The 53,865-nt window shown below is 72.6% G+C and carries 55 protein-coding genes and 4 pseudogenes (2 of these 59 cut by a window edge); 29 read left to right on the forward strand and 30 right to left on the reverse strand.

The genetic code is table 11. The annotated features are described in order from the left end of the window. Positions 1-769, reverse strand: partial view of a hypothetical protein gene (locus BOQ63_RS32515; RefSeq protein ID WP_223886099.1) — the 5' portion only. Its footprint begins 92 nt before the window's first position; only the first 769 of its 861 coding nucleotides appear in the window; the start codon lies at positions 767-769; its stop codon lies off the left edge, out of view. 161 nt (positions 770-930) lie between these two features. After that, positions 931-1,536: a nucleotidyltransferase family protein gene (locus BOQ63_RS32520; protein ID WP_030551106.1), complete on the reverse strand. Its 606-nt coding sequence runs from the start codon at positions 1,534-1,536 to the stop codon at positions 931-933. A gap of 141 nt (positions 1,537-1,677) precedes the next feature. Here BOQ63_RS32520 and moaA point away from each other — a divergent pair, with 141 nt between their 5' ends. Both moaA and BOQ63_RS32530 read left to right on the forward strand, forming a co-directional pair. Continuing rightward, entirely contained in the window at positions 1,678-2,673 is a 996-nt protein-coding gene (gene moaA / locus BOQ63_RS32525) for a GTP 3',8-cyclase MoaA (protein WP_030281639.1), read from the forward strand. Between the two features lie 72 nt (positions 2,674-2,745). Beyond that, positions 2,746-4,314, forward strand: a complete 1,569-nt coding sequence (locus tag BOQ63_RS32530) for an alpha/beta hydrolase (RefSeq protein WP_150476200.1) — start codon at positions 2,746-2,748, stop codon at positions 4,312-4,314. Between the two features lie 113 nt (positions 4,315-4,427). Here the strand turns inward: BOQ63_RS32530 and BOQ63_RS32535 are convergent, their stop codons facing one another. Together BOQ63_RS32535 and BOQ63_RS32540 are read right to left on the reverse strand one after the other, a co-directional pair. After that, positions 4,428-6,872: a glycosyltransferase family 39 protein gene (locus BOQ63_RS32535; RefSeq protein WP_150476201.1), complete on the reverse strand. Its 2,445-nt coding sequence runs from the start codon at positions 6,870-6,872 to the stop codon at positions 4,428-4,430. A gap of 142 nt (positions 6,873-7,014) precedes the next feature. Next, the gene (locus BOQ63_RS32540; RefSeq protein WP_072655413.1) at positions 7,015-8,139 is read right to left on the reverse strand and encodes an alpha/beta hydrolase; all 1,125 of its coding nucleotides are present in this window, start codon (positions 8,137-8,139) and stop codon (positions 7,015-7,017) included. 181 nt (positions 8,140-8,320) lie between these two features. Here BOQ63_RS32540 and BOQ63_RS32545 point away from each other — a divergent pair, with 181 nt between their 5' ends. The 4 genes and pseudogenes from BOQ63_RS32545 to BOQ63_RS32560 all read left to right on the forward strand — a co-directional run bounded on the left by BOQ63_RS32545 (position 8,321) and on the right by BOQ63_RS32560 (position 11,748). After that, on the forward strand, positions 8,321-9,190 hold the full coding sequence (locus BOQ63_RS32545; protein WP_072655415.1) for a hypothetical protein: 870 nt from the start codon (positions 8,321-8,323) through the stop codon (positions 9,188-9,190). Positions 9,191-9,551: 361 nt separating this feature from the next. Further along, positions 9,552-9,992, forward strand: a pseudogene (locus BOQ63_RS32550) (trypsin-like peptidase domain-containing protein); the annotation flags it as partial. 201 nt (positions 9,993-10,193) lie between these two features. Next, a pseudogene (locus BOQ63_RS32555) lies at positions 10,194-10,922 on the forward strand (Ig domain-containing protein); the annotation flags it as partial. A gap of 160 nt (positions 10,923-11,082) precedes the next feature. Further along, positions 11,083-11,748, forward strand: coding sequence for an HAD family hydrolase (locus BOQ63_RS32560; protein ID WP_030281625.1), 666 nt, complete (start codon positions 11,083-11,085; stop codon positions 11,746-11,748). On the opposite strand, the gene BOQ63_RS32565 is transcribed toward BOQ63_RS32560, so the two are convergent. Beyond that, positions 11,736-12,482, reverse strand: a complete 747-nt coding sequence (locus tag BOQ63_RS32565) for an SDR family NAD(P)-dependent oxidoreductase (protein WP_030281623.1) — start codon at positions 12,480-12,482, stop codon at positions 11,736-11,738. The two genes, BOQ63_RS32560 and BOQ63_RS32565, sit on opposite strands and share 13 nt — an antisense overlap. A 103-nt stretch (positions 12,483-12,585) precedes the next feature. Between BOQ63_RS32565 and BOQ63_RS32570 the strand changes: the two genes are divergently transcribed. Next, positions 12,586-13,440, forward strand: a complete 855-nt coding sequence (locus BOQ63_RS32570) for a helix-turn-helix transcriptional regulator (protein ID WP_442354873.1) — start codon at positions 12,586-12,588, stop codon at positions 13,438-13,440. Here BOQ63_RS32570 and BOQ63_RS32575 read toward each other — a convergent pair. Beyond that, positions 13,416-14,057 (reverse strand): LysR family substrate-binding domain-containing protein, encoded by a 642-nt coding sequence (locus BOQ63_RS32575; RefSeq protein ID WP_223886100.1) that lies wholly within the window; start codon positions 14,055-14,057, stop codon positions 13,416-13,418. The genes BOQ63_RS32570 and BOQ63_RS32575 overlap by 25 nt on opposite strands. A gap of 86 nt (positions 14,058-14,143) precedes the next feature. Between BOQ63_RS32575 and BOQ63_RS32580 the strand changes: the two genes are divergently transcribed. Continuing rightward, positions 14,144-14,707 carry a DUF4291 domain-containing protein gene (locus tag BOQ63_RS32580; protein ID WP_030281935.1) on the forward strand — a complete coding sequence of 188 codons (564 nt, stop codon included), beginning with the start codon at positions 14,144-14,146 and terminating at the stop codon, positions 14,705-14,707. Positions 14,708-14,865: 158 nt separating this feature from the next. Here BOQ63_RS32580 and BOQ63_RS32585 read toward each other — a convergent pair whose 3' ends face one another. Continuing rightward, positions 14,866-15,669 (reverse strand): hypothetical protein, encoded by an 804-nt coding sequence (locus tag BOQ63_RS32585; protein WP_072655418.1) that lies wholly within the window; start codon positions 15,667-15,669, stop codon positions 14,866-14,868. 71 nt (positions 15,670-15,740) lie between these two features. Between BOQ63_RS32585 and BOQ63_RS32590 the strand changes: the two genes are divergently transcribed. After that, complete coding sequence (locus BOQ63_RS32590) at positions 15,741-16,049, forward strand: cupin domain-containing protein (protein ID WP_030551082.1); 309 nt, start codon at positions 15,741-15,743, stop codon at positions 16,047-16,049. A 50-nt stretch (positions 16,050-16,099) separates the two neighbouring features. Here the strand turns inward: BOQ63_RS32590 and BOQ63_RS32595 are convergent, their stop codons facing one another. Both BOQ63_RS32595 and BOQ63_RS32600 read right to left on the reverse strand, forming a co-directional pair. Continuing rightward, entirely contained in the window at positions 16,100-16,324 is a 225-nt protein-coding gene (locus BOQ63_RS32595) for a DUF397 domain-containing protein (RefSeq protein ID WP_072655420.1), read from the reverse strand. Beyond that, entirely contained in the window at positions 16,321-17,184 is an 864-nt protein-coding gene (locus tag BOQ63_RS32600; protein ID WP_030281610.1) for a helix-turn-helix domain-containing protein, read from the reverse strand. Before BOQ63_RS32600 ends, BOQ63_RS32595 begins: the two co-directional genes overlap by 4 nt. Before the next feature lie 294 nt (positions 17,185-17,478). On the opposite strand from BOQ63_RS32600, the gene BOQ63_RS32605 reads away from it, so the two are divergent. From BOQ63_RS32605 to BOQ63_RS32615, 3 genes are read left to right on the forward strand one after another with little or no spacing between them, the layout of a single operon-like run. Continuing rightward, the gene (locus tag BOQ63_RS32605; protein WP_046386637.1) at positions 17,479-17,847 is read left to right on the forward strand and encodes an ATP-binding protein; all 369 of its coding nucleotides are present in this window, start codon (positions 17,479-17,481) and stop codon (positions 17,845-17,847) included. Continuing rightward, positions 17,844-18,146, forward strand: a complete 303-nt coding sequence (locus tag BOQ63_RS32610; RefSeq protein ID WP_072655423.1) for a hypothetical protein — start codon at positions 17,844-17,846, stop codon at positions 18,144-18,146. Before BOQ63_RS32605 ends, BOQ63_RS32610 begins: the two co-directional genes overlap by 4 nt. Continuing rightward, positions 18,134-18,292, forward strand: coding sequence for a hypothetical protein (locus BOQ63_RS32615; RefSeq protein WP_167395804.1), 159 nt, complete (start codon positions 18,134-18,136; stop codon positions 18,290-18,292). The genes BOQ63_RS32610 and BOQ63_RS32615 overlap by 13 nt, the downstream gene beginning before the upstream one ends. Positions 18,293-18,358: 66 nt before the next feature. Here BOQ63_RS32615 and BOQ63_RS32620 read toward each other — a convergent pair whose 3' ends face one another. Further along, entirely contained in the window at positions 18,359-19,315 is a 957-nt protein-coding gene (locus BOQ63_RS32620) for a GlxA family transcriptional regulator (RefSeq protein WP_072655424.1), read from the reverse strand. 71 nt (positions 19,316-19,386) lie between these two features. On the opposite strand from BOQ63_RS32620, the gene BOQ63_RS32625 reads away from it, so the two are divergent. Continuing rightward, positions 19,387-20,061, forward strand: coding sequence for an HD domain-containing protein (locus BOQ63_RS32625; RefSeq protein WP_030281601.1), 675 nt, complete (start codon positions 19,387-19,389; stop codon positions 20,059-20,061). Positions 20,062-20,107: 46 nt separating this feature from the next. Further along, positions 20,108-20,530, forward strand: coding sequence for a Rid family hydrolase (locus BOQ63_RS32630; RefSeq protein WP_072655426.1), 423 nt, complete (start codon positions 20,108-20,110; stop codon positions 20,528-20,530). A 234-nt stretch (positions 20,531-20,764) separates the two neighbouring features. Here the strand turns inward: BOQ63_RS32630 and BOQ63_RS32635 are convergent, their stop codons facing one another. Next, positions 20,765-21,316 carry an HAD domain-containing protein gene (locus tag BOQ63_RS32635; RefSeq protein ID WP_030551066.1) on the reverse strand — a complete coding sequence of 184 codons (552 nt, stop codon included), beginning with the start codon at positions 21,314-21,316 and terminating at the stop codon, positions 20,765-20,767. Between the two features lie 211 nt (positions 21,317-21,527). Here BOQ63_RS32635 and BOQ63_RS32640 point away from each other — a divergent pair, with 211 nt between their 5' ends. Continuing rightward, the gene (locus tag BOQ63_RS32640) at positions 21,528-22,097 is read left to right on the forward strand and encodes a hypothetical protein (protein WP_141763783.1); all 570 of its coding nucleotides are present in this window, start codon (positions 21,528-21,530) and stop codon (positions 22,095-22,097) included. A 10-nt stretch (positions 22,098-22,107) separates the two neighbouring features. Here BOQ63_RS32640 and BOQ63_RS32645 read toward each other — a convergent pair whose 3' ends face one another. Both BOQ63_RS32645 and BOQ63_RS32650 read right to left on the reverse strand, forming a co-directional pair. Beyond that, positions 22,108-22,272: a hypothetical protein gene (locus BOQ63_RS32645; RefSeq protein ID WP_167395805.1), complete on the reverse strand. Its 165-nt coding sequence runs from the start codon at positions 22,270-22,272 to the stop codon at positions 22,108-22,110. 84 nt (positions 22,273-22,356) lie between these two features. Further along, the gene (locus tag BOQ63_RS32650) at positions 22,357-22,950 is read right to left on the reverse strand and encodes a class I SAM-dependent methyltransferase (protein ID WP_030281585.1); all 594 of its coding nucleotides are present in this window, start codon (positions 22,948-22,950) and stop codon (positions 22,357-22,359) included. Positions 22,951-22,989: 39 nt separating this feature from the next. Here BOQ63_RS32650 and BOQ63_RS32655 point away from each other — a divergent pair, with 39 nt between their 5' ends. Beyond that, positions 22,990-23,580, forward strand: a complete 591-nt coding sequence (locus BOQ63_RS32655; protein WP_050366862.1) for an SMI1/KNR4 family protein — start codon at positions 22,990-22,992, stop codon at positions 23,578-23,580. A gap of 1 nt (position 23,581) precedes the next feature. Here the strand turns inward: BOQ63_RS32655 and BOQ63_RS32660 are convergent, their stop codons facing one another. After that, positions 23,582-24,277 (reverse strand): aspartate/glutamate racemase family protein, encoded by a 696-nt coding sequence (locus tag BOQ63_RS32660; RefSeq protein WP_030281581.1) that lies wholly within the window; start codon positions 24,275-24,277, stop codon positions 23,582-23,584. 57 nt (positions 24,278-24,334) lie between these two features. Further along, complete coding sequence (locus BOQ63_RS32665) at positions 24,335-26,185, reverse strand: CocE/NonD family hydrolase (protein ID WP_043388313.1); 1,851 nt, start codon at positions 26,183-26,185, stop codon at positions 24,335-24,337. Positions 26,186-26,503: 318 nt separating this feature from the next. Between BOQ63_RS32665 and nicT the strand changes: the two genes are divergently transcribed. Continuing rightward, the gene (gene nicT / locus BOQ63_RS32670; RefSeq protein ID WP_030281577.1) at positions 26,504-27,640 is read left to right on the forward strand and encodes a Nickel transporter NicT; all 1,137 of its coding nucleotides are present in this window, start codon (positions 26,504-26,506) and stop codon (positions 27,638-27,640) included. A gap of 123 nt (positions 27,641-27,763) precedes the next feature. Here nicT and BOQ63_RS32675 read toward each other — a convergent pair whose 3' ends face one another. Both BOQ63_RS32675 and lepB read right to left on the reverse strand, forming a co-directional pair. After that, a complete protein-coding gene (locus BOQ63_RS32675; RefSeq protein WP_037828805.1) occupies positions 27,764-28,657 on the reverse strand; it encodes an SGNH/GDSL hydrolase family protein in 894 nt (297 codons plus the stop codon). Between the two features lie 302 nt (positions 28,658-28,959). After that, the gene (lepB, locus tag BOQ63_RS32680; RefSeq protein ID WP_072655428.1) at positions 28,960-29,631 is read right to left on the reverse strand and encodes a signal peptidase I; all 672 of its coding nucleotides are present in this window, start codon (positions 29,629-29,631) and stop codon (positions 28,960-28,962) included. Positions 29,632-29,782: 151 nt separating this feature from the next. Between lepB and BOQ63_RS32685 the strand changes: the two genes are divergently transcribed. The 3 genes from BOQ63_RS32685 (at position 29,783) to BOQ63_RS32695 (ending at position 32,474) form a co-directional block, all read left to right on the forward strand. Next, complete coding sequence (locus tag BOQ63_RS32685) at positions 29,783-30,235, forward strand: (2Fe-2S) ferredoxin domain-containing protein (RefSeq protein WP_223886101.1); 453 nt, start codon at positions 29,783-29,785, stop codon at positions 30,233-30,235. Positions 30,236-30,370: 135 nt separating this feature from the next. Then, complete coding sequence (locus tag BOQ63_RS32690; RefSeq protein ID WP_030281572.1) at positions 30,371-30,625, forward strand: hypothetical protein; 255 nt, start codon at positions 30,371-30,373, stop codon at positions 30,623-30,625. A 181-nt stretch (positions 30,626-30,806) separates the two neighbouring features. After that, positions 30,807-32,474: a purple acid phosphatase family protein gene (locus tag BOQ63_RS32695; protein ID WP_046385999.1), complete on the forward strand. Its 1,668-nt coding sequence runs from the start codon at positions 30,807-30,809 to the stop codon at positions 32,472-32,474. 67 nt (positions 32,475-32,541) lie between these two features. Here the strand turns inward: BOQ63_RS32695 and BOQ63_RS32700 are convergent, their stop codons facing one another. Further along, positions 32,542-32,874, reverse strand: coding sequence for a YnfA family protein (locus tag BOQ63_RS32700; RefSeq protein ID WP_030281570.1), 333 nt, complete (start codon positions 32,872-32,874; stop codon positions 32,542-32,544). 18 nt (positions 32,875-32,892) lie between these two features. After that, on the reverse strand, positions 32,893-34,107 hold the full coding sequence (locus BOQ63_RS32705; protein WP_030551052.1) for a pyridoxal phosphate-dependent aminotransferase: 1,215 nt from the start codon (positions 34,105-34,107) through the stop codon (positions 32,893-32,895). A gap of 97 nt (positions 34,108-34,204) precedes the next feature. Here BOQ63_RS32705 and BOQ63_RS32710 point away from each other — a divergent pair. Both BOQ63_RS32710 and BOQ63_RS32715 read left to right on the forward strand, forming a co-directional pair. Continuing rightward, positions 34,205-34,567, forward strand: a pseudogene (locus tag BOQ63_RS32710) (winged helix-turn-helix transcriptional regulator); the annotation flags it as partial. A gap of 225 nt (positions 34,568-34,792) precedes the next feature. Beyond that, positions 34,793-35,581 carry an SGNH/GDSL hydrolase family protein gene (locus tag BOQ63_RS32715; RefSeq protein ID WP_030281567.1) on the forward strand — a complete coding sequence of 263 codons (789 nt, stop codon included), beginning with the start codon at positions 34,793-34,795 and terminating at the stop codon, positions 35,579-35,581. On the opposite strand, the gene BOQ63_RS32720 is transcribed toward BOQ63_RS32715, so the two are convergent. Beyond that, positions 35,572-36,237: a GNAT family N-acetyltransferase gene (locus tag BOQ63_RS32720; protein WP_030281566.1), complete on the reverse strand. Its 666-nt coding sequence runs from the start codon at positions 36,235-36,237 to the stop codon at positions 35,572-35,574. The two genes, BOQ63_RS32715 and BOQ63_RS32720, sit on opposite strands and share 10 nt — an antisense overlap. 134 nt (positions 36,238-36,371) lie before the next feature. Between BOQ63_RS32720 and BOQ63_RS32725 the strand changes: the two genes are divergently transcribed. Further along, positions 36,372-37,298 carry a pentapeptide repeat-containing protein gene (locus BOQ63_RS32725; protein ID WP_150476202.1) on the forward strand — a complete coding sequence of 309 codons (927 nt, stop codon included), beginning with the start codon at positions 36,372-36,374 and terminating at the stop codon, positions 37,296-37,298. Positions 37,299-37,323: 25 nt separating this feature from the next. Here BOQ63_RS32725 and BOQ63_RS32730 read toward each other — a convergent pair whose 3' ends face one another. The 3 genes from BOQ63_RS32730 to BOQ63_RS32740 form a co-directional block, all read right to left on the reverse strand. Further along, positions 37,324-38,055 (reverse strand): tyrosine-protein phosphatase, encoded by a 732-nt coding sequence (locus BOQ63_RS32730; RefSeq protein WP_030281564.1) that lies wholly within the window; start codon positions 38,053-38,055, stop codon positions 37,324-37,326. Positions 38,056-38,078: 23 nt separating this feature from the next. Next, positions 38,079-38,708, reverse strand: coding sequence for a TetR/AcrR family transcriptional regulator (locus BOQ63_RS32735; protein ID WP_191093607.1), 630 nt, complete (start codon positions 38,706-38,708; stop codon positions 38,079-38,081). Between the two features lie 75 nt (positions 38,709-38,783). Continuing rightward, positions 38,784-39,173, reverse strand: coding sequence for a RidA family protein (locus BOQ63_RS32740; protein WP_030281562.1), 390 nt, complete (start codon positions 39,171-39,173; stop codon positions 38,784-38,786). 72 nt (positions 39,174-39,245) lie between these two features. Between BOQ63_RS32740 and BOQ63_RS32745 the strand changes: the two genes are divergently transcribed. Continuing rightward, entirely contained in the window at positions 39,246-40,139 is an 894-nt protein-coding gene (locus BOQ63_RS32745) for a LysR family transcriptional regulator (RefSeq protein ID WP_072655431.1), read from the forward strand. Here BOQ63_RS32745 and BOQ63_RS32750 read toward each other — a convergent pair. After that, the gene (locus BOQ63_RS32750) at positions 40,136-41,035 is read right to left on the reverse strand and encodes an aminoglycoside phosphotransferase family protein (protein ID WP_033348658.1); all 900 of its coding nucleotides are present in this window, start codon (positions 41,033-41,035) and stop codon (positions 40,136-40,138) included. The two genes, BOQ63_RS32745 and BOQ63_RS32750, sit on opposite strands and share 4 nt — an antisense overlap. 254 nt (positions 41,036-41,289) lie before the next feature. Between BOQ63_RS32750 and BOQ63_RS32755 the strand changes: the two genes are divergently transcribed. Further along, positions 41,290-43,773, forward strand: coding sequence for a Tex family protein (locus BOQ63_RS32755; RefSeq protein ID WP_223886102.1), 2,484 nt, complete (start codon positions 41,290-41,292; stop codon positions 43,771-43,773). A 64-nt stretch (positions 43,774-43,837) separates the two neighbouring features. Here BOQ63_RS32755 and BOQ63_RS32760 read toward each other — a convergent pair whose 3' ends face one another. Together BOQ63_RS32760 and BOQ63_RS32765 are read right to left on the reverse strand one after the other, a co-directional pair. After that, positions 43,838-44,335 carry an SHOCT domain-containing protein gene (locus BOQ63_RS32760; RefSeq protein WP_046386000.1) on the reverse strand — a complete coding sequence of 166 codons (498 nt, stop codon included), beginning with the start codon at positions 44,333-44,335 and terminating at the stop codon, positions 43,838-43,840. 99 nt (positions 44,336-44,434) lie between these two features. Then, positions 44,435-45,019, reverse strand: coding sequence for an NUDIX hydrolase (locus BOQ63_RS32765; protein ID WP_051746728.1), 585 nt, complete (start codon positions 45,017-45,019; stop codon positions 44,435-44,437). Between the two features lie 421 nt (positions 45,020-45,440). On the opposite strand from BOQ63_RS32765, the pseudogene BOQ63_RS32770 reads away from it, so the two are divergent. Next, positions 45,441-45,650: pseudogene (locus BOQ63_RS32770) on the forward strand (hypothetical protein); the annotation flags it as partial. Here BOQ63_RS32770 and BOQ63_RS32775 read toward each other — a convergent pair. From BOQ63_RS32775 to BOQ63_RS32790, 4 genes are all read right to left on the reverse strand, one after another. After that, entirely contained in the window at positions 45,602-46,759 is a 1,158-nt protein-coding gene (locus tag BOQ63_RS32775) for a type III polyketide synthase (protein ID WP_030281551.1), read from the reverse strand. The pseudogene BOQ63_RS32770 and the gene BOQ63_RS32775 sit on opposite strands and share 49 nt — an antisense overlap. A 45-nt stretch (positions 46,760-46,804) precedes the next feature. Beyond that, entirely contained in the window at positions 46,805-48,013 is a 1,209-nt protein-coding gene (locus BOQ63_RS32780; protein WP_030281549.1) for a cytochrome P450, read from the reverse strand. A 187-nt stretch (positions 48,014-48,200) separates the two neighbouring features. Next, positions 48,201-48,905, reverse strand: coding sequence for a response regulator (locus tag BOQ63_RS32785; RefSeq protein WP_030281547.1), 705 nt, complete (start codon positions 48,903-48,905; stop codon positions 48,201-48,203). A gap of 11 nt (positions 48,906-48,916) precedes the next feature. After that, entirely contained in the window at positions 48,917-49,747 is an 831-nt protein-coding gene (locus BOQ63_RS32790; RefSeq protein ID WP_223886103.1) for a sensor histidine kinase, read from the reverse strand. A 139-nt stretch (positions 49,748-49,886) separates the two neighbouring features. Here BOQ63_RS32790 and BOQ63_RS32795 point away from each other — a divergent pair, with 139 nt between their 5' ends. The 3 genes from BOQ63_RS32795 to hemC all read left to right on the forward strand — a co-directional run. Then, on the forward strand, positions 49,887-50,612 hold the full coding sequence (locus BOQ63_RS32795) for an ABC transporter ATP-binding protein (RefSeq protein ID WP_046386002.1): 726 nt from the start codon (positions 49,887-49,889) through the stop codon (positions 50,610-50,612). Continuing rightward, a complete protein-coding gene (locus tag BOQ63_RS32800) occupies positions 50,609-52,921 on the forward strand; it encodes an FtsX-like permease family protein (protein WP_050366864.1) in 2,313 nt (770 codons plus the stop codon). Before BOQ63_RS32795 ends, BOQ63_RS32800 begins: the two co-directional genes overlap by 4 nt. Before the next feature lie 102 nt (positions 52,922-53,023). After that, positions 53,024-53,865: the 5' portion of a hydroxymethylbilane synthase gene (hemC, locus tag BOQ63_RS32805; RefSeq protein ID WP_072655436.1), read on the forward strand. The gene runs 94 nt beyond the window's last position; the window shows 842 of its 936 coding nt (coding positions 1-842); its start codon is at positions 53,024-53,026; its stop codon lies off the right edge, out of view.

The raw sequence follows: 53,865 nt of genomic DNA on the forward strand, positions 1-53,865 counted from the left end.
GCAGTTGTTCGCCGCGCACGGTGGCCTGGTGGGAGTAGCCGGCCAGGGTGAACATGGCAGCGGCCATCTCCTCGGCGTGCAGGGTCTGCAGCCACAGGCACTCGACGGACTTCACGTCGGCGGGCTCGGTCCAGGTGTCGACCTGGGCGACCATCCGGCTGCCCAGCAGGGTGACCCCGTCGCGCTCCTGGGCCTCGGTCAGCTCCAGGTCGTCGAAGCCGAGCCACTCCAGGTAGCGGGCGGCGGTGAACACCGCGTCCTGCGAGGTGCGCACCGGGTGGGGGCGGAACGGGGCGCGGTGGCGGAACGGGCGGGAGCGGCCGGCCGAGCCGCCGGGGACGGCGGGCGGGGCGGGCGCCGGGGTGTTCACCGGGTGCGCCGGGTACGGGCGGGAGGCCTGCGGGCCGGGGGCGGCGAGCGGGCCGGCCGTGCCGCTGCCCAGCCGGGTGGTGCGGTCCACCGGGAGTCGGACGGTGGCACCGCAGTTGCAGGTGAACTCGGGCTGCGGCCACTGGTCGGAGCGGCCGCAGTGCGGGCAGCGCATGCTCAGCCAGGAGTCCTCCCAGGAGCGGAACCGCACCTGCACCGGCACCCCGCCGCGCAGCAGCGGCACCTTCAGCGAGGCGCCGCACGGGCAGGGCAGCGACGGCGGTTCGTACAGGTGCTCGCGGCGGCAGGCGGGGCAGCGGATCGCCCGGGCGGCACCGCCCGCCCCGGGCCCTGGCCGCGCGGGGTCGTGTCCGGTGAAGTCGTCGGGCAGTCCTGCCATCGCGGGCTCCGTCCGTCGGGGTCGGGTGGGTGGGTGCCTCCCATGCTCCCCGAAACCTCCGGCGCTGGGCGCGGAATGGCGCAATCCTCAGGGACAGATCAGGGCAGGCCGCTCGGCCGCACCCTTCGCAGGGAGGAGGCGCCGTCGGCGTGCGGAGGAGATCAGCGGGCCGACCAGCGGGCCAGGTCGGCGGGGGTGTCGAGGTCGTCCGGGACGGCGACGTCCGCGCACTCGACCAGGACGAGCTCCGCGGCGTGCGCCGCCAGCAGGGCGCGGGCCCCGGCGTCGCCGGCGGCACCCTCGGCCGCCTCGGCGAAGTGCCGCGCGCCGATCAGCACCGGGTGCCCGCGCCGCCCGCCGTACGCCGCCGCGGCCAGGTCGGCGCCGGCCCGGTGCGCGGCCAGCAGCCGGGCCACCGCGGCCGGGGTGACGCCCGGGGTGTCGACCAGCATCACCAGCACCGCGGCGGCGTCCGGCGCCAGCGCGGCCAGCCCGGCCCGCAGAGAGGAGCCCATGCCCTGGGCCCAGTCCGGGTTGGCCACCAGCCGGCAGCCCGGCAGGTGCGCGGTGGAGCGGACCCGGTCGCGCTCCGCGCCCAGCACCACCGTGACGTCCGGGCAGCCGCCGGCCCGTACGGTGGCCACCGCGTGCTCCACCAGCGGCCGGCCCGCGTACCGGACCAGCGCCTTGGGCCGTCCGCCGAGCCGGCGTCCGCCCCCGGCGGCGAGGACGAGGGCCGGTACGGCGGCGGGCGGTGTGCTCTGCATGCGCCCAGCCTGCCCGTTCCGGGGGCGCCCGCGCAGCGGTTCGCGGCTTGTACGAATCCACAGGACGAAGACGCGGCGCGGCGGCGTTCCCCGGCGGTTCGGCCGCTGGTCCGGCGGCGCGCTTGCCCCTGTACTGGGGCGATGAACACCGCACCGCACCCGCTGGTGGACCGCTTCGGACGGGTCCACACCGATCTGCGGGTCTCGCTGACCGACCGCTGCAACCTGCGCTGCACCTACTGCATGCCGGCGGAGGGGCTGGACTGGCTGCCCCGGGCGGAAGTGCTCGGCGACGACGAGGTGGTGCGGCTGGTGCGGATCGCGGTGCAGCGGCTGGGGGTGCGCTCGGTGCGGCTGACCGGCGGGGAGCCGCTGCTGCGCCGGGGACTGCCCGGGCTGGTCGCACGGCTGGCGGCGCTGGGCGTGGAGCTTTCGCTCACCACCAACGGGATCGGCCTGGCGCGTACCGCCGTCGAACTCCGGGAAGCGGGGCTGGATCGGGTCAACGTCAGCCTGGACACGCTGCGCGCGGACCGGTTCGCGGCGCTCACCCGGCGGGACCGGATCGGCGACGTGTTCGCCGGACTGGCGGCGGCGAAGGCGGCCGGACTGGACCCGGTGAAGGTCAACGCCGTGCCGGTGCGCGGGGTCAACGAGGACGAGATCGCGGAGCTGGCGTCCTTCGCCGTCGAGCACGGCTACCGGATGCGCTTCATCGAGTCCATGCCGCTTGACGCGCAGGGGAGTTGGGACCGGGCCGCGATGGTGACGGCCGACGAGGTCCTGGCCCGCCTCGGCGAGCGCTTCGAGCTCGTCCCGGTCGGGCGCAGCGGCAACGCCCCGGCGGAGGAGTGGCGGATCGCCGGGACGGACACGGTGATCGGGGTCATCGCCTCCGTCACCCGCCCGTTCTGCGGCGGCTGCGACCGGGTCCGGCTGACCGCCGACGGGCAGCTGCGCAACTGCCTGTTCGCCACCGAGGAGTCGGACCTGCGCGCGCTGCTGCGCGGCGGCGCGGACGACGGGCGGATCGAGGAGGCCTGGCGGGCCTCGGTGGCCGGCAAGGGGCCCGGCCACGCCATCGGCAGCGCCGACTTCGTCCGGCCCGAGCGGCCGATGTCGGCGATCGGCGGCTGAGGCAACCGGCACGTCGGGGAACGGGGTTCGTCGGCGACCTGGCGGGGGTGGTATTCGTGGGCGGTGTCCCCGATGACCCCCCGCCTCCCGCGGCGCGCCCTGCCCGCCCTCGCCGCCCTCCTCCTCGCCCTGCCCGTCGGCTGCTCCGGCCCCGGCGGCGCACGCGAGGCGGGCGCGCCGGCGAGTCGCCCACCACTCGCCGAGCGGGTCTCCGCCGACACCTCCCCGGCCCTGCGGGCCTTCTACGACCAGCGGCTCGACTGGACCCCCTGCGACGCCGTCGCGGACCCCGCGGACCAGGACGAACCCGACCTGCAGTGCGCCACCCTGAAGGTCCCGCTGGACTACGCCGACCCCGGCGGCCGCACCACCGACGTCCCCGTCGCCCGGGTGCCCGCCGCCGACCCCGGCCACCGCACCGGCGCCCTGCTGCTCAACCCCGGCGGCCCCGGCATCTCCGGCGTCACCCTGGCCCGGCGCTGGAAGGGCAACCAGGGCCCGCTGCGCGACCACTTCGACCTGATCGGCTTCGACCCGCGCGCGGCGGGCGGCACCCTGCCCGTCCACTGCCTGGACGACCGCACCCGCGACCAGTGGACCAGCACCGACGACCCGGCCTACGACCACGGCCAGGTCCTCGCCGACGCCTGCCGGGCCAAGTACGCCGACCTGCTCCCCCACCTCGGCACCCGCGACACCGCCCGCGACATGGACGTGCTGCGCGGCGCCCTCGGCGAACGCGAACTCGACTTCTTCGGCCTCTCCTACGGCACCTACCTCGGCGCCCTCTACGCCGAGGAGTTCCCCGACCGCACCGGCCGGCTCGTCCTCGACGGCGCCGTCGAACGCAGCACCGACCTGATGCACCTCAACGGCGAACAGGCCGTCGCCACCGAGGCCGCCTTCCGCGCCTACGCCGCCGGCTGCGCCGCCGACGGGGACACCTGCCCGCTCGGCAGCGACCCGGCCGCCGCCGCCCAGCGCCTCGCCGGCTTCCTCGACGGCCTCAAGGACCACCCGCTGCCCGCCCACGACGGCCGCACCCTCACCGCCGCCCTCGCCTGGACCGGTGTCCTCGACGCCCTCGCCGACGGCCACCGCAACTGGCCCCGGCTGCGCGCCGCCCTCGACCCGGCCCTCGCCCAGGGCGAGGCCGACGAACTGCTCGAGCTCGCCGACGGAACCACCGGCCGCGACGAGGGCGGCCACTACGACACCGCCGCGGACGCCTACGCGGCCATCCACTGCGCCGACGCCCCGCTCGCCCCCACCGACGCGGACCTGCGCGCCGCCCTCGCCGACCTCGCCGCCCGGGCCCCGCTCACCAGCCGGCACGACACCCGGGTCACCCTGCTCGACCCCGACTGCCGCCGCTGGCCGTACCGCTCCACCGAGCGGCCCCACACCGTGACGGCGGCCGGCAGCGCGCCGATCCTGGTCATCGGCGGGACGGAGGACCCGGTCACCCCCTACGCGTGGGCGCAGCGGATGGCGGCCGGGCTGCAGCACGGCGTGCTGCTCACCCGCGAGGGCGACGGGCACATGTCCTGGGACCGCAGCGGGTGCGTGCGCGACGCCGTCGCCGCCTTCCTGGTGGACGGGGTGCTGCCGGCCGCCGGGACGCGCTGCGCCTCGGACTGAGCCGGGGAACGCGAAGAGGGGGCGCGCCGCGCGAACGCGGCACGCCCCCTGGGGAGTTCGGGCCCCGGGTCAGGGTTCCCGGGGCCCGGCTCCCGGCTCGGGAGGTCGGTCGGTCAGGACTTCGGGGCCGTGAGGTCGTAGAAGGTGGCCCCGCCGACCGTCCTGGCGGTGAAGTGGCCGGTCACCCAGGCCTCGATCTGGGCGGCCTCGGTCTGCTGACCTCCTTCGCCGCCCTCACCGCCCGCGCCGCCGCCGAAGCCGCGGTGCGAGCCACCGGCGATGAACCAGTGCACCTTGCCCTGCTGGACGTACTTCTGGAAGCCCTCCAGGCTGAGCGAGGGGTCCGTGCCGTTGAAGCCGCCGAGGGCCATGACCGGCTTGCCGGTGGCGAGTTGGTAGCTCGCGGCGTTCTGCGAACCGGTGGTGGCGGCTGCCCAGGTGTAGTGGCCGGCGTCCTGCGAGAGCAGCGCCGCGGCCTCGTCGCTGACCTTGGTGCCGCCGAGCAGGCCGCCCATGCCGCCGCCGGGGCCGCCGGGGCCGCCGGGGCCGCCGGGGCCACCGAAGTTGCCGGCACTCTCGGGGTCCTGGCCGCCGGGGAAGCCGCCCGGGAAGCCCGTGGCACCGCCGTTGCCGCCGGCACCGCGCTCGTGGTGGCCGCCGGGGGCGGTGCCGCCTCCGGCGCCCCGGCCGGAGCCGCCGGGGAAGCCGCCCTGGCCGTTCTGACCACCCTGGCCGCCCGGGAAACCGCCCCAGCCGCCCTGGCCGTTCTGACCACCCTGGCCGCCCTGACCACCCTGGCCGCCCTGACCGAACATCCGGCCGTTGCCCATCGCGCCCTTGCCGCCCTTGCGGCCGAACGACCCCGGCCCGAACGCGCCCTTCACGGACGGCCCGGCGGTGATGATCGAGCCGTTGTGCGCGGTGCCCACGGTGTCCACCGCGTAAGCGGCCGGACCGCCGAGCGCCGCCGCCACGCCCACCAGGCCCGCCACCGAGGCGATCCGCGCGCCGGTCCGTCCGGAGACGCCGCCGAGGTGCTGCCCGGCGACCAGCCCGACCGCCGCCGCCAGTCCGCCGACCAGCACCGCCCAGCGCAGCCAGGGCAGGAAGTCGGCGCTGCGGCCGAGCAGGACGAACGCCCACACCGCCGTGACCGCGAGCACGCCCGCCAGCAGCAGCGCGTACGGCAGCCGGTGCCGCGCCCGCCACAGGCCGTCCACGCCCATGCCGACCAGGGCCGCGACGGCCGGCGCCAGCGCCACCGTGTAGTACTGGTGGAAGATCCCGGACATGAAGCTGAAGATCAGTGCGGTGGAGACCAGCCAGCCGCCCCAGACCAGGAACGCCGCGCGGGCGGTGTCCGGACGGCCGTAACGGCGGGTCGCCCACAGGCCGACCACCAGCAGGATCAGCGCGGCCGGCATCAGCCAGGCGATCTGCCCGCCGATGTCGCTGCCGAACAGCCGGGTGATGCCGGTCTGTCCCCAGCCCCGGTTGTGCATCGCGCCGGCCGGCAGGTCGAGCCCTGCCGGGAGGTGGCCGCCGCCGCCCACGCTCCCGCGCTCGTTGCCGTCGACGCGGCCGAGGCCGTTGTAGCCGAAGGTCAGCGACAGGAAGCTGTCGTCCTGCGAGCCGCCGACGTAGGGGCGGTCCGAGGCGGGCAGCAGCTGGACGATCGCCACCCACCAGCCGGCGGACAGCACCAGGGCCAGGCCCGAGAGCAGGGTCTGCCGCAGCCGCCGCCAGAAGCCGGTCGGCGCCACGACCAGGTAGATCACCGCGAAGGCGGGCAGGATCAGGAACGCCGCGAGGGTCTTGGTGAGGAAGGCGAAGCCGAACATCACCCCGGTGAACAGCAGCCACCGGGTGCTCGCCGTCTCGACCGCCCGCACCATCCCGTACGCGGCCAGGGTGAGCAGCAGCACCAGCATGGCGTCCGGGTTGTTGAAGCGGAACATCAGCGTCGCGACGGGGGTGAGCGCCAGCGCGGCGCCCGCCAGCAGGCCGCCGAGCGGGGAGAAGCGGCGGCGCACCGTGGCGTACAGCACGCCGACGGTGGCCGAGCCCATCAGTGCCTGCGGGGCCAGGATCGACCACGAGGAGAGGCCGAAGATCCGCACCGACAGCGCCATCGGCCACAGCGACGCCGGCGGCTTGTCGACGGTGATGAAGTTGCCGGCGTCGGAGGAGCCGAAGAAGAAGGCCTTCCAGCTCTGGCTGCCGGCCTGGACCGCGGCCGAGTAGAAGGCGTTGGCCCAGCCGGAGGCGCCGAGGCCCCACAGGTAGAGGACGACGGTCGCGGCCATCAGCGCCAGCAGGGCGGGGCGCACCCAGCGCGGGTCGTCCGCGCGGCCGCGCCAGGCGCGGGCCGGGAGGGTGCGCAGCCGTCCGGACCAGGAGGCGGGGCCCTTGGGGCCGATGGGCGGCAGGGGCTGCTCGGGGAAGAGCGGCGCCGGACCCGGCCGACCGGCGCCCGGCTGCGGCACCTCCGGCGGCGGATAGTTCGCGGCCTCGGGCCACGGATCGCCGGCCGGAGGGGAGTAGCTGCTCGTGGTCATGCGCCATACCGTGCGTGGCGAGGCTGAGAGAACCGTGAGACGAGGCTGTGAGCCGGGTGTGATCTGTCCCGTTTCACCCGTGCGGCCGGGCACTCAGGGCGTTCAGGGAGTGCTCATCCGGGCTTCGAGCCGGCTTCCCGGTTCAGGCCGTGGCGGCCGGCATGGTGAGGTGCTTGCCCAGCCACTCCAGGGCCGGGGGGATCTCCCGGGTCCAGGTGTGGAAGTTGTGGCCGGCGGTGTCCAGGGTGATGGTCGACATCTTGGTGGGGGCCTTGAAGGCGGCGACCATGGCCTTGGTCTCGTCGTAGTTGTTCTCGTCGTAGGCGGTGGTCAGCAGCAGCGAGACGGGGGCGGCGGGCTGGTTCTTCAGCCGCCACAGCAGGTCGTTCTCCTGCTTGAGCTTGTCGTTGCCGCCGAACAGGTCGCCGGTGGTCGGGTCGTGGGCCGCGCTGTAGTAGCCGGAGAGGGCGACCGCCGCCGGGTAGGAGTCGGGCTTGCGCAGCGCGAACTTGAGCGCGCAGTAGCCGCCGGTGGAGTTGCCGATCACGGCCCGGTTGGCCGGGTCGGTGCCGATCCGGTAGGTGGTGGCGAGGGCCTTGGGCAGGTCGCTGGTGAAGAAGGTCTCGACCTGGGGGCCGTTCGGCACGTCGACGCACTCGGTGTCCCGGTCGCCGACCAGCGTGGGCCGGGTCATCACCAGAATGGTCGGCGGCAGCTTCTTCTGCTCGATGGCGTCGAGGGTGGACGCCGGGTACTGCATCAGCGAGATCAGCTTCTCCGGGGTGCCCGGGTAGCCGGTGAGCACCACGGCCATCGGGAAGCGCTGCTTGGCGAAGCCCGGCTGGAAGTACTGCGGCGGGAGGTAGACGTACGCCTCGGTGCTCAGGCCGCTGCCGGCTCCTTTGACGTCGACCTTCTGGATCAGCCCGGAGCGGTCCGGCTCCGAACCCTGGGCCGAGTAGAACTTCTGCTCACCGGTGACGGACACCCCGGAGGCGTTCGGCTGGTGGTCGACGACGGTGCCGAGCCCGCCGCTGGTGCCGAGCAGGTCGGTCCAGGAGCTGTAGAAGCCGAAGTAGCTGTTGGCGATCAGGCCCATGGCGGCCAGCACCGAGAGCTGGGTGGCCAGGAAGGCGCCGATCCGGCCCAGCCAGGACTTCCAGCCCTTCCCGCCGAACTTCGGCCAGAGCCACATGGTGGCGGCGAAGACGACGATCGCGAAGACCGAGGCGATGATCTGGAGGGGGAGGCCGGTGAGACTGAGCACGTGCCCGATCGTAGAGGACCCTGGTGGACGGCTCGGGACGGCCCCTGGGGGTGGTCGTTCGAAACCGCTTGACCGGGGCGGTTCATGATCGGCACGATGTCGCCCGCATGTGCACGGCGTGTGCGCACGGTGTCATCGGGGTGGGGTTGTGAAGTTCTCGGGGTCCACGGGCAGGTCCGTTATGGCCGTCGGCGCGGCGCTGCTGCTCGCGGCGTGCTCGGGCGGGGGCGGTACGGCCGCGCCGAGTGCGACGCCGACGGCCGGCGCGACGCCGTTCGGTCCGGTGCTCAGCAAGAACATCGATCCGGTCAATGCCGCGCTCGCCCAGATCTCAGGGGTCAAGAGCCTGGGCGAGTTCGATGGCGTGCTCAGCACCCTCGACACCGCCGCGCACGAGGCTTCCAGGGCTCTGAACGTGGCGGACGCCCCGGCTGCGGCCGCGGAGGACAGGCATGACCTGGCGAACGTGTTGAGCGTGCTCCAGGAAGATGTTGCGAACGTCCGTGGCGCGATCAAGGCGAGGGACGTCTGCGCCCTGAGCTCGGCCGAGGCGAAACTCGGTGACTCGCAGGGGCTGGCGTCGGTCTCGACACTCCTCACCAAACTGTCGGCGGTCGGCTACTCGGCGAGCCTCAGCGTCCCGCCGCTGCCCAAGCAGCAATCCCGTTCGCTGGACAACGGCACGATGGTCAGCAAGGGCAAGCTGCGCGGCGAGGGGGTGTTCAAGGTGGACAACGGCGGCAAGGTGGACGCGGTCGTCTCGCTCGTGCTGAACGGCAAGGCGGTGCACTCGGTGTTCGTGGCCAAGGGACAGAAGGCCAGCGTCGAGGGCGTGGAGGACGGGACGTATGACGTCTATGTCTCCGAGGGTGCGGACTGGGACTCCGCGACCAAGGCCTTCACGCAGAACTGCGCCTTCACCAAGTTCGAGGACATCTTCCCGTACGAGACCGGCAGCACCTCGACCTCCTGGGAGATCACCCTGCAGCCGGTGGCCGACGGCAACGCCAAGACCAACGACGTGGATCCGAACTCCTTCCCGCAGCCGTAGCGTTCACCGCAGCTGCCCGTAACGGGCATACCAGGACGGGTCGTTGCCATTTGGTGGCACAACCCATCCTGTGCAGTGGCGAGTTGTGCGGGAACTGTTGACCACTTGAAGTGACCATGGCACTTTCGTGCGCGCGGGCCTCGGCGACCAGCCGGGCACCCCGCGATCCCCCACAAGGAGAGCCATGTTCAAGAGACTTGTCGCGGTGGCCGGTACGAGCGCCGTCGTCGCGGGCGGGCTGGCCTTAGCCGCCGTCCCCGCGCACGCCGCCCAGGCGGCCGACCTGACGTCCACCATCGCCCTGGACGACTGCTCGGCCTCGCTGGTCCGGTTCCCGGCCTCGGTGGCCGGCGACCGGGCCATGATGCTCACCAACGGGCACTGCCTGCCCACCATGCCCCCGTACGGCCAGGTCATCCAGAACGTCAGCGCCAGCCGCAGCGGCACCCTGCTGGACGGTGCCGGCAACAGCCTCGGCACCGTCCAGGCCGACAAGGTGATCTACGCGACGATGACCGGTACCGACGTCGCGCTCTACGAACTCACCGACACCTACGGCTCGATCAGTTCCAAGTACGGCGCCACCGCGCTGACCGTCAACGACGCCCACCCCACCGACGGCGCCTCGATGTACATCCCGTCCTCGTACTGGAAGCAGGTCTGGAACTGCTCCGTCAACGGGTTCGTGCCCACCCTGCGCGAGGACCAGTGGACCTGGCACGACTCGCTGCGCTACAGCTCCGGCTGCAACACCACGCACGGCACGTCCGGTTCGCCGATCATCGACTCCGCGAGCGGGCGGATCGTCGGCATCAACAACACCGGCAACGACGACGGTGAGATGTGCACCCTCAACAACCCCTGTGAGGTCGCCGCCGACGGGTCCACCACGGCCACCAAGGGCCAGAGCTACGGCGAGGAGACCTACTGGTTCACCACCTGCCTGAACTCCAGCCGCGCCATCGACCTCACCGTGCCCGGCTGCCTGCTCACCAAGCCGGCCGGCGCCGCCGTGTCGGTGGCCAGCCCCGGTGACCAGTCCACCGCGGTCGGCGGTGCGGTGAGCCTCCAGATCAACGCCTCCGGCGGCACCGCCCCGCTGTCCTACCGCGCGACCGGCCTGCCCGCCGGGCTGTCGATCAACTCCTCGACCGGCCTGATCTCCGGCACCGTCTCCACCGCCGGCAGCTCCACCGTCACCGTCACCGTCACCGACGCGGCCGGCAAGTCGGCCACCACCAGCTTCGGCTGGACGGTCGCCGGCAGCGGCGGCGGCTCCTGCACCCCGGCCCAGCTGCTCGGCAACCCGGGCTTCGAGACGGGCTCGGCGGCGCCGTGGACGGCTTCGAGCGGCGTGGTCGACAACAGCTCCTCGGAGGCGGCCCACGGCGGAAGCTGGAAGGCCTACCTGGACGGCTACGGCAGCAGCCACACCGACACGCTGTCCCAGACGGTCACCGTCCCGGCGGGCTGCAAGGCGACGCTGAGCTTCTGGCTGCACATCGACACCGCCGAGACCGGCTCGACGGCGTACGACAAGCTGACCGTCTCGGTGAACGGCACCACGCTGAAGACCTACTCCAACGCGGACGCCGCGGCCGGCTACCAGCAGCGCACCTTCGACCTGTCCGCCTACGCGGGCAAGAGCGTCACCCTGAAGTTCACCGGCACCGAGGACTCCTCGCTGCAGACCAGCTTCGTGATCGACGACGCCTCGATCCAGACCAGCTGACGCCACATCGGTAGGGGCCCGGCGGCTTCGGCCGCCGGGCCCTGCTGTTTGCTCCGGCTTCGTTCAACTCCCTGCACCTGCCGGACAGCGTTCCGCAGTCGGCGGCGAACTTCCCGCCGCCGGGGCCCTGACCGGATCGGGGGCGTCCTATGCTCATCGGATGATCGAGCCGATAGAACTGGTGATATTCGACTGCGACGGCGTCCTGGTGGACAGCGAGGTGATCGCCGTGCGCGTCCTGGTGCAGCTGGGGGAGGAGTTCGGCTGGCCGCTCACCGAGGCCGAGGCGATCGAGCGGTTCGTCGGGCGGTCCGAGGCGGCCAACCACGCGATGGTCGCCGAGCGGTTCGACGAGGAGACCGCGACGCTGTTCGACAAGCGCTTCCGCGAACTGCACGCCGAGGCCGTGGACGCAGGGCTGACTCCGGTGGACGGCCTGCCGGAGGCGCTGGACGCGTTGGAGACGTTGGCGCTGCCGACCTGTGTGGCGTCCAGCGGGACGCACGAGAAGATGCGCCACACCCTGGGCCGCACCGGGCTGTACGGCCGGTTCGAGGGCCGGATCTTCAGCGCCACCGAGGTCGGGCGCGGCAAGCCCGCGCCCGACCTCTTCCTGCACGCCGCCCGCCGCATGGGCGTCGATCCGGCCCGCTGCCTGGTGGTCGAGGACAGCGGGCCCGGCGTGCAGGCCGCCCGCGCCGCCGGGATGCGCGCCCTCGGCTACGCGGGCGGCGTGACGGCGGCGGAGCGGCTGGCCGGGCCGGGCACGGTCGTGTTCGACGACATGCGCGAGCTGCCCGGCCTCATCGCCGCCTACCAGGGGTAGTTGCCGCCCTCCGGGTGGAAGAACTGGCCGCTCGGCCCCGCCAGCGCCTCGCCCAGCTGGCGGGCGATCCGGCGGCCGCCCTCCTCGACGCTGGACGGCCCGGAGTGGTGGTTGAGGTCGGTCGCGCAGTGGCCCGGCTCCAGCGAGCTGACCTTGATGCCGGCGTCCCGCAGACTGCGGGCGTAGACCAGGGTGACGGCGTTGAGCGCGGCCTTGGAGGTGTTGTAGCCGAGCAGCATGGCGTGCTCCCCGGCCGGGTGGTCGAGGTCGGTGAGGACGGCGGAGCTGCCGAGGCCGCTGGAGACGTTGCCGATCAGGCCGGCCGGGGACCTGCGCAGCAGCGGCAGCATGGCGTTGGTGACGGCGACGACGCCGAACACGTTGGTCTCGTACGTCTCGCGCAGGTCGTCGAGGGGCAGGGTCTCCGGGGTGGTGCCGAAGTCCCGGGTGATGCCCGCGTTGTTGACCAGGGTGTCCAGCCGGCCGTACTCGGCGGCGATCAGTTCGGCCGCGGCGGCGATGGTCGCCGGGTCGGTCACGTCCAGGCGGACGGAGCGGGCGTCCAGGCCCTGCTCGGCCAGCCCGGTGGCGGCCGCGGCGCCGCGCTCGGGGTCGCGGGCGCCGATCAGCACGGTGTGTCCGGCGCGGGCGAGTTCGCCGGCGGTGGCCAGGCCGATGCCCTTGTTGGCGCCGGTGATCAGGACGATGCGGTGGTTGCCGTGGTTGTCGTTCATGTGCACCACCTTGGCCGGGCCGTACGAAGCGCGGGAGAGCACTGCCGAGGGTGGTACCGGCGGTCCCATGGTCGGCGCGCGGCGGCAGGGCCAGACTTGGGGTGTGGAACACGTGGACCGGGCGGAGCTGGCCGCCTTCCTGCGGCGCTGGCGCGCCCGCATCCAGCCCGCCGACGTCGGCCTGCCGGCCGGGGGCCGGCGCCGCACCCCGGGCCTGCGCCGCCAGGAGGTCGCTCAGCTCGCCGGGATGTCGGTGGAGTACTACATCCGGCTCGAACAGGGCCGTGGCCCGCGCCCGTCCCGGCAGATGATCGGGGCGATCAGCCGGGCCCTGCGGCTGTCCGAGGACGAGACCGCCCACCTGCACCACCTGGTCGGCGAGCCGCCGCTGCCCCCGAGCGCCATGCCCCGCGACGTAAGGCCCGGCATCCTGCACCTGCTCGACCGGCTGGACGACACCCCGGCCATGGTCTGCAGCGCCGCCCGCGACGTCCTCGCCTGGAACGCCATGGCAGCCGCCCTGCTCGGCGACTTCTCCGCCCTGCCGCCCGGCGAGCGCAACCTGATCTGGCGCTTCTTCACCGACCCGGACGCCCGCGCCCTCCACGACCCCGCCGGGCAGGCCGACTTCGCCCGCCGCGCGGTCGCCGACCTTCGCTCCGCCGCCGCCCGCTACCCCGCCGACAGCGACCTGCGCCGCCTGGTCGACCGGCTGCTCGCGGGCAGCGCCGAGTTCCGCGACCTGTGGGCCCGTCAGGACGTCGAAGTGCGCCGCTCGACCAGCAAGCGCATCGTGCACCCGGTGGTCGGCCCACTCGACCTCGACTGCGAGGCACTCCACGACCCGCACCGGGACCAGTGGACGATCTTCTACACGGCCGCCCCCGGCACCCCCTCGCACTCCGCGCTGCGGCTACTGAAGGTGGTGGGGAGTCAGGACCTCGCGGTGCGGGACTGAGCCGCCTGCCGCAGCGCGGGGACGGCGAGGTCGAGGAACTCGCGTACGGGGCCCGGACCGTCGCCGCCCGCCGGGACGGCGAGGCAGGTTTCCACGGGTGGGAAGTCGGTGACCGGGAGATAGACCAGGTCGGGGCGGGAGTAGGAGCCCGTGATGCTCACCGGGACGAGGGCGACACCCTGCCCGGCGGCGATGAGCTCGAACTTCTCGTCCAGGGTGTAGGTCCGCCGGGCCCGGGTGTCGAGGACCGGCTCGCCGTCGAGGTCGGCCGTGGTGAGGCTCGAGCGGGCGGCCAGCGGGTGGGTCACGGGCAGGCACGCGACCTTGGTCTCCCGGCCGATCGGGACGGTGCGCAGGCCGGCGTCGTCGAAGCGCCGCCGCAGGTAGCCGACGTGGGCGCGGCCGTCGCGCAGCGGCGCGTCCTGCTCCCACCAGCGCAGCGGCAGCACGTCGACCGTGACGTGGGGGTGGCGGGCCGTGAACGCCCGGATCGCCTCCGACACGCGCAGGCCGGGGGAGAAGGCGACCACCAGTCGCTGCTCGCCCCGCGCGGCCTCGCGCACCCGCTCCAGGGCGGTGCCCACGGTGGCGGTGATCCGCTCCGCCTCCTCGTACAACTGCTCTCCGGCGGCGGTCGGAATGGGGCCGCACGCGGTGGGAAACCGTTGGCGGCACCCGTACGGCGGATGGCAACGTGCGGTGCATGACGCCGCAGCATCAGATCCGTGCCGACTACGATGCCCGTACCATCGTTGTCTACCAGGCATACTCATCCACGATCGCCGACGCCGCACTGCGGGCGGGACGCTTCGTCACCCCGTTCTCGTTCCAGCGAATGACGTGGATCAAGCCCTCGTTCCTGTGGCTGATGCACCGCAGCAACTGGGCCCGCAAGCCAGGGCAGGAGCGCGTCCTCGCAGTGCGGATGACACGGGAAGGCTGGGAGCAGGCCCTGTCCCAGGCCGTACATACGACCGCGGATCCAAAGGCAGTGGCTCAAGCTGCCGTGCACCTGCAGTGGGACCCCGAGCGCTCGCTGCGTGGAGCGGCTCTGAACCACTACAGCATCCAGGTCGGAATCGGTCGCCACCTGATCCGCACGTTCGCCGAAGAATGGGTCGTCGGCCTCACTGACCTCACCCCGCAGGTCCACAAGGCCGCAGCGCTCGTCCGGAACGGACGCGCCGCCCAGGCGCAGCGACTCCTGCCCGCAGAGCGCGTCTACCCGATGAGCCGGACCATGGAAGCGCACCTATCGCCGATGTAGATCCCAGTCGACCAGCAAAGACAGCTCCTCGTCCCCGATTCCCGGCCCCATGACGTAGACGAGAAACGGCCGGCGGTCGTCGACTTCACCGGAGTCCTTGATACCGAGCCGGTGGGCGAGCACGTTGAGGTCGTAGCCGCCAGTGCGCCTCCAGCTCATTATTCAATGCCGGCGGGCAGGCGCCACTCGAAGGGGAAGAGGTCTGCGGCCCAGGCAGGGTCGGAAGAGGCGGCGGGGGTGCGCAGGAAGGTGCGGTGGCGGAGGAGTTCGCGGCGTTCGGCGGGGGTGAGGAGGCGCTCGTCGGGCCCGAGGTTGTGAGGAGCGTCGGGGTGGAGGTCGGGGCGGCCGTCGATCGGGGCGTCCTCGGCGACGTTCAGCAGGTCGCCGTCGGGGGTGCGGTAGTCGAGGCGGAAGTCGGTGCGCCACTGGGAGTTGCTGCCCCAGCCCTGGGAGAGGTCGCGGGTGGGGCGGTGGGCGCGGCGGTGGGTCCAGTAGAGCGGCCAGCGGTCGGCCACCCCGCGCTCGGCGTGGGCGGCGCCGGCCCTGACTCGGACGCCGGCGCGGCTGAACAGCAGCTCGCCGAGCATCAGGCCGGGCCAGCGGGCGCCGAGGATCTCGATGGGGGTGTCAGGGTCGTCGGCCTGTTCGACCTCGGTGATCTCGTGCAGGAAGGGGTCGAAGGGGGAGAGGGTGTCGAAGGGGGTCATGCCGAGGGCGGTGAAGAGGAGGAGGTAGGGCGGGAGCTGGGGGTCGAGGAGGAGGAAGTCGCTGACGCGGCTGAGGGCGTAGAGCTCTTCGAGGAGGTCCCCGTTGTCGGCCCACCAGCGGTCGTGAGGGGTGGCGGTGATGCGGAGACGGGCCCGGTAGTCGTCGGTGGCGGCCTGGGCGAGCCAGGGGGCGATGACGTCCTCGTAGGGGCCTTCGGTGTCGAGTAGCGCCTCGTACAGCGCGCGAGCGTTCACCCTGGTGATCCTGGCAGGTTTTGCCAAACGGTCGACCAACTCGGTGGCTGGCGCGGGTAGCGTCCCTGGCCATGAGCTTGGTGGACCTGAGGGAATGTGCGGCCCAACTGCCCGACGCCTGGCGCTCGGTGGTGCTGGGACGGGTCGGGACGACGGCGGTGAAGGTGCTGCGGATGGACGGCCGGGAACTGGAGCAGGAGGTGCACGGGACGGCCGAGGTGCTGTTCGTTGCTGATGGCGTCCTGGAACTGGACGTGGAGGGGGAGGCGCTGACGGTCGGCGCCGGTGAACTGTGCCAGGTGCCGGCCGGTGCTCGGCACGCGGTGCGGCCGGGCAGCCGGGGGACCCTGCTGATCGTGGAGGTCCCCGAGGGGGAGTGATGGACGGCGGCGCCTCGCCCGGGATCGGGCGAGGCGCCGCGAAATGGTACTCAGACGAGCCCGAAGTCGAATTCCCCGGCGGCGACGGCCTGGATGAACGCAGTGTGTGCCGCGCGGTCGATGGCGAGAGCGGGACCGGAAGGGTTCTTGCTGTCTCGAATGAGTGTGACCGGACCACTGCTGATCGCGAACTCGACACAGTTGGTCGACTCGTTGCTATGGGATGACTTCTGCCAGACCGTGGTGACGGCGGCTGCATTCGGGATGGACGTCATGTGAGCTTGTCTCTCTGTTCGATGATCAGGGCGAGGGAGTCGTCGAGGCCCAGAGCGTCCGCTCGAATGGCGTCGAACTTCGCCGCGTAGAGCGCCACAGCCGCAGCATCCTCGACCCAGAGGTCGTTCAACGCTCCTTCTACGAGGACGACATCGAGATCCTGCCGTTGCGGAAATCCGAGGATGGAGAAGGCGCCGCCCATGCCATGGTGAGCAGGCGCGCCGATGGGCATCACCTGGACATTGATGTTGGGCTGACTGGCGCGGTCAGCGATCCTCGCAAGTTGCTCCGCCATGACCTTCGGTCCGCCTACTCCGGACCGGATCGCTGCCTCGTGGATCACGGCCCACAGTGTGAGCGGCTCTGTCCTCGTCAAGGCACTCTGGCGTGCCATGCGAACGTCGACGAGCGCCTCGACATTGACTTCGGGGCGAAGAGTGAGTTTCTTGATGATCTCGCGTGCGTAGGCGGGCGTCTGAAGAAGACCGGGGATGAAGAAGCCCTCGTAGGACCGCATGGATGCAGCGCTTGACTCCAGCGAGATGAGGTTGCCGAGCGGCTCGCCGATGTCAGCGCTGTAGCTCTGCCACCATGTTCCGCGCTGAGAACCTCGTTTGGCCAACTCCACGAGGGCAGCGACCAGCTCGTTGTCCTCGCATTTGTACAGCGCAAGGAGTCGCCGGACGTCGTCCACCTTGATGGCACCACGGCCGTTCTCGATGCGGGACAGCTTCGGCTGACTCATGCCGCTCAGGGCTTCGCCGACTTCCTCGTGCGAGAGGCCGGCTTCCTCTCTCCTGCGGCGCAGCTCGGCTCCGAGTTGCCTCCGTCGAACCGTTGGACCCGTTGTTCCGGCCATCCCCGCCCTTCCTGAGCCTTGCCGACCAGTCTGCCTTCCCGGCGGTCACGTTCGCCACCGGCAACTTCCACTCTAGGGGCCGGGGTTGGCGTTCGAATTGGATATATCCAAAATTCTGAGACGAGTTGCCAAGAGCAAGCTCTTGGCCCCATGCTGACTGTGACGAGCCGCACACAGACGGCAATCGCCAGGTGTCTCGCTGTGCGCTCGCATCACGATCACGCTTCGAGCGATCTCTCCTGAGTGACCATCAATCGCTCTGAGGCGTCTCTCGACTCCCACGGAGGTTCCTTCGTGTTCTCCCTCGAACTCCCCCCTGACTGGTCGGTCCCGCGCGAGGAGTTGCGCGAGGCCACCTCGCGCGCCGGGTGGAAGCCCGACCTGGTCGCCGACGCCGAGGTCGCGCTCCTCGAACTCTTCGTCAACGCCTGGCGCCACGGCGGCAGTGCGGCGCCCTTGGTGGTCGTCCTCATCATCGGCAGCGTCCTGCGCGTCTCCGTCAGCGACCAGAACCCGCTGTTCCCCGCCCAGCGCGACGACCCCGACCCCTACGCCGTCTCCGGCCGGGGCTTGCACCTCGTCCGCTCGCTCACCCACCGCTTCGGCACGGAGCCCCGCAAGGCCGGCAAGTCCGTCTGGTTCGAGCTGGACGCCGCCGCGTGAGCGCCGCCCCCGCCTCCGCCTCCGCCGCCGACGACCGCGGCAGCCGTCCGATCGAACCGGACGACCCGCTGATGCGCACCTACACCGAGATCGAAGTCGCCTACCTGCTCGCCGAACTCGCCGAGCGCGGCCGCAAGTTCGGCCTCCTCTGGCCCTCCGCCGCCACCGACAGCGTCGTGGACGGCCGCGTCCTCGTCCGTTTCGGCAACGCCCCGGCCAGCACCGTCCTCAACCTCCTCTCCCTCCTCCGCTCCCACGACCACGACAAGACCGAGGACGACACCCCGTGCGACTCCTGATCGGCCTCGCCCTCCTCTCCCCCCTGATCCTCGCCATCGCCGTCGTCGGCCTCGGCGCGATCGCCGTCCTGCGGATGCCCCACCGCCCGGACGACGTCACCGCGACCACGGCCGCCCCGGCCCGCGACCGCCAACCGGTGGCCTGACCCCCTCACCCCGCCCACGCCGCCCGGCCAGACCACCGGGCGGCTACTGAGGGTCTCTCACGCAGGTCAACGGGCCGGACTGTCCGACGTCGAGCGTGCGAAGGTGCGGCGGTAGGCGGTGGGGGTGGTGTCCAGTGCGCGCCGGAAGTGCAGCCGCAGGTTGGCTGCCGTGCCCAGCCCGCAGTCCCGCGCCACCTGATCCACCGAGAGCTCCGTGGTTTCCAGCATTTCCCGTGCCCTTCCGAGCCGGGCGTTGAGCAGCCACTGCAACGGGGTCGTGCCCGTCTCCTCGGTGAACCGGCGCATGAAGGTGCGCTGCGAGAGGCCCGCGTGGCGGGCGAGCACGCGCAGCGTGAGTGGCTCGCCGAGCCGTTGCAGGGCCCATCCCCGGGTACTGGAGAGCGACGCCTCACCGGCCACCGCGACAGGGGCCGGCACGTACTGGGCCTGTCCACCGTCGCGATGCGGGGCGGCGACCAGACCGCGGGCGAGCTGGTTGGCCACCTCCGCGCCCAGGTCGCGGCGCACGATGTGCAGGCACAGGTCGATGCCGCAGCACACTCCGGCCGAGGTGAGCACGTCGCCCTCGTCGACGTAGAGCACGTCGCGGTCGACCGTGACGGTCGGGAAGCCCCGCTCGAACTCGTCGATGTGCTTCCAGTGGGTCGTGGCGTGCAGCCCGTCCAGTACGCCCGCCGCGGCCAGCGCGAAGGCGCCCGTGCAGATCGACACCACACGCCTGCCCCCGTCGCGGGCTTCGGCCAACGCGTCGAGTACGGCGTCCGGCAAGGGGAGGAGCGGTTCGAATCCCGGCACGATCACGGTGTCGGCGGCGCGCACCTGCTCCAGGCCCCCGTCGGCGACCAGGGCGAAGCCCGCGCTGGTGGCCACCTTCGCGTCCAGCGCGCACAGGGTCATCTCGTAGGGGGTCTCCGGCCGGGCGGTGAAGATCTGGGCCGGGATCGCCAGGTCGAGCGGGGTGACCCCGTCCAGCGCCAGGACCGCGACTCGATGCACTGCCATGGCAAGATTCTATCGAAGTATGGAAATTTTGCCTCTCACCAGGTCAGAGGGGTCGCGGCCAGGCTGAAGACATGACCGGACCTACCCACGAGGCGACCGCCGACCTGATCACGCTGCCCGGCACACCGCTTGCCGACGCCGTCGTGAACCTCATCCGGCCGGTGGAAACGCCGTCCGTCTTCAACCACAGCATCCGCAGCTACCTGTTCGCCCGGCTGGTGGCCGGCCGGCTCGGCCTGGCCGCCGGCCACGACTACCAGGACGACCTGTTGTTCGCCGCGTGCGCGATGCACGACCTCGGCCTGGCGTCGGACGGCCCGCACAGCCAGCGGTTCGAGGTCGAGGGCGCCGACCGGGCCGCCTCGTTCCTGACCGACCGCGGAGTATCCGCAGCCGACGCCGACCAGGTCTGGCAGGCCATCGCCCTGCACACCTCCTCGGGCATCGCGGAACGCCGCGGCACGCTGTGCGTGCTCGTCCGCGAGGGCGTCACCCTCGACTTCGGCGGTCGAGTGGGCGCCAACCACGTCGACGCCGTCACCGACGAGCAGGCCGACGCCGTGCACGCCGCCTATCCACGGCTGGACATGATCCGCTCACTCACCGACGCGATCGTCGCGCAGGCCGCGAAGGACCCGAAGAACGCACCCCGGTACACGACCCCCGGCGAACTCCTCCGCGAACGCGAGACCTTCGGCCGGACCCGGCTGGAGCACTTCTACCGTTCGTCCCGCTGGGGCAGCTGACTCCACGGAGCCGACGGCCCGTCAACAAGGAAAGAGGAGAACCGCAATGACCGCCCACACCGTCGAGGTTCCCGAGGACAACGCAGTCTTCGGGCAAACCACCAGCGCCTTCGCGAGCTTCGGCTATTCCGCCGCGGTCCGCGCGCACGGCCTCCTGTTCATCGCCGGAACGATCGGCCGCCGTGCCGACGGAACCATTCCGGACGCCATCGAGGAGCAGACCGAGATCGCCCTCCGGAAGATCGAGGAGATCCTTCGGCTGGAGAACCTCGATACGTCCGCCCTCGTCGACGTCACCAGCTACCACGTCGACATCCGCCGGCACCTGCCCGGCTTCATCGAGGCCAAGAAGCGCCTCGTCCGAGCCCCCTACCCGACCTGGACGATCATCGGGGTCAGCGGCCTCGCCAGCCCGGGACTCCTCGTCGAGATCCGCGCGACCGCCGCGTACCCCGACGCACCCCGGTAGACCGCCGTTCCCGGGTCCGGGCTCTCTCCTGGGCTGGGCCCAGGAGAGATCACCGTCCGGATCCGGGCCGGCGTTTGCGGACTCGCCTCGGCCGCGCAGGCACGCGGGCTGACCCCGGAGGAGCAGCGCGACCGGCTCCACACAGACCTGGCGGCCGCCGGCGAACAGGGCACTTTCCACCTGTCGGTGACGATCTTCGCAGCCGTCGCACACCGGCCCGGCTGACCGACTGCTTCAGCCCAACGAGCGGGCCCACTCCGCAAGTCGTGTGAAGTCGCCCGCCGTCAGCCCGACCTTCGGGTCGACGCGGTGGAGCAGCGCCGGGCCGTCGTGACGGGCCCGGACCCAGGAGCGGTCCGCGTCCGTGATGTGGTCGTCGACCCAGGCGAAGGGGCGGCCCCGGGCCCAGGCGACGATCTCCGGCGTCTTCCAGAACACCCCGCCCTCCGGTTCGGGCCGCGGCTCGGACCAGGTGATGAACGGCAGTTCGGGCAGCCCGAGGACCGGCGCGATGAAGGCGTTGGCCTCCTCCTCCCAGGTCGTCGCCCACACCAGGTCGTAGGGCAGCGCGGTGAGCGCGGGCCCGTGCTCCGGGTTGAGCCAGACCCGCAGCGGCTTCGGCCGCTTGTGGGGCGTGCCCCACCAGGCGAGCCGGCGGCGCTCGGCGGCCGCCCAGCGCGGCGTCACCAGCCGGTGGGTGCCGTACCCCTCGGGCCGCCGGTGGGGCTTCCCCGCATCGGGGTTCAGCGGCCCGTCCACGTCCAGCAGCAGCACCGGCCGCACCATGGCCCACCTCCCTCGATCGCCCCCGCACGTCAGCGGCCGGGGCGGCCTGCGCCCCACGCCATGACGGCAGTCTTCTGACCAGCTGTCACGAACTCAACAGCATTTCGCAGGAAGTCGGCCCGTCCGACTTCCTGTTCCTGCTGGGCCCTGCCTCGGACGGGTGAGCAACGAGCCATGGTGCCCAGCTGGTTGGTGGGACTACGTTGGCGCGGTGAGTGCTTCGACTGGCGCCGTACGAAGACGGCGCGTGTTCTTCTCCGTCGGCTGGGCCGTACTCCTGGCGGCGGTCGTGGTGCCGCCGTTGGTGGTCGGGCCGGCGTTCGCGCGTTCGGGGGCGTTGATCGCGTCCGGGCTGGTGGCGGCGCTCGGGCCCGCCGTCCTGCTGGAGGCCGCGACGGCGCGGCGCAGGAGCGTGCGGGTGGCCGGCGGGGTGGTGCGGGCGCGCACCTGGTCGGGCGAGCGGGAGGTGGACCTGCGGGACCTCGCAATCGTGCGCGCCTGGGAGGCTATTTCGAGGGACGGTGCGCGGACCTTCGTCTCGCTGGCGGACCGCTCCGGCGGCTGGGTGGTCCTGCTCGCCGACGGCGGGCGCCGGCAGCTGATCGCCGACGCGGTGCGCAGGCACGGCGCGGGCTACGTCTCGCCGTGGGCCCTGGGCCTGCTGGGCCTCGAGCCCACCCGGTGGTACGCCGCGGGCGGTCGGGTACTCGGGCTCCTCTTCGTGTTCGTCGCGCTGCTCCCGGCCGGAATGCTGCTCGCCGCGGCCGTCGCCCAGCGCTGAGCGGCCGGCCTCAGCAGTAACCGTGCAGCGCGGCGGGGGATGCGGGGGCGAGACTCGGCCAGGGGCGTCCCGGGATCTGGTCGCCCTCGACGAGGACGAGGACCAGGAAGGGGTTGGCGGGCGCGTGCCCGGCGGCCGGGAGGACTGCCCGTACGGCCGCGGCACCGGCCGCCAATCAATGCGGGGAACGCGGAGACCAGCGGGTCGGCGTGGTTCGGGGGCAGCCGCACAGGCCGAGCACGGGCAGCGCCCGGGGTGTTCAGGGCTTCCGCCAGGTCAGCGAGTATCGCCGTAGCAGGTGCCACCGGTAGCGCACGCCGGGCAGCACCTGCTCGGCCGCCTCCCGCACCTGCCGGTAGCCCATCCCCGGCGCGGCCTCCGGCATGCCCGTCGGGCCCCCGGCCCGCCGGAGCACCTTCACCGTCCGCACCAGCGGCGCGGCCGCCACCCGCCGGGCCCAGTCCGCCGCCGTCTCCTCCCGCGCCAGGCCGACCACCACCAACACCCCACCGGGGCAGAGCAGTTCTCTCATCCGGGTCAGCGCGGCCGTGAAGTCCATGTGGTGGACGGCCGTCACCGAGCAGACGAAGTCGAAGCCCTCGGCGGGCAGGTCGACCGTCAGGAAGTCCCCCTCCAGGAAGGTGGGTTCGGCGTGCAGCGCCCGGGCCCGGGCGACCATCCCGGCCGAGCTGTCCACCCCGACCACCCGGCCGCACCGCCGCGCCAGCTTCGCCGCCAGCAGCCCGTCCCCGCACCCCACGTCCAGCGCCGCCCCGCACTCCGGCGGCACCGCCCGCAGGATCCCGGCGTGCCGCGCCACATTGGTGTTCCAGTACGGCTGTTCCTCGCGCATCCCCCCACGGTAGGGGTCGGCAGGCCCCGCCGTGCGAGCATGGGCGACATGTGGGACGTCGAGGGCGTACGCGCACGACTGCGGGAGCTGGCAGAGGCGGATCCGCGGTACCGGCGTTTCGGCGCGAACCGGCACCGGTACCGGTTGGATCCGCCGGTGCCGGAGCCGGAGATCGCCCGCTTCGAGGCGGCGCACGGTTTCGAACTTCCGTCTTCGTACCGGGCGTTCATCACCACCGTCGGAGGCGGCGGCGCCGGTCCGAACTACGGGTTGTACCGCTGGGGCAGTACCACCTGGGCTCGCCTGCAGACCGACCTGGGCCCCGACTGGGCCGATCACTTCGCCGTCCCCTTCCCGCACACCGAACGGTTCCAGCCCTGGCCCGAGTTGGAGATCTGCGCCCGGCACACCCCGGACGACGAGTCCTTCGACCCCTGCTGGTTCACCGGATCGATGGTGCTGTCCGAGCTCGGTTGCGGTGGGTTCCTGCGGCTGGTGGTGACCGGCGAGGCCCGTGGCCAGGTGTGGTCGGACGACCTCGCGTACGACAAGGGCCTGAATCCCGGGCCGCAGTTCCGGGACTGGTACCTGGACTGGTTGGCGAGGGAAGTGTCGACCCCGGGAGGGTAGGTCAGTCCTCCGCCAGGGCGGCCGACACGGCGGCCTCGGCGTGCAGGCGGGCGGTGGGGAAGACCGGGACGGGGCTGTCCCCGGGCCCGACGAGGAGTTCGATCTCGGTGCAGCCGAGGACGATGCCTTCGGCGCCCGCCGCGACCAGTTCCTGGATGACCTGCCGGTACGCCGTCCGCGCCTCCTCGCGGACCACCCCGACGCACAGTTCCTCGTAGATCACCCGGTGCACCAGGGCGCGGGACTCGGCGTCGGGGACGAGGACGTCCAGGCCGCCGGAGGCCAACCGGCCCCGGTAGAAGTCCTGTTCCATGGTGAACGCCGTCCCCAGCAGCCCGATCCGCCGCAAGCCCGCCGCCCGGACCGCGTCCGCCGTGGCGTCGGCCAGGTGCAGCAGCGGGACGGTCACCGCGGCCGCGACCTGGTCGGCGACCTTGTGCATGGTGTTGGTGCAGATCAGCAGCAGTTCCGCGCCCGCGGCCTCCAGTGAGCGGGCCGCGTCCGCGAGGACGGCGCCGGCCTCCTCCCACCGCCCCGCCGCCTGCAGCTGCTCGATGTCGGCGAAGTCGACCGAGTGGAGCACGAGTCGGGCGGAGTGCAGGCCGCCGAGCCGGGCGCGGGTGAGTTCGTTCAGGGTGCGGTAGTACTCGGCGGTGGATTCCCAGCTCATTCCGCCGATCAGGCCGAGGGTTTTCATGCGGCCATTTATAAGCCAAGCGGGAAAATCAAGGCAAGTGCATAAGGATATCTTTGATCAACTCTCTCGTTCCACCCGGTGCTGCCATTCCCGGGTGAACACCACCGACCCCGCCTCCAGCGCCCGCAGCTGCACCACGCTGATGAAGTGCCCGGCGTCGCAGCGCAGTTGCGTCCGGGTCTGGACGGTCACGTCCCAGCCGAGGTCCGGCCGCTCCAGCCGCACGGTGCGGTCGGTGCGGGCCTGGGCGCTGAGCGGGGCGCCGGTGAGGATGCGGTAGGCGGTGACGGTGTGCTCGTCGCGGACCAGGCCGTCGGGGTGGGTGCGGGTGCCGTCGGTGGCGGGGGAGAGTTCGGTGCGCCATTCGTGGCGGCCGATGTCGTGCACGGTGAGGTGTTCGGGCCGGGCGGTGAGCGGTTCGGTGAGGTGGACGGCCAGTGGGTCGGGCAGCGAGGGGGTCTCGAAGGTGACGGGCGGGGCGCCGACGTCGGCCGCCAGGTGGCGGACCGGCAGGCTGAGGGTGGAGCGGGACGGGTCGAGGGCGTACCCGGTGTCGTCGGCGGGCGGCCACACCCAGGGCCAGTAGACGGAGGAGAACGCGAGCCGGAGCCGGTGTCCGGCCGGGACGGTCGCGGCGCAGGCGGCGAGCTCGACCTCGGCGTCCGGGCCGGCGGCGGTCAGCACGCCGCGGGTGAGCAGGGTGGAATCGCCGTCGGGGCCGACCGCGCACAGTCGCGCCACCACCTGGACGGGCCTGCTGTCGGAGCGCAGCCGCAGTCGCGCGACGGGGATGCCCAGCAGTTCGACGGGCTCGGGCAGCGGCTGGGAGTCGAAGCAGACCGAGCGCCCGTCCTCCTCGCGCTGGTCCGGCGGCTGTTCGGCGGCGCGACCGTGCGAGACGTACGCGCCGGCGTTGAGGCCGGTGTGCTGGGGGGAGCGGACGTGGACGTAGCGGTCGTCGGAGGCGGTGCCGGCGGTGCGCAGCTGCCCGTCGAGGTTCCAGTGGATCTCCCGGACGTCGGGCGAGGGCCAGGCCTCGTCGCCGGTCCAGCGGGTGCTGATCCAGCTGCGCAGGGCCGGTTCCTTGGCGACGCCGGTGTCGACGCCCCGCAGCCAGTGGTCCCACCAGCGCAGGGTCTCGGGCAGGGCGGCCTCGGGCAGGCCGTGCGGCCAGGGGCCGATCAGGGCGCGGGCGGTGGGGGACTCGGAGAGCAGGCGCAGCACGAAGGAGCAGGACGGGTCGCCCCAGCCGGCCACTGCGAGGACCGGGACGGACACCGGCACGGTGGTGTCCCCGGCGGCGAGCCAGGCGTCGACCGGGGGTTCCAGCGATTCGAGCCGGGCCAGCCAGCCGGGCCGCCAGGCGTCGCCGAGCCGGAGCGGGTCCGGGGGCAGGGCGGCGTCGGCGACCAGCGCGGTGAGCCGGGTGTGCAGGTCGGCGGCGAGGAGGGCGCCGCCGAGGCGGTGGCCGCCCTGGGGGCAGGCGGTGACCGCCGCGCCGACGGTGTCCGGCACCCGGGCGGCGAGCCGCAGCGCGGTGGTCCCGGCGGCGCCGACGCCGAGCAGGCCGACCCGGCCGCTGCACCAGGGGCGGCGGGCGATCCAGTCGATGACGGCGGTGCCGTCGGCGAGTTCCTGTTCGTCGCCGGGTTCGCCGGGCAGGCCGCCGGAGTTGCCGTGGCCGCGGGTGTCGACCCGGACGGCGGCGTACCCGTGGCCGGCGTACCAGGGGTGGCGGCGGGCGTCCTCGGCGGCGGTGCGGTCGCCGAGGCGGTCGGCCGAGTACTCCAGCAGGGCGGGGACGGGCTCGCCGCCGACCGGGCGCCACACACGGGCGGCGAGCTCCGTGCCGTCGGGCAGCGGGATGCGGACGTCCTCGCGGGTGGTGTGGAAGGGGTACGACGGCATGGCCGCTCCCATCGAATCCCGGGCCGGTGAGCGCCGAGCGGCCGGGGGCGCGGAGGGGATCGCGCCGTGGGCGTCGGCATTCCGACCCTGGGTGAGGAGGTCGGCATTCCGACCCTAGGGGAGGAAGCGCCCGATTTCCTGACGAAGGCCCCGCGGCGGTGATGCCCCGGAAGCGCGCGGCGGTGGGTCGCGCGCCCCCGGCCTGCGCCGTCGTGGATCGGTTCGCCGCCGTCCGGCATTTGCGCATGACTTGCAACTGCTCGCCCGAGCGGGGAAAGATGGCCCAGCTCCGCCCGGATCACCCGAAAGGACCACAGGATGCCCAGCACCGCCCCGGGTGCCCCGGCAGGCGCCGCACCCGTCAGATGGCGCGACCGGCTCACCCGTGAGGAGTGGATCCGGCTGGCCGGGATGGGCGGCTTCATCCTCGCGCTGCACGTCATCGGCTGGTTCACCCTGCTCGCCCTGGTCGCGCCCGAGCACTACGACGTCGGTGGCCAGGTGTTCGGCGCGGGCATGGGCCTGACCGCCTACACCCTCGGGATGCGGCACGCCTTCGACGCGGACCACATCGCGGCGATCGACAACACCACCCGCAAGCTGATGGGCCAGGGGAAGCGGCCGCTGTCGGTCGGCTTCTGGTTCTCGCTCGGGCACTCCTCGATCGTCTTCGGCCTGTGCGCGCTGCTGGCCTTCGGCATCCGCACGCTCGCCGACCAGGTGGAGGCGGACGACTCGACCCTGCACCGGATGACCGGCCTGATCGGCACCACCGTCTCCGGCTCGTTCCTGCTGCTGCTCGGTCTGATCAACCTGGGCGCCTTCAACGGGATCCTGCGGGTGTTCCGCCGGATGCGCCTGGGCGAGTACGACGAGGCCGAGCTGGAGCGCCAGTTGGAGCGGCGCGGGCTGATGAACCGGATCCTCGGCAAGGTCACCCGGGCGGTGAGCAAGTCCTGGCACATGTACCCGGTGGGCCTGCTGTTCGGCCTGGGCTTCGACACCGCCACCGAGGTGTCCCTGCTGGTGCTGGCGGGCGGCGCGGCGGCCTTCTCGCTGCCCTGGTACGCGCTGCTGACGCTGCCGATCCTGTTCGCGGCGGGGATGAGCCTGCTGGACACCATCGACGGCTCGTTCATGAACTTCGCCTACGAGTGGGCGTTCTCCAAGCCGGTCCGCAAGATCTACTACAACCTGACCGTCACCGGGCTGTCGGTGCTGGTCGCGCTGGTCATCGGCCTGGTCGAGCTGATCGGCCTGCTCGGCGAGAAGCTGGACATCACCAGCGGGCCGATCGCCTGGATCGGCGACCTGGACCTGAACTTCGTCGGCTACGCGATCGTCGGCCTGTTCGTGCTGACCTGGATCGGGGCGATCGCGTTCTGGAAGTTCGGCAAGGTCGAGGAGAAGTGGTCGGCCGGGCTGGCGGCCGCCTCCGCCGCAGAGGCGGAATAGCCGCGGAAAAGCGCCGAACGCAACCGAGGGGCCGGTGACCGGGGTCTGGTCATCGGCCCCTCGGGGTCTTTCCGGAGCCCCGTGCCGTCGTTCGGGACCTTCCGGAGCCCGTTGCCGCCGTGGTTACCTCAGCGCGGCGAGGACCGCGTTCGCCATCACCTGCTCGCCGGTCGCGTTCGGGTGGAACGGCACGGCGGGCGAGCCGGGCAGCGCGCCCTCGATCCAGCGGTCGTCGGAGCAGACGTCGTGTCCGCGGGTCGGCGTCGCGGTGTCCACGTACGTCGCGCCGTTGGCGGCCGCGGTGGACTTCAGGGCGGCGTTCAGCTTGTTGAGCACCCCGTACATGTACTCGACGTCGCCCGGCGTCACCGGCTGGCGCAGGATGCACGCGGAGCCGTCGGCGGGCAGCACGGACGGGTAACCGACCAGCAGCACCCGGGCCCTGGGCGCCTTGGCGTGGATCTGCTGGAGGGTGGTGGCGATCTGCGGGGCGATGGTGGTGGTGACCCGCTCGGCCAGGTCGTCGTTGCCGTACTGCCAGGACCAGGTGTTCCAGTCCCAGTAGCCGTGGTGGTAGACGTCCTTGCAGGGCGTGCCGAGCGGGTTGACGGTCGCGCCGGCGATGCAGGTGGCGACCAGCTCGCCGAGGCCGAGGTCGCTGGCGGCGAGGTCGTTGCCGCCGATCCCGAGGGTGACCAGGTCGGTGTCGGCGGTCACCGAGTCCAGCTGCGGGTCGTTGACCCGGATGAAGGCGTCGTACTGCGGCTGGGTCATGGCCTTGACCTTGGCGGCCGCGCAGGTGACGTCGGTGTAGGCGCCGGCCTCGAGCGAGGCGGCGACCAGGTGGCCGTAGTTGTGGTCGGAGCGCAGGCACAGGCCGGCCGACTGGCCGGGCACGCCGGCGCCGGCGGCGTAGGAGTCGCCGAGGGCCACGTAGTGCTTCGGGGCGGGGATGGCGGCCTGGGCGGTGGTGGAGGTGAGCGCGAGGGCTGCACCGACGGCGACGGCGGCGAGCACGCTCGAATTGCGGAGTCGCCGGGAATTCCGGGCAGGGCGGAGCACGGTTCCTCCTGGGGGAGAGAAACGAAGGGTGGGGGGTTGTGCCGAGCCGGGCCACAGCTACTCGCAGGTAAGTTACTGCCAGGTTTCGGCGGCGTCCATGCTTTCGACGGAAATTCCGGAAAACCCGTCAGATGGCACCGGGTGACATTTCGAATTCCGCTCCACCGTGTTTCGAAAACAACTCCGATACGCGGTGGAGCGGAATTCGAGCGCCGGTCGAGGCCGGTCGAGTCGGTCGACGCGAGTCGAGAGGGACGTCAGTCGAGGGGGACGGCCGGAGCGCGGCGCCGGGCGGCGGCGAAGGAGGCGATGACCACCGAGCCGAGCACCCCGAAGACGGTGAGCAGGGCGCCGAGCACCATCAGCAGCGCCGCGCCGATCAGCTTGCCGGGCAGGGCGGGGGAGTCGTTGCCGGAGTGCCAGACCACGCGGTTGCCGGTGAGTGCGGCGAGGTCGACGGTGCCCTGGTGGCCGTCGTCCAGGTGGAGCCGGGAGTCGGTCGCGGTGGCCCGCCGGTCCCCCATCAGGAAGGCCCGCCCGGGCGGGACGGTGACGTCGAAGTCGCGTCGGCAGGTGTCGGACTGCCGGTCGGCCGGGTCGTCCAGCGGCTGCCCGTCGAGGCTGAGCCGCCCGCCGGCGCACGTGATGCGCTGGCCGCCGAGGGCCGTCACCCGGAACACGGGGGAGCCCTGGAGGCCCCAGGGGGAGTCGGCGATGTAGATCTCGCCGCGCCGGACGTCCGCCGCCGCGACCTTGTCGGCCAGCATCCGGTCGCCCGGGCGGAGCACCGGTTCCATCGCCGTGCCGTCCATGCGGTGGACGGAGTAGCCGCCGGTGAGGACCACCGAGAGCCCGAGCGCCCCGCACAGGATGCCGGCCACCGCCACGGCCACCGCGAACCACAGGCCCCGGGCCCTCCGTTTCGGCATCCGCCCGTTCCTCTTTCCTCGGCCGTTCGTCGGTCGGATCCTATTCCAGGCCGATCGGGTGGCCCTCGGAGGCCTGCGGCCTGACAGGTACAGTTCCGGTGCAGAGCGTGCCGTCGACCGGGGCCGCCGACCAGGAGGGGGACCAGAGCGGATGAGCCGCCGAGACCGTGACCGCGAGGGTGGCCGTGACCGTGACGGCAAGGGCGGCCGTGGCCGGGACGGCAAGCGGGGCACCGGTTCCCCGGTGACCGTCACCGTCTGCCGGGGCTGCTGCTGCGGCACCGAGGCGAAGCACCCGGGGGTGGACCACGCGGGGCAGTACGAGCGGCTGCGGGCGGCTGTCGGCTCGGCCGGCCGGGTCCGGGCCGTCACGTGCCTGGACGTGTGCACCCAGTCCAACGTGGTGGTGGTCGGCCCGTCCAGCGAGGGGCGGGCGGCGGGTGGCCGTCCGGTCTGGCTCGGCTTCGTGCTGATGGACGAGATGATCGACGACATAGCGGCCTGGGTGCACGCGGGCGGGCCCGGCCTCGCCGACCCGCCCGGGCTGCTCGACCTCCAGCTGATCTCGGTCTCCCGCCGGGTCCGCGAGGGCCTCGCGGAGTGACCGACCGCCACTGAGCCGCCGCCACCGGCCGGCCGCCACTGACTTTTCGTCAGTTGCGCGACCCGGGACGGCTTCGAGGTCGGCCCACTACCATGACCGGTGGCATCCAGCGGTTCCGCGCGAAGGAGGAAGACGATGACGACGGTCTGCCGCATCTGCGCGGGCACCGGCCGCACCGCCGGCCTCAACTGCCGCACCTGCCAGGGCACCGGCACCACCGAGGTGGGCGGCGGGGGCGGCAACTGCTTCCTCTGTGACGGCACCGGGGTGTACGTCCGCTACCGGGTGGACGCGACCGGGGCCAAGCAGGCCTACCGGGACGAGATCTGCCGCACCTGCGACGGCACCGGCAACCGGTCCGCGAACCTCTGGGACGAACCCTCCACCTGACCCCCCCTCCGGCACCCGCCGGATCGAGGGGTGAGCCGGGGAGATGATCCGTCATCTTTCTGATACGGACATGTTCTTTACCGATTCGTGACCCAGCGTTGGTGTTCGAGTGGCGGAGGCGCTGACGCCCGTTCACCGGGAGTCCGTGTGCGGTCAACGCACCGCTGACAGAGTCCCGCGCATGGATATCCCCAACATGGGCGTGCCGGCCAAGCTTGCCGACCGCATGAGCATGGCCGAGCAGCACGAGTACCTGCGGGCCCGCTTCTCCCGCCGTCGGATGCTGCGCGCCGGCGCGGTGACCGTGGGCGCCGTCGCCGTCGGCGGTGCACTCGGCAGTGCGCCGGCCTTCGCCGCCCCGGCCGGTCCCCAGCTGCTGACCGGCGCCACGACGGCCGGGATCGACGGCGCGCTGGTCGCGCCGATCGGCCGCCACCTCCAGTTCGGCGCCGAGCCGGACACCCAGTTCCGCATCTCCTGGCAGGTGCCGGCGCCGGTCAAGAAGCCGTTCCTGCGCTTCGGCAAGCACCCGTGGGAGCTCAGTCACAAGGTCCAGGCCGAGGTCCGCGCCCTGCACACCCCGGCGCTGACCCCGAACAGCCAGCCGGTGGACCAGTACTACCTGCACGTGGCGCTGGAGGACCTCCACCCCGACACCACCTACTACTACGGCGTCGGCCACGAGGGCTTCGACCCGGCCTCGCAGCAGCAGATCTCCACCCTGCACACCTTCCGCACCGCGCCCTCCCGCGACCACCGCTGGGGCAAGGTGTACGAGCCGTTCACCTTCACCGCCTTCGGCGACCAGGGCGTCAGCGCCCACGCGGCCGGCAACGACAACATCATCAGGGCCCAGAAGCCGGCGTTCCACCTGCACGCCGGCGACATCTGCTACGCCGACCCGGCCGGTTCCGGCACCGACCCGGACAAGTCCGTCTTCAACGCGAGGACCTGGGACGACTTCCTGGTCCAGACCGAGACGGTCGCCGCCGACATCCCGTGGATGGTCGCGTACGGCAACCACGACATCGAGGCCTGGTACTCGCCCAACGGCTACGGCGGCGAGAACAGCCGCTTCTTCCTGCCGGACAACGGCCCGGACCCGCGCAAGGTCCCCGGCGTCTACACCTTCCGCTACAAGAACGTCGGCGTCATCTCGCTGGACGCCAACGACGTCTCCTACGAGATCCCGGCCAACCTGGGCATCTCGGCGAACCAGCAGACCAAGTGGCTGGAGCGCACCCTCAAGGACCTGCGGAGCGACGAGACCGTCGACTTCGTCGTGGTCTTCTTCCACCACTGCGCCTTCTCCACCACCGTCGCCCACGCCTCCGAGGGCGGCGTCCGCGAGGCCTGGGTGCCGCTGTTCGAGAAGTACCGGGTGGACCTGGTCATCAACGGCCACAACCACATCTACGAGCGCACCGACGCCATCCTCGGCAACAAGGTCTCCAAGCAGGTGCCGAGCGGCGCCACCATCGAGCCCGCCAAGGACGGCGTGGTCTACGTGACCGCGGGCGCGGCCGGCCGCAGCCTGTACAAGTTCGACGTGCCGGACACCTACGAGGGGCACGAGAACCACCAGGACGAGGTGAAGACCTACTACTGGGGCAAGGGCAGGGTGAAGGTCCCGGAGACCATCCAGTGGTCGCGGGTGCGCTACACCGGCTACTCCTTCATCAAGGTCGACGTCACCCCGGCCCACCTGGGGCAGAAGTCGGTCATGAAGGTCACCGCGCTGGCCGAGAACGGCACGCAGATCGACAACTACACGATCCTGCGCAAGGTCGGCGAGGGCTGGGACTCCAGCGGCGACGACGACGGGCAGGGCGGCGGCTGGGGCTGGTAGTCCCCGATCGGCTCGTCCCCGATCGGCTCGTTCCCGAGCGGTCCGGTGCGGCCCCGGCGCTGGAGGTTCAGCGCCGGGGCCCGTACATGATCACGCCGACCCCGGCCAGGCAGACCAGCGCGCCCAGCACGTCGTAGCGGGTCGGCCGGAAGCCGTCCACGACCACGCCCCACAGCAGCGACCCGGCCACGAACACCCCGCCGTAGGCGGCCAGCACCCGGCCGAAGTCCGCGTCCGGCTGCAGCGCCGCGACGAAGCCGTACGCGCCGAGCACCAGCACGCCCAACCCGGCCAGCCACCACGGCCGTTGCTCCCTCACGCTCTGCCAGACCAGCCAGCAGCCGCCGATCTCGGCGAGCGCGGCGAGCGCGAACAGGGCGACGGAGCGGAGGACGGCCATGGGGCCGATCGTAGGCGCTCAGCTCTGCCGGTACGTCGCCAGGAAGCGCCCGATCCGGTTGATCGCCGTCTCCAGGTCGTCGGCGCGCGGCAGGGTGACGAAGCGGAAGTGGTCCGGGCGGGGCCAGTTGAAGCCGGTGCCCTGGACGACGTGGATCTTCTCGCGCAGCAGCAGGTCCAGGACGAAGCGCTCGTCGTCGACGATCCGGTGCACGGCGGGGTCGAGCCGGGCGAAGGCGTACAGGGCGCCCTTGGGCCTGACGCAGCTGACGCCGGGGATCTCGTTGAGCGCCTTGACCGCGATGTCGCGCTGCTCGGTGAGCCGGCCGCCGGGCAGGACCAGGTCGTTGATCGACTGGTGGCCGCCGAGCGCGGCCTGGACGGCGTACTGCGCGGGTACGTTGGGGCACAGCCGCATGCCGGAGAGCATGGTCAGGCCCTCCAGGTAGTCGGTGGCGTGCTGCTTGGGGCCGGAGACGACCAGCCAGCCGCTGCGGAAGCCGGCCACCCGGTAGGCCTTGGAGAGGCCGTTGAAGGTGAGGGTGAGCACGTCGTCGGCGAGGGCGGCCAGACAGTGGTGCTCGGTGCCGTCGTAGAGGATCTTGTCGTAGATCTCGTCGGCCAGCACCATCAGCTGGTGGCGGCGGGCCAGGTCGAGGATCCCCTCCAGGAGTTCCTTCGGGTAGACCGCGCCGGTGGGGTTGTTGGGGTTGATGACGACGATCGCCTTGGTGCGGGCGGTGATCTTGGCGGCGATGTCGTCCAGGTCCGGGTACCACTCGGCCTCTTCGTCGCACAGGTAGTGCACGGCCTTGCCGCCGGCCAGCCGGACGGACGCCGTCCACAGCGGGTAGTCCGGCATCGGGACGAGCACCTCGTCGCCGTCGTCGACCAGCGCGGTGACCGCCATCTGGATCAGCTCGGAGACGCCGTTGCCGAGGTAGACGTCGTTGACGCCGACGCCCTCGACCCCGCGCTGCTGGTAGTACTGCACGACCGCGCGCCGGGCCGGCAGGATGCCGCGGGAGTCGCTGTAGCCGTGCGCCGAGGGCAGGTTGCGGATGATGTCCTGGATGATCTCCTCGGGCGCCTCGAAGCCGAACGGTGCCGGGTTGCCGGTGTTCAGGCGCAGCACGCTGTGCCCGGCCTCCTCCAGGGCGTTGGCCTGGTCGACCACCGGCCCCCGGATCTCGTAGCACACGTCATTCAGCTTGCTGGACTGCCGAAACTCCATCTGCGGCCTCCCGACCGTCACCACCGCTCCGTTGCTTCTGCTTTGTTCTACCAAGCTGGCACTTGGAAAGTCCAACCTCTTGGCTATGCTGATCCACATGTCACGCCGAAGCTACGACCAGTACTGCGCCGTCGCCCGCGCCCTGGACGCGGTGGGGGAGCGCTGGAGCCTCCTGATCGTCCGTGAACTCCTGGGCGGCCCGCGCCGCTACACCGACCTGCACGCCGACCTGCCCGGCGTCTCCACCGACATCCTCGCCGCCCGGCTCAAGCAGCTGGAGGGCGAAGGGCTCGTGGAACGGCGGCGGCTGGAACGGCCGGCCAACGCGACGGTGTACGAGCTGACCGAGCGCGGACGCGAACTGCGGCCGGTGATCGAGGCGCTGGGAGCGTGGGGGCTGAGTGCCCTGGGCGAACAGCGGCCCACCGACGCGGTGCGCGAGCACTGGTTCACGGCGCCGAAGGCGGCGGTCCCGGGCTGAGTCCTCGGGAGCCGCCGGAAGGCGGTGGCGGGGCGGCGACAAGGCCCCCGTCGCCGGCCGCCGCCCCGTGGTCCCAGGATGGCGCGGACCGATAAACGCCCGGTGGACGCCGAATGAGCGGCCCGACCCCGGCGGAACTGGTTGGTAAGTGCACACGTACGATCGTCGGGTCGCGGAGCCATCTCAGGAGAGCGGAGGCAGTCCGTGCCCACCACCAGCCGCAGCTACGCCAGCTACGTCGCCGTCGGCGACTCCTTCACCGAAGGCATGTGCGACGACCTCCATCCCGACGGCCACTACCGCGGCTGGGCCGACCGGGTCGCCTCCGCGCTGGCCGCCGAGGCCGGGGCCGGCGGGGACTTCCGCTACGCCAACCTCGCCGTCCGCGGCAAGCTCATCGGCCAGATCCACGACGAACAGCTCGCCACCGCAGTCGGGATGGGCGCCGAACTCGTCACCCTGGCTGGCGGCCTCAACGACGTGCTGCGCCCCGGCTGCGACATCGCCCGGGTCGAGCGGCTACTCGGCCGCTGCGCCGCCGAACTGCGCGCCACCGGCGCCACCGTGGTGCTGTTCACCAGCACCGACCCCACCCGCCGACTGGCCGGCAGCGCCCGGCTGCTGCCCGCCATCCTGCGGATGAAGGCCTTCGTGCAGGAACTCGGGCAGCAGGACGGCTTCGCCGTCGTCGACCTGTTCTCCGCGCCCTGCTTCGACGACCGCCGGCTCTGGGCCGAGGACCGGCTGCACCTGTCGCCCGAGGGCCACCGCCGGGTCGCCGAGGGCGTACTGGAGGCGCTCGGCCGCCCCACCGCCTCCGACTGGCGCGCCCCGCTGCCCGCCGCCGCCCCGCCCGGCCGTGCCGAGAAGCTGCGCTCGGACGCCCGATGGCTGGGCGCCCACCTCGGCCCGTGGATCGGCCGCCGCCTCACCGGCCGCTCCTCCGGCGACGGCCGCCCGCCGAAGCGGCCGGAGCTGCTGCCCTACCGGTAGGTCCCCTCCGGGGTCTCCGCCTCCAGGACCAGGCTCGCCATCGGGGCGCGGGTGGTCCAGCCGAGCGCCGTGTACAGCCCCTGGCCGGCCGCCGTGCCGACCAGTACCCCGGTCCGGGCGCCCGCCTCGTACGCGCCGGACTGCAGGGCCCGCATCACCACCGAGCCCAGGCCCCGGCGGCGGTGGTCGGGGGCGGTGACGATCTGGTCCGGCACGGCCACCGCACCCGCCAGGCCCGCCTGGCCGCGGGCGGCGAGGTGCCCCTCCTCGCTGCGCACCAGGGCGCGCAGGACGCCGCCGCGGGCCCAGGTGGTCAGGGTGTAGCCGGCCGGCGGGGCGGGCTCTTCGACGGTGAGCGGGGTGGTCATCAGGAAGCCGGGCTGGTCCAGCCGCCACTGCGGGCCCAGCCACGGCCGTACGGTGTCGTCCTCGGCGAACAGCTTGAGCCAGGTGGTCGGCGCGGTGGTCGTCTCGGCGAGCTTGCGGACCTCGGCCTCGGTCGGTTCGGGCAGCACGTGCCGCGCCACCTCCCCGGTCGGCGCGCCGACGTCGATGGTCCAGCCCCAGGGCTGCCCCACCGGATCGGCCGCGCCCCGGGAGGCGACCCAGCCGCTGATCCACATCCGGACCAGCTCGGTGACGTTCGGCTGCGGCATGGCGCCCACCCCCGTGAGTACGCGAGTGCGTGAGTAATAGTCTTATCTCTATCTGGCACCTTACCGGCCCGAGGGCGGCTCCGCCCAGTAGGATTCCCGCTTCAAGGCAACCAGCAGTTGAGAGGACCCGGACCGTGAGCGAGACCGAGTCGCCGCAGGACCCCACGGCGGCCGCGCCGACTCCGCTCCAGTCCGACTGCGGCAACTGCTTCGGACTCTGCTGCGTCGCCCTGCCCTTCGCCGCCGGCACCGACTTCGCCGTCAACAAGGCCGCCGGCAGCGCCTGCCGCAACCTGCAGACGGACTTCAGCTGCGGCATCCACGCCCGGCTGCGCGACAGCGGATTCCAGGGCTGCACCGTCTACGACTGCTTCGGCGCCGGACAGCGGGTCTCCCAGATCACCTTCGGCGGCGTCAGCTGGCGCGAGGAGCCCGACAACGCCAAGCCGATGTCCGACGTGTTCCCGATCGTGCGGCAGCTCCACGAACTGCTCTCGTACCTCACCGAGGCGCTCACCTTCGCGCCCGCCCGCCCCCTCCACGCCGAACTGCGGCAGGCCCTCGAAGAGACCGACCGCCTCGCCGCCGGCACCCCCGAGGAGATCCTCGCCGTCGACGTCCCGGCCCACCGCGGGCGGATCAGCGACCTCCTGCTGCGCGCCGGCGAACTCGTCCGCGCCGCCGTCCCCCGCCGCCGCGAACACCGCGGCGCCGACCTCTTCGGCGCCCGCCTGCGCGGCGCCGACCTCCAGGGCGCCAACCTGCGCGGCGCGCTCCTCGTCGCCGCCGACCTCTCCGGAGCCGACCTCCGACTCGCCGACCTCATCGGCGCCGACCTGCGCGACGCCAACCTCGCCGGGGCCGACCTCAGCACGGCCCTCTTCCTCACCCAAATCCAGCTCAACGCCGCCCGCGGCGACGCCACCACCCGTCTCCCGGCCGCCCTCACCCGCCCCACCCACTGGCCCGAGACCGCCCCGGCGGCCACGACCGACCGCAAGCCCCGCAGCGGCCCCCGCCCGCAGGGCAGCGGCCGCTCAGGCCGCCCGCGCCGCCGCTAGGGCCGGTCCGGCAGGATCCGCGTGGTCAGGACGTGAGCATCCGTGACCGCAGGGCGTCGATGCGGTCGCGGTCGAGGCCGACAGTGCCGGTGACGTACGCCTCGACGGAGCCGTAGCGGGTGGCGAGGTCGGCGAGGGCGAGGCGGATGACGGTTTCCGGGGCGCGGCCGTAGCCGGGCCAGCGGAGGGTCTCGCCGGGGTGGGCGGCGTGCCAGTCGGCGACGAGGTGTGCGGTGGCGTGCTCGGTGAGGGCGAAGTCGGCGGCGATGTCGTCCTCGGAGACGCCGAGCAGGGTGAGCACGAGGGCGGCGATCAACCCGGTGCGGTCCTTTCCGGACATGCAGTGGAAGACCACGGGGGCCTCGGCGGCGCTGATCACCTCCAAGGTCCGGCGGATCTCCTTGACCCCGTCCTCGGCGACCTCGGCGAAGCGGTCGGCGAGGTAGCGCCAGGGGTCGAGCTCCGGGTCGATCGAGGCCTGGTCGTACGGGCGGTGCTCGATCGAGAGGTTGTGGAAGTCCAGCCCGTCGAAGTCGGGGACCCGTCCCTTGGCGGCGATCTCCCAGTCGTAGCGCAGGTCGATCACGGTCCGCACGCCGAGGGCCCGGAGCTTTTCCAGGTCGGCGGGGGAGGACTTGCCGAGCGAGTCGGAGCGGTAGAGCAGGCCCCGGCGGACGGTCCGTCCGTCGGCGGCCGAACAGCCGCCCAGGTCGCGGAAGTTGTGCAGGGCCTCGAACTCGATGTGACGCGTTGACATGTGCCGCACTCTAGCCAGCGCGGTCAGGGGGTGTACCCCCGGGCGAGGAGTTCGAAGGCGCGGTCGGCGTCGGCGGCGGCCTCGGGGTGGAGGTCGTCGGCGGTGCGGCCGCCCTCGTGGATGCGACGCCAGTTGTGCAGGGCGAGGACGCGTTGGGTGGCGGTGACCTGGGCGGCGAGCAGCTGGGCGGTGAGCTCGCGGGGCGGGGCGAGGTCGGGGGCCTCGCGCAGGGCGTCGGCGAGGGACCGTTCGGCGCGGGCCACGTACGCGCCGACCCGGGCGGCCAGGCTGGGGGTGCCGTAGACCAGGGAGGTGAAGGCCAGTACCTGGGGGTGGTCGTTGAGGCCGGTGACCGGATCCCGCCGGGCCAGGCCGTCGAGGAAGTCCCGGCGCAGGGCGTCGAGCACCGTCTCACCCTCGCCCCGGCCCCGGACCACGTCCGCCGCCTGCTCCTGGTGGTCGGCGAAGCGGTGGACGACCAGGTCCTCCTTGCTGCCGAAGTAGCTGAACAGGGTCGGCTTGGAGACCTCGGCGGCCGCCGCGACGTCCGCCACCGAGACCTGGTCGAAGCCGTGCTCCAGGAAGAGCGCGATGGCGGCCTCGGAGATGGCCCGCCGTGTCCGTTCCTTCTTGAGCTCTCGCAGTCCACTCATGCGGGCCAGGCTAGCAGCCAGGCTTGACCCGGGAAGGTTATTGACCCGGTAGGATAAATGTCGGGTCGGCCTGGGTCACCCGCCCGCGCGCCGGGCGGTCACCTCGATCTCGATCCGCATCCGGGGGTCGGCGAGGCCGCACACCTGCATCGTCGCGGCCGGCCGGACGTCGCCGAAGCAGCGGCGCAGGACCGGCCAGCAGGGTTCGAAGTCGGCGCGCTCGGGCAGCAGGTAGCGTACCCGCACCACGTCGGCGAAGCCGCAGCCCGCCTCTGCGAGTGCGGACCCGATGTTGCGCAGGCACTGCTCGGCCTGCTCCACCACGTCCTCGGAGATGGTCATGGTGGTGTAGTCGAAGCCGGTCGTGCCGGACACGTGCACCCAGTCGCCGTCGACCACGGCACGGGCGTAGCCGATCTGCTCCTCGAAGGTGGAACCGCTGAGTACCGCGCGTCGCTCTGTCATGCGCCGAACGCTAGGTGGCCTGCGGGGATACGTCCAATACTCCTTCGACGCCCGTCTGATATCCCTGTCGGTATGGGCCGCCCCGAACTCCCCCTGCCGCAGCTGCACGCCTTCGTCGTGCTCGCCGAGGAGCTGCACTTCGGCCGGGCCGCCGCTCGCCTCGGCGTCGCCCAGCCGCCGCTGAGCCAGCAGATCCGCCGGCTGGAGGAGAAGGTCGGCCACCCGCTGTTCCTGCGCGCGCCCGGCGGTGTCGCCCTGACCCCGGCCGGGCGCGAGCTGCTGCCCTCCGCTCGCCGGGCCCTGGGCGAGCTCGCGGACGGGCTGGCCGCGGCCCGGGCCGTCGGCAGTGGCGAGGCGGGCCGGCTGCGGATCGGGTTCTCCGCCTCACTGGCCCTGACCGTCCTGCCCGGCCTGCTGCGCGGCTACCGGGAGCGCCACCCCGGTGTGCGGCTGGACGTACGGGAGATGACCGGCGCCCCGCAGCTCGCCGCACTGCGCGACCGCCGCATCGACGTCGGCCTGCTGCGCGAACCACCTGCCGACGCGCCGGAGTTGTTCTTCCGTACGGTGCTCAGCGAACCCTTCGTCGCCGTGCTCCCGGCGCACCACCCGCTGGCCGCCCAACGGACCGTCCGGCTCGGGCAGCTGGCGGACGAGCCGTTCGTGCTGCTGCCCCGGGAGGAGGGGCCGCCGCTGTACGACCGGATCACCGGCCTGTGCGCCGGGGCGGGCTTCACCCCGCGGATCGGGCAGCACGCGGTGGAGTGGCAGACGGTGTGCGCCCTGGTCGGGGCCGGCCTGGGCGTCTCACTGGCCCCGGCGAGCATCCGCCGGATCCGGCTGCGGGGCGTCGCCTTTCGCCCGATCGACCCCGGCACCGCCCGCACCCACTCCGCCCTCGCCTGGCGCGCCGACGACCGGAGTCCGCTGCTGAGCCACCTGCTGGCGCTGGCGGTGGAGTCCTAGACGCTGCGGTCGGCGAGCACCTCGCGGACGACGTGGCGGGCGTTGGCAGTCAGCGCCGGGTCGGTGTGGCGGTAGTACGGGATCGTCACCAGGGCGATGGAGAAGGCCCAGGCCCGGCCGCGGGCCCACATGGCGTCGTCGGCGCGCAGGGCGGCGCGGAAGGCGGGGCGGGCGGAGGCGGGGAGCAGGTTCCAGGCGGCGATCAGGTCGGCGGTGGGGTCGCCGACGCCCATCAGGGCGAAGTCGATGACGGCGGCGAGCCGGCCGGATCTGTTGAGCAGCAGGTTGCCGGGGGTGAGGTCGCCGTGCATCCAGACCGGCGGGCCGGCGTACTCGGGGAGGCGGAGCGCCTTGTCCCACAGGGCGGTTGCGGCCGCGGTGTCGATCGTGCCGGCGAGCTGGGCGATCGCCGCGCGGGTGGAGCCGTCCCGGGAGGCGAGCGGCACGCTGCGGTGGCCGGCCGGGGCGCCGGCGGGGTTGACGGAGCGCAGGGCGTTGACGAAGCCCGCCAGGTCGCGGGCCAGCGCCTCGGGTGCGGCGAGCACGCCGACCGCCGGATTGACGCCGTCGAGCCAGCGCACCACCGACCACTCCCACGGGTAGTTCGCGGCCGGGCGGCCGACGGCCAGCGGGGCGGGGACGGGCAGCGGCAGCTGCGGTGCCAGCCGGGGCAGCCACTGGTGTTCGCGGCGGACGTCACCGGCGGCCCACTCCACCCGGGGCAGCCGGACGGCGAGTTCGGGCCCGAGCCGGAACATCGCGTTGTCCGTCCCGGCGGACCCTACGGGCGTGACCGGAAGGCCCACCCACTGCGGGAACTGGGCGGAGATCAACCGCCGTACCAGGGCCGCGTCGACGACCGGTTCATCGGGGTGCATCCGGGCGGCAGCGCACATGCCCGGCAGCGTACAGCGCAGATCGCCGGGGATCAGCCGGATTCGCGAACTGCGCACACGACTTCGATCAGCACGGGGTCCGGCCGAGCTCCAGCCGCCGGCCACCACGGCGCCACCCGCCCGTCACCCGCCGGTCGCCGGCGGGGGAGACCGCGCCACGCCCGCCGCCCCGGGCGCGGCCGGTGGCCGTCACCGGTACCTGCCAGAATGCAGGGCGTACGGCGAAAGCACTGAAGGAGAAGGTGACCGGCTTCGTGACCACGCCAGTCGAACAGGTGGCCCGGCAGGCCCAGCAGGTGATCGAGCGCAAGATCGCCGAGGAACTGGGCGTCCGCGAGGGGCAGGTGAAGGCGGCGGTCGAACTGCTCGACGGCGGCTCGACCGTGCCGTTCGTGGCCCGCTACCGCAAGGAGGTCACCGGCTCGCTGGACGACGCCCAGCTGCGCACCCTGGAGGAGCGTCTGCGCTACCTGCGCGAGCTGGAGGAGCGGCGGGCAGCCGTCCTGGAGTCGATCGAGTCCCAGGGCAAGCTGGACGACGCGCTGCGCGCCCAGGTGCTGGCGGCCGACTCCAAGGCCCGGCTGGAGGACATCTACCTCCCGTTCAAGCCCAAGCGGCGCACCAAGGCGCAGATCGCCCGCGAGGCCGGGCTGGAGCCGCTGGCCGACACCCTGCTCGCCGACCCGACCCAGGACCCGGCCGCGCTCGCCGCCCAGTACCTGAACGAGTCGGTGGCGGACGGCGCGGCGGCCCTGGAGGGCGCCCGGGCGATCCTGGTCGAGCGCTTCGGCGAGGACGCCGACCTGGTCGGCTCGCTGCGCGAGCGGATGTGGACCCGCGGCCGCCTGGTCGCGAAGGTCCGGGACGGCAAGGAGGGCGACGGCGCCAAGTTCGCCGACTACTTCGACTTCGCCGAGCCGTACACCAAGCTCCCCTCGCACCGCATCCTGGCGATGCTGCGCGGCGAGAAGGAGGAGGTGCTCGACCTCGAACTGTCGCCCTACGACGGCGAGTCCGAGGGCGACCTGCCCGGCGGGAACGACTACGAGCAGCGCATCGCCGCCCGCTTCGGCATCGCCGACCGCGGCCGCCCGGCCGACAAGTGGCTCGGCGACACCGTCCGCTGGGCCTGGCGCACCCGCATCCTGGTGCGCCTCGGCATCGACCTGCGCGCCCGGCTGCGCGCCGAGGCCGAGGACGAGGCGGTGCGCGTCTTCGCCGCCAACCTGCGCGACCTGCTGCTCGCCGCCCCGGCCGGCACCCGCGCCACCATGGGCCTGGACCCGGGCTTCCGCACCGGGGTGAAGGTCGCCGTGGTGGACGCCACCGGCAAGGTCGTCGCGTACGAGACCATCTACCCGCACCAGCCCGCCAACAAGTGGGACGCGGCCCTGGCCACGCTGGCCGCGCTGGCGAAGAAGCACGACGTCGACCTGGTGGCGATCGGCAACGGCACCGCCTCCCGGGAGACCGACAAGCTCGCCGAGGACCTGCTCAAGCGCCACCCCGAGCTGAAGCTCACCAAGGCGATGGTCAGCGAGGCCGGCGCCTCGGTCTACTCCGCCTCCGCCTTCGCCTCGCAGGAGCTGCCGGACCTGGACGTGTCGATCCGCGGCGCGGTCTCGATCGCCCGCCGCCTCCAGGACCCGCTGGCCGAGCTGGTCAAGATCGACCCCAAGTCGATCGGCGTCGGCCAGTACCAGCACGACCTGAGCGAGGTGAAGCTCTCCCGCTCGCTGGACGCCGTGGTCGAGGACTGCGTCAACGCCGTCGGCGTGGACGTCAACACCGCCTCGGCGCCGCTGCTCACCCGGGTCTCGGGCATCACCGCGACGCTGGCGGACAACATCGTGGCCCACCGCGACGCCAACGGCCCGTTCCGCACCCGCAAGCAGCTCAAGGACGTCTCCCGGCTCGGCCCCAAGGCCTTCGAGCAGTGCGCCGGCTTCCTGCGCATCCCCGGCGGCGAGGACCCGCTGGACGCCTCCAGCGTGCACCCCGAGGCCTACCCGGTGGTGCGCCGCATCCTCGCCTCGACCGGCGGGGAACTGCGCGAGCTGATCGGCAACGGCGAGCGGCTGCGGGCGCTGCGCCCGGCCGACTTCGCCGACGACACCTTCGGCATCCCAACCGTCACCGACATCCTCGGCGAGCTCGACAAGCCGGGCCGGGACCCGCGTCCGGCCTTCCGCACCGCGGTCTTCAAGGAGGGCGTCGAGAAGATCGGTGACCTGGAGGTCGGCATGGTGCTGGAGGGTGTGGTCACCAACGTCGCCGCTTTCGGTGCCTTCGTCGACGTGGGCGTCCACCAGGACGGGCTGGTGCACGTCTCGGCGCTGTCGCGGAACTTCGTCAAGGACCCGCGCGAGGTGGTCAAGCCCGGCGACATCGTGAAGGTCCGGGTGGTCTCGGTGGACGTGCCGCGCAAGCGGATCGGGCTCACCCTGCGGCTGGACGACGAGGTCGGCCGCGAGCGCGGCGACCGCGGCGGGGACCGGGGCGACCGGGGCGGGGAGCGGCAGGCCCGCCCGCCGCGCCAGGAGCGGAGGGGTGGCGGCCAGGGCGGTCGCGGTGACCGCGGCGGGGACCGGGGCGACCGGGGCGACCGGGGCGACCGGGGCGGCTTCGGCGGCGGCGCCTTGGCGAACAGCGCCATGGCGGACGCGCTGCGCCGGGCCGGCCTGGCAGGTGGCGGCGACTCCGGCGGCTCGAAGGACCGGCGTTCCGGGCGGCGCTGACCCGTGCAGGTCACGGCCGGGGCCGGTGGGCGCGATGCCCACCGGCCCCGGCCGCCTTCTGCGCTCACATCAGCAGCTTCTCCTTGGCCCTCTGGTACTCCTCGTCGGAGATGGCGCCCCGGTCCCGCAGGTCCGCCAGTCTCGCCAGGTCCTCGACGTGGCCGCGGCCGCCGCCACCGCCGGCAGCGCCTGCGGCCGGCGTCGCGGCTGGCGTCCTGGCCGGCGTCGCGGCCGGCGTCGCGGTCGGCGTCGCGGCCGCCTCCCGGATGTAGGCCCGGAGCGCCGCGTCGGCCTGCTGGGCCTGTTCGAGGTCCCGCTTCCCCATGCCCTGGCCACGGGCGATGAGGTACACGAGGATGCCGATCAGCGGCAGGAAGATCACCAGGACCAGCCAGCCGGCCTTGCCCCAGCCGCCGATGTCGTGGCTGCGGAAGATGTCCGTGATGATCTTGAACAGCAGGAAGAACCACAGGATCCACAGGAACAGCTCCAACATCGTCCAAAAGATGTTGAGCACCGGGTAGTCCACGGCCAGCGAAGTGGCCAACGCGTAGGTGTCCATGGCCGAGTCATATCACCGCAAAACGGACATCGCCGTCCGGTGCTACGCCGTTCCAGTGGCTTTGCGGCTCGGCGGGAATATCCCGGGCCCAGGGCGACCTCAGCCCAGCCCCGCCCGCCGCCGCAGCTCCGCCGCGAGCCCGATCAGCTCGCCCCACCAGGCGTCGTGCCCGGTGAGCAGCAGCCGCTGCGCCTCGTCCACCGGGACGGCCCGGACCTCGACCACCTGCTCGCCGTCCGCCGGGTTGGTGGGCGTCGAGTCGAGCACGACCTCGCCCCAGCCCCACAGCCAGGCCTTGTCCGGGTGCGGCTGCCACGGCCGGTACGGCACCGCGTCCTCGGTGTGGCAGCGGTGCGCGCCCAGCCAGCCGGGCTCGCCGAGCAGCCGGGCGCCGGCCTCCTCGCGCAGCTCGCGCTCCAGACAGTCCGTGACGGACTCGTCCTGCTCCCGGGTGCCGCCGGGCAGGAACCAGTGGTCCCGGTCGTCGCGGCACAGCACCACGTCGCCGTCCGCGAATCCGACCAGGTGGATGTTGGTGACCAGCTCGTCCGGCGGCAGCTCGGTGGAGAACTGGGCGTCGTAGCGGCCCCAGGCCCAGTACTGCGGCGCGTGCAAGGCCGGGAAGAGGACGGCGAGTTCGGCGGCTCTGGCGGAGGTGTCGGTGCGGTCCGTGGTGTCGGTCATGATGACTCCTTCATGAATGCCCCCGACTCCGGCGGGGGGTGGGGTGTCCTGACGCCGCGGGGAGGGCCGGCAGTTCGGCGAGCGGTCAAGGGCGGCGCTACCGATGACAGCGCCGCCGATGACAGCCCCACCTCGGCGATGCTGACGGCGTGGGAGAGAACCGGGGAACCGGCCTGCCCGTCCGAGGTCCGGTCCGTGCCGTTTCAGCAGACGCTCCGACACCTCCGAGCGGCCGTCGGCAACTTCTCCGAGCGGCGGGCGGGACGCCCGCGGGCATGAACGCCCTGATCGGGCACTGCTCTCGCCAGGGCACGACGGGACCTCGCCCGCAGGCTCAGGGGTTCGACCGGCTCGACCGACCGGGGGTGAACTCACCACTCGGCTCGTCCGTGGGCACCCAACGGTCGTGGTCGAGGACCTGGCAGTCCACGACCGGGGCGTGAACGCGGCACGCAACGTCCTGGCCGCCGGGCCGGCGGTGGCAGCCTGGGGAGACGGTGTAAGACCTCAACGGAGCACTCCGGGCGGGCGGTCGTCGGTGAAGCAGGAAGTCGAATCATCTCCCTTCGGGAGGGGAGGAAGTCAATCGGTGATCGTAGTGCCGGTCGGGAAACGGCGGGGGACGCCCTGATGGACGAGGGCGATGTCGGAGGTGGAGATGGCGCGCAGGCGTCGGTGCGCCGGTTCCGGCGGGGCGCCGATCCAACTGCCGAGGGAGATCTCGGCGGTGATGCCCGGTCCGAAGCCGGCGATCAGGCCGGGGGTGCCCTCGGGGGCGCCGCCGTCGGCGAACAGCCGGGCGAGGGCGTCGAAGACGACGGCGCTGGCGATGTTGCCGCGCTCGGTCAGGGTGGCCCGGCTGTAACGGAACTTCTCCGGCGACAGGTTGAGGAAGTGGCAGAGGTCGTCCAGGATGCGCGGGCCGCCGGCGTGCACGATGTAGAAGCCGAGCCCGGAGACGTCCCAGCCGTGCTGTCCGGCCAGGGTGCGCAGGGCGGGGGCGAGCATCTCCATGGTGCCGGGCACCCGCTTGTCCAGCTGGAAGTGGAAGCCGGTGTCCTTGACCCCGTACGAGATCCAGTTTTCGGTGTCCGGGACGAGGTGCGAGCCGTTGCGCTCGATGTGCACCCCGCTGCCGCCGCGCCCGCGCATCACCACGGCGGCGACGGCGTCGCCGAACAGGCCGTTGGAGAGCAGCGAGCCGACTTCGAGGTCGGTCGGCTGGTAGCAGAGGGAGCAGAACTCGCAGGCGACGATCAGTACGTTGGCGCCGGGGTAGGCGCGGCAGAAGTCGTGGGCGCGGTTGACGGCTGCGCCGCCGGCCGCGCAGCCGAGCTGGGCGATCGGCACCTGGCGGGTGTCGGAGCGGAAGCCCATGGTGTTGATCAGCCAGGCGGTCATCGACGGCATCATGAAGCCGGTGCAGGACACGTAGATGAGCAGGTCGATGTCCCGGGCACGCAACTCGGCGTGGGTGAGAGCGCGTTCCACCACCTCGGGGACGCGGCGTTTGGCCTCCCGCTCGTACACCTGGTTGCGGACGGTGAGGCCCGGGTGGGTGAGGGTCTGCTCGATCGGCTGGACCAGGTGCCTGGTCCGCACCCCGGTGTTCTCGATCAGCCGCAGTGCCAGGCCGAGTTGGGGATGACCGGCGTGCAGCGCGCGGGCCAGGTCGAGGGTCTCCTCGAGGGTGATGACGTGCTCGGGTACGGCGACCGCGGGGCGGCAGAGTGTGGCCATGGCGTGGGTCTCCCCGGTGCGGGAACAGTGTGTCGAGGGGAGGGACTACCAGGCGACCGGCAGGGTGCGCGGGAAGCGCCAGATCGAGCCGGAGTTCCAGTCGAGTCCGGACGGGTCGACGGCCAGTCGCAGCCCGGGGAAACGCCGCAGCAGGGTGCCGATGGCGACCTGGAGCTCCATCAGCGCGAGGTGTGAGCCGAGGCAGCGGTGCTGGCCGTGACCGAAGGCCATGTTGACGGGCCCGGCGGTGCGGTCGAGGTCCAGTTCGTCGGGGTGCTCGTACACCGCCGGGTCGCGGTTGGCGGTCAGGTAGGAGACGTGGACGGCCTCGCCGGCCCGGATCGGCACCCCGCCCAGTTCGACGTCCTCGGTGGCGACCCGGGCGATGCCGGGGCCCTGGCGGAACGGGATGAAGCGCAGCAGCTCCTCCAGGGCCTGCGGCAGCGACTCCGGCCGGGCGCGCAGCTTCGCGAGCTGTTCGGGGTGGGTGAGCAGGGTGTAGGTGATGTTGCTGAGCTGGTAGGTGCTGGTGTCGTGGCCGGTGACCAGCAGGACCATCGCCATCACGGCGAGCTCGTCCGCGTCCAGCAGGTCGTCGCCGTCGCGGGCGGTGGCGAGCGCGCTGATCAGGTCCTCGCCGGGGTGGGCGCGGCGCTCGGCGGTGAGCGCGGTGAAGTAGGCGCGCAGCCCGGCCTTGGCCTCCTCCTGGCCCTCGCGGCTGCCCGGGCCCATCCGCATCATCGCGACGGCCCAGCCGCGCAGCCGGTCGCGGTCCTGGGCGGGGATCTCCAGCACTTCGCAGATGGTGGTGAGCGGGAGCCGGGCGGAGAGGAACTGCGCCAGGTCGGCCGGGGCGCCGTGCTCCTCCATCTCGTCGAAGTAGCCGTCGACGATCCGCTGGGTGGCCGGGCGCATCCGCTCGACCTGGCGGTTGGTGAAGCCCTGGGCGACCAGGCGGCGCAGCCGGTTGTGCTCGGGCGGGTCCATCAGGTTGATCGACTCGGCCTGGGCGATGGGGGCGGGCGTCATCCGGGGCAGGTCGCGGCCGATGCCGGCGGCGCGGCTGAACCGGCGGTCGGTGGTGACCACCTTGACGTCCTCGTAGCGGGTGGCCAGCCAGGCCTCACCCTCGCCGTGCGGCAGTCGGACCCTGGCGATCGGGGCCTCCGTGAGCAACCGCTTGAGGAGGGGGTCGAACTCCAGGCCGTCGGTGTGGTGGAAGGGGCACTCCCACACGGGGGCGGTGGTGGTCACGGGCCTGTCCAATGGTCTTCGTCGTGCGGGGTGATGGCGCCCGAAACGGTTCCGGGTGGTTCGGGCGCGGACATCCAGATGCTTCCCCATGGACTGGTAAAGATGTGGACTCCGAGAGCGGTTCCCCCTAAGGAGTGAGATAGCTGATTGTCAGGTGAATTCACCGCACGTGTGGACGAGTTGACGCTCAGCCGTTCGCGTCGCCGGGGGCGACCAGCCCCGTCTCGTAGGCGAGCACCACCGCCTGGGCCCGGTCGCGCAGGTTCAACTTGGCGAAGATCCGGGCCACATGGGTCTTCACCGTCGACTCGCTGAGGGTCAGCTCGACCGCCAACTCGGTGTTGGAGAGCCCGCGTCCGAGCAGTCCGAGCACCTCCACCTCGCGCGGGGTGAGCGGCGCGAGATCGCGGTGCAGCCGCGGTGAGTCGGCGCCGCGGGCCGCCGGGTGCGGGGCGCCGGTCGCGAAGCGCTCGACCAGCCGGCGGGTGATCGACGGGGCGAGCAGGGCGTCGCCGGTGTCCACCAGCCGTACGGCGGCGGCGAGGTGGGCCGAGGTGACGTCCTTGAGCAGGAAGCCGCTGGCGCCGGCGGACAGCGCCGCGTAGACGTAGTGGTCCAGGTCGAAGGTGGTCAGCATGATCACCCGGCAGTCGGGCGCCTGGGCCAGGATCCGGCGGGCGGCCTCCAGGCCGTCCATGGTCGGCATCCGGATGTCCAGCAGGGCCACGTCGGGCCGGTGCAGGACGGCGGCGGCCACCGCCTCCGCGCCGTCCGAGGCCTCGGCGACCACGTCGATGCCGCGGGCGGTGAGGATCATCCGGAAGCCGGTGCGGACCAGTTCCTGGTCGTCGGCGATCACCACCCGGGGGCGGCGCTGTTCGGTCTCTTCCACGGTCCCCTCCGTCACGGCCGGTCCAGCGGGATGCGGGCGCGCACCCGGAATCCGCCGCCGAGCCGGCGCCGGGCGTCCAGGTCCCCGCCGTACACCGCGACCCGCTCGCGCAGGCCGAGCAGCCCGCGCCCGGCGCCGTCCGCCTGCTTCGGTGCGGGGGCGGACGAACCGGAGAGCACGCTCGGGCCGCTGTTCAGCACCTCGACGCGCAGGTAGTGGTCCGCGTACCGCACCGTCACCTCCGCCGTCACCCCTTCCCCGTGCTTGAGCGCGTTGGTCAGCGCCTCCTGGACGATCCGGTACGCCGTCACGTCGATGCCGCCGGGCAGCGGCCGTGGCTCGCCGGAGATCCGCACCTCCACCGGCAGCCCGGCGAAGGCGAACCGGTCGATCAACGGGCTCAGCCGGCTCAGGCTCGGCTGCGGGGAGAAACCTTCCGGCTCCGGTTCCTCACTGCCGTCCGCGGCCGGGGCGAGCAGGCCCAGCAGATGCCGCAGTTCGGTCATCGTGTCCCGCCCGGCCGCCTCGACCGCGCCCATCGCGGCCGCCGCCTCCTCCGGCATGGTGGCCAGCACTTCGCGCGCGGCCCCGGCCTGCACCACCATCAGGCTCACGTTGTGGCTCACGATGTCGTGCAGCTCGGAGGCGATCCGCGCCCGTTCGGCGTCCACGGCGGCGCTCGCGGCGCTCTCCCGCTCCCGTTCCAGCAGCCAGCCGCGCTCGCCGATGGCCGCCCGGTACAGCCGGCGCGCCCGGACCAGCGCGACGCCCAGCCAGCCGGCGCCCGCGCAGGCCGTGCCCGCCACCGCCACCGCGATCCAGTCCGTCCCTGTTCCCCACACGGCGCCAGCTTCGCAGCTGGGAGCTTGATCGACATCATCCGGGGGTGCCGCTCCCGTACATCCCCGGTACTACGGCGACCTGCGGTTACACCCCGGGTGGGACGACCGGCCCCGGCCGGCGCGCCTACCGTCGTCGACCATGAGCAACGACCACGACGGGACCACCCGCCCCGACGACGCGCCCTTCGTCGTCGAGTTGTCCGGGGTGCACAAGGAGTTCGGCGACGCCAAGGCCCTCGACGGCGTCGACCTGCGGATCAGGGCGGGCGAGGCGGTCGCCGTGATGGGCCCCTCGGGGTGCGGCAAGTCCACCCTGCTGAACATGGTGGCCGGACTGGACCGGCCCAGCTCCGGCACCGTCCGGGTGCAGGGGCAGGACCTCGGCGGGCTGAACGAGAACGGGCTGGCGCTCTTCCGCCGCCGCAACGTCGGCATGATCTTCCAGTTCTTCAACCTGATCGACGACCTCCCGGCCCTCGACAACGTCGCCCTGGCCGCCCAGCTGACCGGCACCACGGCCAGGCAGGCCCGTCGCCGGGCGCTGGAGCTGCTGGACGAACTGGGCGTCGCACACCGCAAGGACGTCTACCCGGCCGCGCTCAGCGGCGGCGAGCGCCAGCGCGTCGCGGTGGCCCGCGCCCTGATGAACCGGCCGGCCCTGCTGCTCGCCGACGAGCCGACCGGCGCGCTGGACAGCCGCTCGGGCGAGCAGGTGATGGACCTGCTGATCGACCTCAACCAGATCGGGCAGACCCTGCTGATCGTCACCCACGACCCCAACCTGGCCACCCGCTGCGCCAGTCGGCTGGTCGAGGTCGCGGACGGCAAGGTGGCGCGCGAGCGGATGCTGGAGGCCTCGTCATGAGCGGTGCCGTGTGGCGCGCCTCCCGGGCGGCCGTGAAGCGCCGCCGGGTGCAGACCGTCGTGATCGGCCTGGTCGTCTTCTGCTCCACCGCGACCGTGCTGCTCGCCCTCGCGGTGATCAGCGCCGCCAGGGCCCCGTTCGACGACGCCTTCGAGGCCGAGCGGGGATCGCACGTCACCGCCCTCTTCGACCCGGCCAAGGCCTCGGCGGAGCAACTGGCCGCCACCGCCCACCGGCCGGGCGTGGAAGCGGCTGCCGGGCCCTTCGACCAGGCCGTGGTGACCATCCCCGCCGACTGGGTCGGCCGCCCGCCGGGCCCGCTGGCCCTGGTCGGTCGGCCCGACCCCGCGTCCGCGCCGGTGGACCGGGTGGAGCTGCTGGCCGGCCGCTGGGCCTCCGCACCCGGCGAGGTGGTCGTCAACAACCCGGGCGGCGGCGCCGCGAGCCGGTTCGTCGGCACGCCGCTCACCACCAACACCGGGGTGAAGCTCACCGTCGTCGGCTTCGCGACCGACATGAGCCAGTCCTCCGGCGGCTGGGTCACCCCCGAGCAGGCGGCCGCCCTGCATCCCACCGGGCGGCAGATGCTCTACCGCTTCACCGACGCGGCCACCGAGCAGCAGCTCACCACCTCGCTCGCCAACGCCACTGAGGGCCTGCCCGAGGGCGCCGTCGAGAGCGGGCAGTCCTACCTGGTGCTCAAGCAGGCGTTCTCGGCGGGCGCCGACGCCTATTTGCCGCTGATGACGGTCTTCGGCGTGCTCGGCCTGGTCGTCGCCGCGCTGATCGTCGGCAACGTGGTGAGCGGCGCGGTGATCTCCGGCTACCGGCACATCGGGGTGCTCAAGTCGATCGGCTTCACGCCGCGCCAGGTGGTCACGGTCTACCTGACCATGGTGTCGGTGCCCGCGGTCGTCGGCACCGTCCTCGGTACGGCGGCCGGCTGGGTGGCGGCGGGCCCGATCCTCCAAGCCGCGTTCTCCGGCATCTCGACCGGCACCGCCGTGATCGAACCGGCGGGCTGGCTGCCCGTGGCCACCCTGGTCAGCGTCCCGCTGCTGGCCGCCCTCGCCGCGCTCGTCCCCGCCTCGCGCGCCCACCGGCTGTCCGCCGCCCAGGCCATCTCGGCGGGCAGCGCCCCGCGCGCCGGGCGCGGCCTCAAGGTCCAGCGCTGGCTGAGCGGCACCCGGCTGCCGCGCGCCGTCAGCCTCGGCCTCGGCCAGCCCTTCGCCCGCCCGGCCCGCACCGCGCTGACCATGGCGGCGATCGTGCTCGGCGTGGTCACCGTGACCGTGACCACCGGGGTGACCACCACCCTGGCCAAGTCCATGGCCGCGCCCGACCGCAGCACCCACATCGACGTGCAGACCAGCGCCTTCTCGGAGAACAAGATCGCGCCCCGGCTGACCCCGGAGCAGACCACGGCGATGCTGCACACCACCCCCGGCGCCGAGCAGGTGTCCGTCCGCGGCCTGGTCCGGGTCGGCATCCTCGGCCAGCCCCAACTCGTCTTCGCGGACTTCTACGGCGGCGACGCCATGGTCGACCACCGGCGGCTCAACGTGGTCGAGGGCCGCCTGGCGACCGGGCTGAACGAGATCGAGGCCGGGCCGGCCTTCCTGGACCAGCACGGGCTCAAGCTCGGCGACCGGGTCACCCTGGTCCTGGAGGGGCGGCAGACCACCGTCACCATCGTCGGCAAGGAGATCCAGGGCAACGCCAACGCGATCACCTCCAACGACGCCACCCGAGCCCTGCTCACCCCCGACCCGCACGTGGTCGAGTACGACGTGAAGCTCGCCGTAGGCGCCGACGCCGGGGCCTACCAGAAGGCCGTCACGGGCGCCGACCCCAGCCTGTCGGCCTCGGTCGTCACGCCGGGGACGGAAGGGTCCGTGGTCGCGATCCAGACCTTCAGCACGACTTTCTCCGCCCTGCTGTCGGTGGTCGCCGCGCTCGGCGTCTTCAACACCCTGCTGCTCACCATCCGCGAACGCCGCCGCGACCTCGGCATGCTGAAGTCGATCGGGATGACGCCCCGGCAGGTCGTCGCGATGACCATCACCTCGGTGGCCTGGCAGGGCGTGGTCAGCGGGATCGTCGGCATCCCGCTCGGGATCCTGGTGCACCGGCTGATCGTCGAGCACGTCCGGATCATCGCCTTCCCGGACTCGATGATCGACGTCTGGGGCGCCCCGCTGCTCGCCGCCCTCGCCCTGGCGGGCGTCGCGATCGCCGTCCTCGGCGCCCTCGTCCCGGCCCGTTCGGCGGCGCGGCTGCCGATCGCCGAGGTGCTGCACAACGAGTGAGGTGCTGCGGCAAGTGGACGGCCGGGTGATTCGCCGCCCGGCCGTCCGCCGCATGGCTGACGCATCGTCGATCGTCGGTGTCGGAGCGCCTATCATCGCGCCATGGCCACCGCTGAGCTGATCCGCATCGTCTCCCGCTCCTCGCCCATGGCACTCGCCCAGGTCGACCGGGTCCGCACCGAACTCGCCGAACTGCACCCGGGGTTGCGCACCGAGGTGGTGCCGGTCACCACCTCGGGCGACCGCTGGACCGGCGACCTCTCCCAGCTGGGCGGCAAGGGCGCGTTCACCAAGGAGGTCGACGCCGCGCTGCTCGCCGGGGAGGCCGACGTGGCCGTGCACTGCCTCAAGGACGTGCCCGCCGACCGCCCGCTGCCCGCCGGCACCGTCTTCGCCGCCTACCTGCGCCGCGACGACATCCGCGACGCGCTCGTCCACCCCGGCGGCCTGACCCTGGCCGAACTCCCGCCCGGCACCCGGATCGGCACCTCCTCCGTCCGCCGCATCGCCCAACTCGCCGCCACCCACCCGCACCTGGAGTGCGTCCCGATCCGCGGCAACGCCAACAGCCGGCTCGCCAAGCTGGCGGCCGGGGACGCCGACGCGCTACTGCTCGCCGTCTCCGGCCTGGAGCGGATCGGCGAGCAGGCCAGGATCACCGAGGTCCTCGGCGTCGAGGCGATGTGCCCGCCGATCGGCGCCGGCATCCTCGTCCTGCAGTGCCGCGAGGACGACACCGCGACCATCGAGGCCGTCACCGGGCTCGGCCACCACGACACCTGGCGCGAGGCGGCGGCCGAGCGGATGTTCCTGCACGTGCTGCAGGGCCACTGCAACAGCCCGATCGCCGGCTACGCCAGGGCCGAGGTGGACGGCCGGCTCTCGCTGCGCGGCCGGGTCTTCACCCCGGACGGCAAGCGGGTGCTGGACGCCCACGAGTGGGC

The sequence above is a fragment of the Streptomyces viridifaciens genome (assembly GCF_001888885.2).
Lineage (GTDB): Bacteria > Actinomycetota > Actinomycetes > Streptomycetales > Streptomycetaceae > Kitasatospora > Kitasatospora aureofaciens.

Bases quoted from the DNA above. Each gene is read 5' to 3' on its own strand.
- BOQ63_RS32520 (WP_030551106.1), bottom strand. From the start codon at position 1,536: ATGCAGAGCACACCGCCCGCCGCCGTACCGGCCCTCGTCCTCGCCGCC.
- moaA (WP_030281639.1), top strand. From the start codon at position 1,678: ATGAACACCGCACCGCACCCGCTGGTGGACCGCTTCGGACGGGTCCAC.
- BOQ63_RS32530 (WP_150476200.1), top strand. From the start codon at position 2,746: ATGACCCCCCGCCTCCCGCGGCGCGCCCTGCCCGCCCTCGCCGCCCTC.
- BOQ63_RS32535 (WP_150476201.1), bottom strand. From the start codon at position 6,872: ATGACCACGAGCAGCTACTCCCCTCCGGCCGGCGATCCGTGGCCCGAG.
- BOQ63_RS32545 (WP_072655415.1), top strand. From the start codon at position 8,321: ATGGCCGTCGGCGCGGCGCTGCTGCTCGCGGCGTGCTCGGGCGGGGGC.
- BOQ63_RS32560 (WP_030281625.1), top strand. From the start codon at position 11,083: ATGATCGAGCCGATAGAACTGGTGATATTCGACTGCGACGGCGTCCTG.
- BOQ63_RS32565 (WP_030281623.1), bottom strand. From the start codon at position 12,482: ATGAACGACAACCACGGCAACCACCGCATCGTCCTGATCACCGGCGCC.
- BOQ63_RS32580 (WP_030281935.1), top strand. From the start codon at position 14,144: ATGACGCCGCAGCATCAGATCCGTGCCGACTACGATGCCCGTACCATC.
- BOQ63_RS32590 (WP_030551082.1), top strand. From the start codon at position 15,741: ATGAGCTTGGTGGACCTGAGGGAATGTGCGGCCCAACTGCCCGACGCC.
- BOQ63_RS32595 (WP_072655420.1), bottom strand. From the start codon at position 16,324: ATGACGTCCATCCCGAATGCAGCCGCCGTCACCACGGTCTGGCAGAAG.
- BOQ63_RS32600 (WP_030281610.1), bottom strand. From the start codon at position 17,184: ATGGCCGGAACAACGGGTCCAACGGTTCGACGGAGGCAACTCGGAGCC.
- BOQ63_RS32620 (WP_072655424.1), bottom strand. From the start codon at position 19,315: ATGGCAGTGCATCGAGTCGCGGTCCTGGCGCTGGACGGGGTCACCCCG.
- BOQ63_RS32625 (WP_030281601.1), top strand. From the start codon at position 19,387: ATGACCGGACCTACCCACGAGGCGACCGCCGACCTGATCACGCTGCCC.
- BOQ63_RS32630 (WP_072655426.1), top strand. From the start codon at position 20,108: ATGACCGCCCACACCGTCGAGGTTCCCGAGGACAACGCAGTCTTCGGG.
- BOQ63_RS32635 (WP_030551066.1), bottom strand. From the start codon at position 21,316: ATGGTGCGGCCGGTGCTGCTGCTGGACGTGGACGGGCCGCTGAACCCC.
- BOQ63_RS32650 (WP_030281585.1), bottom strand. From the start codon at position 22,950: ATGCGCGAGGAACAGCCGTACTGGAACACCAATGTGGCGCGGCACGCC.
- BOQ63_RS32655 (WP_050366862.1), top strand. From the start codon at position 22,990: ATGGGCGACATGTGGGACGTCGAGGGCGTACGCGCACGACTGCGGGAG.
- BOQ63_RS32660 (WP_030281581.1), bottom strand. From the start codon at position 24,277: ATGAAAACCCTCGGCCTGATCGGCGGAATGAGCTGGGAATCCACCGCC.
- BOQ63_RS32665 (WP_043388313.1), bottom strand. From the start codon at position 26,185: ATGCCGTCGTACCCCTTCCACACCACCCGCGAGGACGTCCGCATCCCG.
- nicT (WP_030281577.1), top strand. From the start codon at position 26,504: ATGCCCAGCACCGCCCCGGGTGCCCCGGCAGGCGCCGCACCCGTCAGA.
- lepB (WP_072655428.1), bottom strand. From the start codon at position 29,631: ATGCCGAAACGGAGGGCCCGGGGCCTGTGGTTCGCGGTGGCCGTGGCG.
- BOQ63_RS32685 (WP_223886101.1), top strand. From the start codon at position 29,783: ATGAGCCGCCGAGACCGTGACCGCGAGGGTGGCCGTGACCGTGACGGC.
- BOQ63_RS32690 (WP_030281572.1), top strand. From the start codon at position 30,371: ATGACGACGGTCTGCCGCATCTGCGCGGGCACCGGCCGCACCGCCGGC.
- BOQ63_RS32695 (WP_046385999.1), top strand. From the start codon at position 30,807: ATGGATATCCCCAACATGGGCGTGCCGGCCAAGCTTGCCGACCGCATG.
- BOQ63_RS32700 (WP_030281570.1), bottom strand. From the start codon at position 32,874: ATGGCCGTCCTCCGCTCCGTCGCCCTGTTCGCGCTCGCCGCGCTCGCC.
- BOQ63_RS32705 (WP_030551052.1), bottom strand. From the start codon at position 34,107: ATGGAGTTTCGGCAGTCCAGCAAGCTGAATGACGTGTGCTACGAGATC.
- BOQ63_RS32720 (WP_030281566.1), bottom strand. From the start codon at position 36,237: ATGCCGCAGCCGAACGTCACCGAGCTGGTCCGGATGTGGATCAGCGGC.
- BOQ63_RS32730 (WP_030281564.1), bottom strand. From the start codon at position 38,055: ATGTCAACGCGTCACATCGAGTTCGAGGCCCTGCACAACTTCCGCGAC.
- BOQ63_RS32735 (WP_191093607.1), bottom strand. From the start codon at position 38,708: ATGAGTGGACTGCGAGAGCTCAAGAAGGAACGGACACGGCGGGCCATC.
- BOQ63_RS32740 (WP_030281562.1), bottom strand. From the start codon at position 39,173: ATGACAGAGCGACGCGCGGTACTCAGCGGTTCCACCTTCGAGGAGCAG.
- BOQ63_RS32745 (WP_072655431.1), top strand. From the start codon at position 39,246: ATGGGCCGCCCCGAACTCCCCCTGCCGCAGCTGCACGCCTTCGTCGTG.
- BOQ63_RS32750 (WP_033348658.1), bottom strand. From the start codon at position 41,035: ATGTGCGCTGCCGCCCGGATGCACCCCGATGAACCGGTCGTCGACGCG.
- BOQ63_RS32760 (WP_046386000.1), bottom strand. From the start codon at position 44,335: ATGGACACCTACGCGTTGGCCACTTCGCTGGCCGTGGACTACCCGGTG.
- BOQ63_RS32765 (WP_051746728.1), bottom strand. From the start codon at position 45,019: ATGACCGACACCACGGACCGCACCGACACCTCCGCCAGAGCCGCCGAA.
- BOQ63_RS32775 (WP_030281551.1), bottom strand. From the start codon at position 46,759: ATGGCCACACTCTGCCGCCCCGCGGTCGCCGTACCCGAGCACGTCATC.
- BOQ63_RS32795 (WP_046386002.1), top strand. From the start codon at position 49,887: ATGAGCAACGACCACGACGGGACCACCCGCCCCGACGACGCGCCCTTC.
- BOQ63_RS32800 (WP_050366864.1), top strand. From the start codon at position 50,609: ATGAGCGGTGCCGTGTGGCGCGCCTCCCGGGCGGCCGTGAAGCGCCGC.